This window comes from Streptomyces sp. NPDC053560 (assembly GCF_044544605.1).
GTDB lineage: Bacteria > Actinomycetota > Actinomycetes > Streptomycetales > Streptomycetaceae > Streptomyces.
The window spans coordinates 451,987-509,047 of the sequence record NZ_JBITXI010000002.1 but is presented as its reverse complement, the minus strand read 5'-3'; the positions used below and the strand labels follow the sequence as shown (position 1 = coordinate 509,047).

General features: G+C 72.1%; 51 protein-coding genes and 1 tRNA gene (2 of these 52 running past the window's edge). 31 read left to right on the top strand and 21 right to left on the bottom strand.

The genetic code is table 11. From position 1 onward, the window contains the following. Positions 1–809 carry the 5' portion of a D-2-hydroxyacid dehydrogenase family protein gene (locus ACIGQF_RS05560; protein ID WP_399705848.1) on the bottom strand. It extends 151 nt beyond the left edge of the window, so the window shows 809 of its 960 coding nt (coding positions 1–809); the start codon lies at positions 807–809; its stop codon lies beyond the left edge, outside the window. 262 nt (positions 810–1,071) lie between these two features. On the opposite strand from ACIGQF_RS05560, the gene ACIGQF_RS05555 reads away from it, so the two are divergent. Then, entirely contained in the window at positions 1,072–2,295 is a 1,224-nt protein-coding gene (locus ACIGQF_RS05555; RefSeq protein WP_399705846.1) for a beta-ketoacyl-[acyl-carrier-protein] synthase family protein, read from the top strand. A 288-nt stretch (positions 2,296–2,583) separates the two neighbouring features. Beyond that, positions 2,584–3,141: a GNAT family N-acetyltransferase gene (locus ACIGQF_RS05550; protein WP_399705843.1), complete on the top strand. Its 558-nt coding sequence runs from the start codon at positions 2,584–2,586 to the stop codon at positions 3,139–3,141. A gap of 117 nt (positions 3,142–3,258) precedes the next feature. Here ACIGQF_RS05550 and ACIGQF_RS05545 read toward each other — a convergent pair whose 3' ends face one another. After that, complete coding sequence (locus tag ACIGQF_RS05545) at positions 3,259–4,182, bottom strand: LLM class F420-dependent oxidoreductase (protein ID WP_399705841.1); 924 nt, start codon at positions 4,180–4,182, stop codon at positions 3,259–3,261. A 107-nt stretch (positions 4,183–4,289) separates the two neighbouring features. Continuing rightward, positions 4,290–4,889 carry a TetR/AcrR family transcriptional regulator gene (locus ACIGQF_RS05540; protein WP_399705839.1) on the bottom strand — a complete coding sequence of 200 codons (600 nt, stop codon included), beginning with the start codon at positions 4,887–4,889 and terminating at the stop codon, positions 4,290–4,292. Between the two features lie 78 nt (positions 4,890–4,967). Between ACIGQF_RS05540 and ACIGQF_RS05535 the strand changes: the two genes are divergently transcribed. After that, positions 4,968–5,861 carry an NADP-dependent oxidoreductase gene (locus ACIGQF_RS05535; protein ID WP_399706377.1) on the top strand — a complete coding sequence of 298 codons (894 nt, stop codon included), beginning with the start codon at positions 4,968–4,970 and terminating at the stop codon, positions 5,859–5,861. Positions 5,862–5,957: 96 nt separating this feature from the next. Here ACIGQF_RS05535 and ACIGQF_RS05530 read toward each other — a convergent pair whose 3' ends face one another. Continuing rightward, positions 5,958–6,713, bottom strand: a complete 756-nt coding sequence (locus ACIGQF_RS05530) for a VOC family protein (RefSeq protein ID WP_399705838.1) — start codon at positions 6,711–6,713, stop codon at positions 5,958–5,960. A 146-nt stretch (positions 6,714–6,859) separates the two neighbouring features. Between ACIGQF_RS05530 and argC the strand changes: the two genes are divergently transcribed. The 7 genes from argC (at position 6,860) to secD (ending at position 14,948) form a co-directional block, all read left to right on the top strand. Next, the gene (gene argC / locus ACIGQF_RS05525) at positions 6,860–7,888 is read left to right on the top strand and encodes an N-acetyl-gamma-glutamyl-phosphate reductase (protein ID WP_399705836.1); all 1,029 of its coding nucleotides are present in this window, start codon (positions 6,860–6,862) and stop codon (positions 7,886–7,888) included. Next, the gene (argJ, locus tag ACIGQF_RS05520; protein WP_399705833.1) at positions 7,885–9,036 is read left to right on the top strand and encodes a bifunctional glutamate N-acetyltransferase/amino-acid acetyltransferase ArgJ; all 1,152 of its coding nucleotides are present in this window, start codon (positions 7,885–7,887) and stop codon (positions 9,034–9,036) included. Before argC ends, argJ begins: the two co-directional genes overlap by 4 nt. After that, complete coding sequence (argB, locus tag ACIGQF_RS05515; RefSeq protein WP_399705830.1) at positions 9,033–9,980, top strand: acetylglutamate kinase; 948 nt, start codon at positions 9,033–9,035, stop codon at positions 9,978–9,980. The genes argJ and argB overlap by 4 nt, the downstream gene beginning before the upstream one ends. Then, positions 9,977–11,200: an acetylornithine transaminase gene (locus ACIGQF_RS05510; protein WP_399705827.1), complete on the top strand. Its 1,224-nt coding sequence runs from the start codon at positions 9,977–9,979 to the stop codon at positions 11,198–11,200. The genes argB and ACIGQF_RS05510 overlap by 4 nt, the downstream gene beginning before the upstream one ends. A gap of 8 nt (positions 11,201–11,208) precedes the next feature. Continuing rightward, positions 11,209–11,748 carry an arginine repressor gene (locus ACIGQF_RS05505; RefSeq protein WP_361565035.1) on the top strand — a complete coding sequence of 180 codons (540 nt, stop codon included), beginning with the start codon at positions 11,209–11,211 and terminating at the stop codon, positions 11,746–11,748. Between the two features lie 259 nt (positions 11,749–12,007). Next, positions 12,008–12,403: a hypothetical protein gene (locus ACIGQF_RS05500; protein WP_399705823.1), complete on the top strand. Its 396-nt coding sequence runs from the start codon at positions 12,008–12,010 to the stop codon at positions 12,401–12,403. Positions 12,404–12,587: 184 nt separating this feature from the next. Then, positions 12,588–14,948, top strand: coding sequence for a protein translocase subunit SecD (secD, locus tag ACIGQF_RS05495; protein WP_399705822.1), 2,361 nt, complete (start codon positions 12,588–12,590; stop codon positions 14,946–14,948). Between the two features lie 198 nt (positions 14,949–15,146). Here secD and ACIGQF_RS05490 read toward each other — a convergent pair whose 3' ends face one another. The 3 genes from ACIGQF_RS05490 to ald all read right to left on the bottom strand — a co-directional run bounded on the left by ACIGQF_RS05490 (position 15,147) and on the right by ald (position 19,654). After that, positions 15,147–16,658 carry an amino acid permease gene (locus ACIGQF_RS05490; RefSeq protein WP_399705819.1) on the bottom strand — a complete coding sequence of 504 codons (1,512 nt, stop codon included), beginning with the start codon at positions 16,656–16,658 and terminating at the stop codon, positions 15,147–15,149. Between the two features lie 427 nt (positions 16,659–17,085). Next, positions 17,086–18,456 carry an aspartate aminotransferase family protein gene (locus tag ACIGQF_RS05485; RefSeq protein ID WP_399705817.1) on the bottom strand — a complete coding sequence of 457 codons (1,371 nt, stop codon included), beginning with the start codon at positions 18,454–18,456 and terminating at the stop codon, positions 17,086–17,088. Positions 18,457–18,538: 82 nt separating this feature from the next. Then, complete coding sequence (gene ald / locus ACIGQF_RS05480; RefSeq protein WP_399705815.1) at positions 18,539–19,654, bottom strand: alanine dehydrogenase; 1,116 nt, start codon at positions 19,652–19,654, stop codon at positions 18,539–18,541. A 243-nt stretch (positions 19,655–19,897) separates the two neighbouring features. Here ald and ACIGQF_RS05475 point away from each other — a divergent pair, with 243 nt between their 5' ends. Beyond that, positions 19,898–21,538: a PLP-dependent aminotransferase family protein gene (locus ACIGQF_RS05475; protein WP_399705814.1), complete on the top strand. Its 1,641-nt coding sequence runs from the start codon at positions 19,898–19,900 to the stop codon at positions 21,536–21,538. On the opposite strand, the gene ACIGQF_RS05470 is transcribed toward ACIGQF_RS05475, so the two are convergent. The 3 genes from ACIGQF_RS05470 to ACIGQF_RS05460 all read right to left on the bottom strand — a co-directional run bounded on the left by ACIGQF_RS05470 (position 21,524) and on the right by ACIGQF_RS05460 (position 25,089). After that, positions 21,524–23,230, bottom strand: a complete 1,707-nt coding sequence (locus ACIGQF_RS05470) for a cobalt chelatase (protein WP_399705812.1) — start codon at positions 23,228–23,230, stop codon at positions 21,524–21,526. The genes ACIGQF_RS05475 and ACIGQF_RS05470 overlap by 15 nt on opposite strands. Next, positions 23,227–24,207 carry an AAA family ATPase gene (locus ACIGQF_RS05465; protein WP_399705809.1) on the bottom strand — a complete coding sequence of 327 codons (981 nt, stop codon included), beginning with the start codon at positions 24,205–24,207 and terminating at the stop codon, positions 23,227–23,229. Before ACIGQF_RS05465 ends, ACIGQF_RS05470 begins: the two co-directional genes overlap by 4 nt. A 66-nt stretch (positions 24,208–24,273) precedes the next feature. Continuing rightward, on the bottom strand, positions 24,274–25,089 hold the full coding sequence (locus ACIGQF_RS05460; RefSeq protein ID WP_399705807.1) for an IclR family transcriptional regulator: 816 nt from the start codon (positions 25,087–25,089) through the stop codon (positions 24,274–24,276). A gap of 235 nt (positions 25,090–25,324) precedes the next feature. On the opposite strand from ACIGQF_RS05460, the gene xsc reads away from it, so the two are divergent. Together xsc and ACIGQF_RS05450 are read left to right on the top strand one after the other, a co-directional pair. Further along, positions 25,325–27,133 carry a sulfoacetaldehyde acetyltransferase gene (gene xsc, locus ACIGQF_RS05455; RefSeq protein WP_399705805.1) on the top strand — a complete coding sequence of 603 codons (1,809 nt, stop codon included), beginning with the start codon at positions 25,325–25,327 and terminating at the stop codon, positions 27,131–27,133. 326 nt (positions 27,134–27,459) lie between these two features. Continuing rightward, the gene (locus tag ACIGQF_RS05450) at positions 27,460–28,533 is read left to right on the top strand and encodes a phosphotransacetylase (protein WP_399705803.1); all 1,074 of its coding nucleotides are present in this window, start codon (positions 27,460–27,462) and stop codon (positions 28,531–28,533) included. On the opposite strand, the gene ACIGQF_RS05445 is transcribed toward ACIGQF_RS05450, so the two are convergent. Both ACIGQF_RS05445 and ACIGQF_RS05440 read right to left on the bottom strand, forming a co-directional pair. Next, entirely contained in the window at positions 28,499–28,696 is a 198-nt protein-coding gene (locus ACIGQF_RS05445; RefSeq protein ID WP_399705800.1) for a DUF397 domain-containing protein, read from the bottom strand. The genes ACIGQF_RS05450 and ACIGQF_RS05445 overlap by 35 nt on opposite strands. Next, a complete protein-coding gene (locus tag ACIGQF_RS05440; RefSeq protein WP_399706375.1) occupies positions 28,693–29,073 on the bottom strand; it encodes a Scr1 family TA system antitoxin-like transcriptional regulator in 381 nt (126 codons plus the stop codon). Before ACIGQF_RS05440 ends, ACIGQF_RS05445 begins: the two co-directional genes overlap by 4 nt. A 302-nt stretch (positions 29,074–29,375) precedes the next feature. On the opposite strand from ACIGQF_RS05440, the gene ACIGQF_RS05435 reads away from it, so the two are divergent. Beyond that, positions 29,376–31,049, top strand: a complete 1,674-nt coding sequence (locus ACIGQF_RS05435) for a class I adenylate-forming enzyme family protein (protein WP_399705797.1) — start codon at positions 29,376–29,378, stop codon at positions 31,047–31,049. A gap of 162 nt (positions 31,050–31,211) precedes the next feature. Then, positions 31,212–32,543, top strand: coding sequence for an ammonium transporter (locus tag ACIGQF_RS05430; RefSeq protein WP_399705795.1), 1,332 nt, complete (start codon positions 31,212–31,214; stop codon positions 32,541–32,543). 107 nt (positions 32,544–32,650) lie between these two features. On the opposite strand, the gene ACIGQF_RS05425 is transcribed toward ACIGQF_RS05430, so the two are convergent. From ACIGQF_RS05425 to ACIGQF_RS05400, 6 genes are all read right to left on the bottom strand, one after another. Continuing rightward, positions 32,651–33,778: a hypothetical protein gene (locus ACIGQF_RS05425; protein ID WP_399705793.1), complete on the bottom strand. Its 1,128-nt coding sequence runs from the start codon at positions 33,776–33,778 to the stop codon at positions 32,651–32,653. Further along, positions 33,775–34,023, bottom strand: coding sequence for a helix-turn-helix domain-containing protein (locus ACIGQF_RS05420; protein ID WP_399705792.1), 249 nt, complete (start codon positions 34,021–34,023; stop codon positions 33,775–33,777). Before ACIGQF_RS05420 ends, ACIGQF_RS05425 begins: the two co-directional genes overlap by 4 nt. Before the next feature lie 56 nt (positions 34,024–34,079). After that, on the bottom strand, positions 34,080–34,835 hold the full coding sequence (locus ACIGQF_RS05415) for a hypothetical protein (RefSeq protein ID WP_399705790.1): 756 nt from the start codon (positions 34,833–34,835) through the stop codon (positions 34,080–34,082). A 256-nt stretch (positions 34,836–35,091) separates the two neighbouring features. Continuing rightward, positions 35,092–35,892, bottom strand: coding sequence for a hypothetical protein (locus ACIGQF_RS05410; RefSeq protein ID WP_399705787.1), 801 nt, complete (start codon positions 35,890–35,892; stop codon positions 35,092–35,094). 85 nt (positions 35,893–35,977) lie between these two features. After that, positions 35,978–36,598 (bottom strand): Crp/Fnr family transcriptional regulator, encoded by a 621-nt coding sequence (locus ACIGQF_RS05405; protein ID WP_399705784.1) that lies wholly within the window; start codon positions 36,596–36,598, stop codon positions 35,978–35,980. A 415-nt stretch (positions 36,599–37,013) separates the two neighbouring features. Further along, a tRNA-Pro gene (locus ACIGQF_RS05400) sits at positions 37,014–37,087 on the bottom strand. Positions 37,088–37,229: 142 nt separating this feature from the next. Here ACIGQF_RS05400 and ACIGQF_RS05395 point away from each other — a divergent pair. The 6 genes from ACIGQF_RS05395 (at position 37,230) to ACIGQF_RS05370 (ending at position 43,147) form a co-directional block, all read left to right on the top strand. Beyond that, complete coding sequence (locus ACIGQF_RS05395) at positions 37,230–37,595, top strand: DUF488 domain-containing protein (RefSeq protein WP_399705782.1); 366 nt, start codon at positions 37,230–37,232, stop codon at positions 37,593–37,595. Positions 37,596–37,691: 96 nt separating this feature from the next. Then, the gene (locus tag ACIGQF_RS05390; protein WP_399705780.1) at positions 37,692–38,888 is read left to right on the top strand and encodes an argininosuccinate synthase; all 1,197 of its coding nucleotides are present in this window, start codon (positions 37,692–37,694) and stop codon (positions 38,886–38,888) included. A 61-nt stretch (positions 38,889–38,949) separates the two neighbouring features. Further along, the gene (gene argH, locus ACIGQF_RS05385) at positions 38,950–40,383 is read left to right on the top strand and encodes an argininosuccinate lyase (RefSeq protein ID WP_399705778.1); all 1,434 of its coding nucleotides are present in this window, start codon (positions 38,950–38,952) and stop codon (positions 40,381–40,383) included. 137 nt (positions 40,384–40,520) lie between these two features. Next, a complete protein-coding gene (locus tag ACIGQF_RS05380) occupies positions 40,521–41,072 on the top strand; it encodes a helix-turn-helix domain-containing protein (protein ID WP_361565094.1) in 552 nt (183 codons plus the stop codon). Next, positions 41,069–42,616, top strand: a complete 1,548-nt coding sequence (locus tag ACIGQF_RS05375) for an MFS transporter (RefSeq protein WP_399705775.1) — start codon at positions 41,069–41,071, stop codon at positions 42,614–42,616. Before ACIGQF_RS05380 ends, ACIGQF_RS05375 begins: the two co-directional genes overlap by 4 nt. 123 nt (positions 42,617–42,739) lie before the next feature. Beyond that, the gene (locus ACIGQF_RS05370; RefSeq protein ID WP_399705773.1) at positions 42,740–43,147 is read left to right on the top strand and encodes a nuclear transport factor 2 family protein; all 408 of its coding nucleotides are present in this window, start codon (positions 42,740–42,742) and stop codon (positions 43,145–43,147) included. A 60-nt stretch (positions 43,148–43,207) separates the two neighbouring features. On the opposite strand, the gene ACIGQF_RS05365 is transcribed toward ACIGQF_RS05370, so the two are convergent. Continuing rightward, the gene (locus ACIGQF_RS05365; RefSeq protein WP_399705772.1) at positions 43,208–43,888 is read right to left on the bottom strand and encodes a lysophospholipid acyltransferase family protein; all 681 of its coding nucleotides are present in this window, start codon (positions 43,886–43,888) and stop codon (positions 43,208–43,210) included. 442 nt (positions 43,889–44,330) lie between these two features. Between ACIGQF_RS05365 and ACIGQF_RS05360 the strand changes: the two genes are divergently transcribed. From ACIGQF_RS05360 to ACIGQF_RS05350, 3 genes are all read left to right on the top strand, one after another. Further along, positions 44,331–45,479, top strand: coding sequence for a glycerophosphodiester phosphodiesterase (locus ACIGQF_RS05360; RefSeq protein ID WP_399705768.1), 1,149 nt, complete (start codon positions 44,331–44,333; stop codon positions 45,477–45,479). Between the two features lie 145 nt (positions 45,480–45,624). Further along, entirely contained in the window at positions 45,625–46,152 is a 528-nt protein-coding gene (locus tag ACIGQF_RS05355) for a sigma-70 family RNA polymerase sigma factor (protein WP_399705765.1), read from the top strand. Between the two features lie 122 nt (positions 46,153–46,274). Next, positions 46,275–46,778, top strand: coding sequence for a GNAT family N-acetyltransferase (locus tag ACIGQF_RS05350; RefSeq protein ID WP_399705762.1), 504 nt, complete (start codon positions 46,275–46,277; stop codon positions 46,776–46,778). 75 nt (positions 46,779–46,853) lie between these two features. Here ACIGQF_RS05350 and ACIGQF_RS05345 read toward each other — a convergent pair whose 3' ends face one another. Both ACIGQF_RS05345 and ACIGQF_RS05340 read right to left on the bottom strand, forming a co-directional pair. Further along, positions 46,854–47,297: a hypothetical protein gene (locus ACIGQF_RS05345; protein ID WP_399705761.1), complete on the bottom strand. Its 444-nt coding sequence runs from the start codon at positions 47,295–47,297 to the stop codon at positions 46,854–46,856. Next, positions 47,290–47,658 (bottom strand): hypothetical protein, encoded by a 369-nt coding sequence (locus tag ACIGQF_RS05340; protein ID WP_399705758.1) that lies wholly within the window; start codon positions 47,656–47,658, stop codon positions 47,290–47,292. The genes ACIGQF_RS05345 and ACIGQF_RS05340 overlap by 8 nt, the downstream gene beginning before the upstream one ends. Before the next feature lie 181 nt (positions 47,659–47,839). Between ACIGQF_RS05340 and ACIGQF_RS05335 the strand changes: the two genes are divergently transcribed. From ACIGQF_RS05335 to cobT, 7 genes are all read left to right on the top strand, one after another. Beyond that, positions 47,840–48,481, top strand: a complete 642-nt coding sequence (locus ACIGQF_RS05335) for an HAD-IA family hydrolase (protein WP_399705756.1) — start codon at positions 47,840–47,842, stop codon at positions 48,479–48,481. Positions 48,482–48,904: 423 nt separating this feature from the next. Continuing rightward, positions 48,905–49,957 carry a methionine ABC transporter ATP-binding protein gene (locus ACIGQF_RS05330; RefSeq protein WP_399705754.1) on the top strand — a complete coding sequence of 351 codons (1,053 nt, stop codon included), beginning with the start codon at positions 48,905–48,907 and terminating at the stop codon, positions 49,955–49,957. Further along, positions 49,954–50,736: a methionine ABC transporter permease gene (locus tag ACIGQF_RS05325; RefSeq protein WP_399705752.1), complete on the top strand. Its 783-nt coding sequence runs from the start codon at positions 49,954–49,956 to the stop codon at positions 50,734–50,736. The genes ACIGQF_RS05330 and ACIGQF_RS05325 overlap by 4 nt, the downstream gene beginning before the upstream one ends. A 67-nt stretch (positions 50,737–50,803) precedes the next feature. Then, on the top strand, positions 50,804–51,655 hold the full coding sequence (locus ACIGQF_RS05320; protein WP_399705750.1) for a MetQ/NlpA family ABC transporter substrate-binding protein: 852 nt from the start codon (positions 50,804–50,806) through the stop codon (positions 51,653–51,655). A 197-nt stretch (positions 51,656–51,852) separates the two neighbouring features. Further along, positions 51,853–52,488 carry a GNAT family N-acetyltransferase gene (locus tag ACIGQF_RS05315; RefSeq protein ID WP_399705748.1) on the top strand — a complete coding sequence of 212 codons (636 nt, stop codon included), beginning with the start codon at positions 51,853–51,855 and terminating at the stop codon, positions 52,486–52,488. Between the two features lie 226 nt (positions 52,489–52,714). Next, positions 52,715–53,929 carry a precorrin-6y C5,15-methyltransferase (decarboxylating) subunit CbiE gene (cbiE, locus tag ACIGQF_RS05310; protein WP_399705745.1) on the top strand — a complete coding sequence of 405 codons (1,215 nt, stop codon included), beginning with the start codon at positions 52,715–52,717 and terminating at the stop codon, positions 53,927–53,929. A 239-nt stretch (positions 53,930–54,168) separates the two neighbouring features. After that, positions 54,169–57,061, top strand: the 5' portion of a protein-coding gene (gene cobT, locus ACIGQF_RS05305) for a nicotinate-nucleotide--dimethylbenzimidazole phosphoribosyltransferase (protein ID WP_399705742.1). It continues 1,457 nt past the right edge of the window; 2,893 of the gene's 4,350 nt are visible here — the first part of the coding sequence; its start codon is at positions 54,169–54,171; its stop codon lies off the right edge, out of view.

The following is a 57,061-nucleotide window of genomic DNA, read 5'->3' as shown; positions in this document are numbered from 1 at the left end:
GGCAGCGGCTCCTGGTCGAAGACGTCGGTCCCGGCTCCCGCGATCCACCCCTCGCGCAACGCCGTCGCGAGCGCGTCCTGATCGACGATCGCGGCCCGTGAGGTGTTGACGAGGTACGCCGTCGGCCGCATCCGCTTCAGCTCGGCCTCGCCGAGCAGCCCGCGCGTACGCTCCCCGAGCACCAGGTGCACGGAGACGAAGTCGCTGCTCTCCAGCAGCTCTTCGAGGGAGCCGGCCCGTCGCGCCCCCACTTCCTCCGCCCGCTCCGCGGTGAGGTTCTGGCTCCAGGCCGCCACGTCCATCCCGAAGGCCTGTCCGACCGCGGCGACCCGCGCGCCGATCTTCCCCAGGCCCAGCAGGCCGAGCCGCCGCCCGTAGAGGTCGGCCCCCACCGTGCTCTGCCACGGACCGCCCTCCCGCAGCGCGGTGTTCTCCCGGACCACCCCGCGGGCGAGGCCCAGCAGCAGCGCCCAGGTCAGCTCCACGGGCGGCTCGGTGTTGCTGGCCGTGCCGCACACGGTCACGCCGTGCCGCGCGGCCGCCGCCAGGTCGATCGAGGCGTTGCGCATACCGGAGGTGATCAGCAGCCGCAGCTTGGGCAGCCGTGCGAACAACTCGGCGGGGAACGGCGTCCGTTCCCGCATCACCACGAGGATCTCGCAGTCCCCGACCGTCTCGACGAGCCGCTCCCGGTCGCCGATGTACTCGCGTACCACCCGCACGTCGACGTCGTCCGCCACCGTGCTCCAGTCCGCCATGGACAGCGCGACTCCCTGGTAGTCGTCGAGCACCGCACACCGCAGCTTCATCTTCCGCCCCTCCTGTAGCTCATCGGCCGCGTCCCGCCCAGTCTCACCCACCGGCCCCCGCGTCCCTCCGGACCGTCTGCCAGATTCGTTCCCGGTTTTGGGTGAACCTTACAAGAGCTGACCGCGAGACTCCGTTGATCATGGCACCTGGACGCTCGGCAACTCACTGGCACAGTGGCGAGTGACCTGGCGATCTGCCGCGCGGTTGGACCGTCGATCGCGCGGCCGGTTGTTGTATCTCTACGACAAAGAGGGTGCGCCCATGAGTGTGGACACCGACAACGTTCTGGTCACCGGCCTGGGGGCCACGACACCGCTCGGCGGGGACGCCGTGTCGACCTGGAACGCGATGCTGGCGGGCCGGTCCGGCATCGGGCCCATCGAGGAGGAGTGGGCGGCGCAGCTGCCCGGGCGGATCGCGGGCCGGCTCGCGGCCGAACCGTCCGAGACGCTGGACCGGGTGCAGGCCCGCCGGATGGACCGCTGCGAGCAGGTCGCGCTGGTCGCGGCGCGCGAGGCGTGGGCCGACGCGGGCACGCCCGACGTCGACCCCGAACGGCTGGCCGTCGTGATCGGTACGGGCACCGGCGGCGCGCTGACCATGCTCGGCCAGGACGACGTGCTGGAGGCCTCCGGAGTCCGCAGGGTGTCGCCGCACACCGTGCCGATGCTGATGGCGAACGGCCCCGCCGCCTGGGTCAGCATCGAACTCGGCGCCCGCGGCGGCGCCCACACCCCCGTCAGCGCCTGCGCGTCCGGCGCCGAGGCGATCGCCATGGGCGCGGACCTGATCCGGCTCGGCCGCGCCGACGTGGTCGTGGCGGGCGGCGCCGAGGCATGTGTCTGCGCGCTGACGATGGCGGGATTCGCGCAGGCCAAGGCGCACTCGACCCGCAACGACGAGCCGCAGCGCGCGTCCCGCCCCTTCGACGTGGACCGCGACGGCTTCGTCATCGGCGAGGGCGCCGCCGTGGTCGTCCTGGAACGCGCCGGATTCGCCGCCGCCCGGGCCGCCCGCGCGCACGCCACCCTCGCGGGGGCCGGCGTCACCTCGGACGCCTTCCACATCACGGCCGCCCACCCCGAGGGCCAGGTCCGCGCCATGCGCCGGGCGCTGTCCGAGGCCGGGCTCGCGCCGCAGGACATCGGGCTCGTGCACGCCCACGCGACGTCCACGCCCAAGGGCGACCTGGCCGAGGCACAGTCGGTCACGGAAGCGGTGGGCACCCACCCGGCCGTCACCGCCACCAAGTCGATGACCGGCCACCTGTTCGGCGCCGCCGGCTCCCTCGGCGCGCTCGCGACGATCCTCGCGGTACGGGACGGCGTCGTCCCGGCCACCCTCAACGTCGACACCCTCGACCCGGAGGTGAAGCTGGACGTCGTGACCGGCACCGCGCGCCGCACCGCCGTACCCGCCGCCCTGACCAACTCGTTCGGCTTCGGCGGCCACAACGCGTCGCTGGTCTTCACCCCGGCCCCCTGACGGCGGGCCCACGCGCCCCGGGCCCGACATAATCCCCGGCCCGGGCACCGGGGCGCGTGCTACCGTCGGCCCGCAGACCGAGTGACGGTACCGAGTGACGAGGAGGTGAGTCGATGACTGTCGTGGAGACCGCCGCTGTGCGCGGCGCCCGGGCCATCCTCACTTCCCGGGTCCCGGCCTGACCCGCGCCACCCCACCGGTGCCGCCGGGCACGCCTCCGTGCGTACCGGGACCCTGATCACGAGGGCTTCCACCTTGTCTTCAGCTATTTCCGAGAACGGAACCCGTATGACCGGCACCACCGAGACCCCTGACACCCCCGGTACCACCGCCTGGACCACGCGCCCCGAGACCCCCGGGGATGTCGCCGCCGTCCGCGCGGTCAACCTCGCCGCCTTCCCCGGGGCCGAGGAGGCCGACCTCGTCGACGCGCTGCGCGCGGACCCCGGGGCCTGGCTCGACGGTCTGTCACTGGTGGCCGAGGCCCCGGACGGCACGGTCGCCGCGCACGCCCTGCTCACCCGCTGCCACGTCGGCGGCCGGCCCGCGCTCGCGCTCGCTCCCTGCGCGGTGCTCCCCGCGCACCAGCGCCGGGGCGCCGGCTCGGCCGTGATCCGCGCGGCGCTGGACGCCGCACGGGCGCGGGGCGAACACCTCGTCGTCGTCCTCGGGCACCCCGGCTACTACCCGCGGTTCGGCTTCGTGCCCGCCTCGCGCTGGGGCATCAGCGCGCCGATGGAGGTGCCGGACGAGGCGCTGATGGCCCTGCCGCTGGACGCGGCCGCGCCGGACGCGCGGCCCGTGCCCGGCGGCGTCATCCGGTACGCGGCCGCCTTCGGCCTCTGATCAGGCGCTGACGGGGACCCGGGGCTGACGGGTATCAGGCGCTGACGGAGATCCGGCGCTGACGGGACAGCCCCGCGGCCGGCGGGCGCGGATCCGCGGCCGCGGGGCGTACGCCGCTCAGCCCGCCAGTGACCCCAGGAGGGCCCAGGTGCGGAGCCGGTCGGCATCCCCGGCGATCTCCGTGCCGGTGAAGACGACCTCGGTCGCCCCGGCGTCGCGGTAGCGCCGTACCTCCTCGGCGACCGTCCGCTCGTCGCCGATCACCGCGACGTCGACGGCCCGTTTGCCGCCGGACAGCTCGATGACCCGGGCGTAGGAAGGGATCTGCTCGTAGAAGGCGAGCTGTTCGGTGGCCGTCTCGCGCACGGCGTCCACGTCGTCGGTGACCACGCCGTGCACCAGCGCCACGATGCGGGGCGCGGGCCGGCCGGCGGCCTCCGCCGCCGCGGTGACGGCCGGGACGATGTGTTCGGCCAGGGCACGCGGGCCGGCGAGGTACGGCAGGATCCCGTCCGCCAGTTCGCCGCTGGCCCGCAGCGCCTGCGGCCCCATCGCGGCGACTAGCAGGGGTACGCCCGCGTCGGCGCCGGGGACGCGGGCGGGGATCGGAGTGGCGGCGGTGAGCAGCTCGCCGTGGAAGTCGGCGGTGCCGGTCTCGGTCAACTGCCGGAGCGCGGTGAGGAATTCGCGCAGCCGGGCGACGGGGCGCTCGAAGGGGAGCCCGAAGCCCCCTTCGGTCAGGAACTTGGTGCCCAGCGCGAGCCCGAGGTGGTAGCGGCCGTGCGTGGCGGCCTGCGCGGTGAGGGCCTGCCCTGCGACGGTCAGGGGGTGGCGTCCGAAGACGGGGATCGCGGACGTGCCCACCTGGAGGCCGGGCACCGCACGCCCGACGATCGCCGCGAGCTGCGGCGAGTCGGCGCCGAAGGTCTGCCCGAACCAGGCGGACCGCAGCCCCGCGGCCGCGGCCTCCTCGGCCAGCCGTACGGAGGCGTCGATCTGGTTGTCGGTATCGGTCGCGTTGAGTGCTACTCCCACTGTCATGTACCGAGAACCGCCCCCGGCCGGTCGCCCATTCCGCCCGTACGTGAACGTTGCCTGTCGGTCATGTGAACCCGGCCGGCGAGCGGCCGCGGCCGTCAAGTGGCGGACTACGCGCGGCCGGTGGAGTTTTCGGTGGGGGCGGCGACCTCCCAGGCCGCCTCGATCATCCGGAAGACCTCGTCCACGGCGGCCTCCGGGTCGGCCGCCTCCCGGGCCAGCGCGTAGGCGTCGATCACGAACCTGGCGATCGCCCGGCCGGCCGTCGTGGTCGGTGACAGGCCGGGGTCGTCGGCGATGGCCGCGGCGAGGGACTCCGCATGGCGCAGTCGCATCGAATCCTCGTACTCCCGCAGGGCGCGTGATTCGTCGATCAGGCGCCGGACCGGGCCGGCGCCGTCCGCGGTGCAGTGGCGCACCATGGCGTGGATCTCGCGGCGCAGCGCGGGGACGAGCGGCTCGTGCGGCGCCCGGCCGGTGACCGCCTGCGTGAGGCGTTGCTCGAAGTTCTCGTCCTGCTCGAAGACCAGGGCCTCTTTCGAGGCGAAGTGGGAGAAGAGCGTGGTCACGGCCACGTCGGCCTCGGCGGCCACCTCGCGGATGCCCACCGCGTCGTATCCGCGTTCCTGGAAGAGTCGCAGGGCGGCGTCGGCGATCTTCTGGCGGGTCGCGGCCTTCTTGCGCTCACGGCGTCCGGGCGGCTCGGTCATGCCCTGACGCTACCAGATGCAAAACAATAACAACTCTAAAAAGCTAACAGTTAGTGTTACGGTCGCCGCATGAAGAACATGAAGAAAGTGAGCTTCGCCGAGTTCGGCGGTCCGGAAGTGCTGCAACTGATAGCCGCCGAGGAGCCTCACGCGGGCCCCGGTCAGGTACGCATCGCCGTGCGAGCGGCGGGCGTGAACCCCGTCGACTGGCGGATCCGCGAAGGCCAGGTCCTGGGGGCCCATCCGACCGAGCTGCCCTCGGGGGTCGGGCTGGACGCCGCCGGGGTGGTGGACGAGATCGGCGAGGGAGTCGAAGGGGTCGAGGCCGGCGACCACGTGTTCGGCGAGGGGGCGAGCACCTACGCCGAGTTCGCCGTGCTGTCGGCCTGGGCCCGGATGCCCGAGGGTCTGACATTCGAAGAGGCGGCCGGGTATCCCTCGGTGGTGGAGACCGCGCTGCGCATCATCCGCGAGGTCGGTGTGCGGCCGGGGCAGACGCTGCTGGTCAGCGGGGCGTCCGGGGGAGTCGGGTCGGCGGTGCTGCAGATCGCCCGCGACCGCGGCATCACGGTGATCGGTACGGCCGGGGCCGCGAACCAGGACTATCTGCGGAGCCTGGGTGCCCTTGCCGCGACGTACGGCGAGGGCTGGACCGAGCGCGTGCGGCAGCTCGGTCCCGTCGACGCGGCCCTCGATCTGGCCGGCTCGGGCGTGATCCGCGAGCTCGTCGAGCTGACCGGGGACCCGGGCAAGGTGGTCTCCATCGCCGACCTCGGAGCGCCAGGGCTCGGCGTGCGGTTCTCCGGCGTGGCGGGGAGCGTGCCGGACGCGCTCGCCGAGGCCGCCGCCCTCATCTCGCGCGGAAAACTCCACATCCCGGTCGAGAAGACGTACTCACTCGCCGAGGCGGCGGCCGCGCACATCGACAGCCGGGCCGGTCACACCCGTGGGCGCCGGGTCATCGTCATCTGAAAGCCGGCCGGCGACGCTCGACGGCCGGCCGGCGTCGCCCCGGGCGGAATCCGGGGGCGGCGCCGGCCGCGCGGGGCTCACCTGTCGGGGTGGGTGTCACTCGGGCTTGGCCGCGGGGGCGAGGACGCAGAACTCGTGGCCCTCCGGGTCGGTCAGGCAGGTCCACGGGACGTCGCCCTGGCCGAGGTCGAGGGCGGTGGCGCCGAGGGCGCGCAGCCGGGCCACCTCGGCCGCCTTGTCGTCGCCGGGGTACGGCAGCAGGTCGATGTGCATGCGGTCCGGCACGGTCTTCCCGCCGGGCGCGCGGAGGAACTCCAGATACGGGCCGACGCCCTTGGCGGAGCGCAGTACCGCACGCTCGTCGGTCACCTCGTGGACGGCCCAGTCCATCGCCTCGCCCCAGAACCGGGCCATGGCGCGCGGATCCACGCAGTCGATCACCACCGCGGCGACCGGCCCGGTGTCCCGGTAGATCTCCCGCGGCTCCAGTACGCAGAACTCGTTGCCCTCGGGGTCGGCGAGGACCGTCCACGGCACGTCGCCCTGGCCCACGTCGACGGGCGTCGCACCGAGCGCCTTGAGGCGCTCGACCCACTCCGCCTGGTGGGCCGCTGAGGTGGTGGCGAGATCGAGGTGCACACGGTTCTTCGCCGGGGTCTTGGGTTCCGGGACGGTGACGATGTCGATGCAGAGGGCGGTGGCGTCCGGCCAGACGAAGTCGCCGCCCGGTTCCACGTTGGTCACGCCGGGTCCCTCGCTGGACACACCCCAGCCGAGTGCCTCCGCCCAGAAGCCGCCGACCACCGCGTCATCAAGGGCCTTTATGTTCACGTTGACCGGTCGCAATGCCATGCCGGCGATCCTATGGACCCGCTCCCCGACGCCGTCCGGTCGTTGCCGAACAGTGATCAACCCCGGGATGTACGGCCGCCTTGCATGACCGCGTTGCATAAAACTTCACTGGTCCGTATAGTCATGCCATCGATGAGGAGGATTCGATGACTGTACGAGCGGCGGTGGCCGGGGCCAGCGGATATGCGGGCGGGGAAGTCCTGCGTCTGCTGCTGGCGCACCCCGAGGTCGAGATCGGGGCGCTGACCGGGAACTCCAACGCGGGGCAGCGACTCGGCGCGCTCCAGCCGCACCTGCCGCCACTGGCGGACCGGGTACTGGAGCAGACCACCACCGAGGCGCTGGCCGGGCACGATGTCGTCTTTCTCGCGCTGCCGCACGGGCAGTCGGCGGCCGTGGCCGAGGAGCTGGGCCCGGACGTGCTGGTCGTGGACTGCGGCGCCGACTTCCGGCTGACGGACGCGGCGGACTGGGAGAAGTTCTACGGTTCCCCGCACGCCGGTACCTGGCCGTACGGCCTGCCGGAGCTTCCCGGGGCGCGCGCGGCGCTGGAGGGGTCCAAGCGCATCGCCGTCCCGGGGTGTTACCCCACCGCCGTCTCGCTCGCGCTGTTCCCGGCGTACGCGGCGGGACTGGCCGAGCCGGAGGCCGTGATCGTCGCGGCGTCCGGCACCTCCGGCGCGGGCAAGGCCGCCAAGCCGCACCTGCTCGGCTCCGAGGTCATGGGCTCGATGAGCCCGTACGGCGTCGGCGGCGTGCACCGGCACACCCCCGAGATGATCCAGAACCTCAGCGCCGCGGCCGGCGAGCCGGTCAGCGTGTCCTTCACGCCGACCCTCGCGCCGATGCCCCGCGGCATCCTCGCCACCTGCACGGCCAAGGCCAAGCCGGGCCTGACCGCGGAGGACCTGCGCGCCGCGTACGAGAAGGCCTTCGGCGACGAGCCCTTCGTGCGGCTGCTGCCCGAGGGGCAGTGGCCCGCCACGGCCGCCGTGTACGGCTCGAACGCGGCGCACCTCCAGGTCGCGTACGACGCCGCCGCCGGCCGGATCATCGTGATCTGCGCGATCGACAACCTCGCGAAGGGTACGGCCGGAGGCGCCGTACAGAGCATGAACATCGCCCTCGGACTCCCCGAGGACACGGGACTTTCCACGATCGGAGTCGCGCCGTGACGGTTACGGCAGCCAAGGGATTCACGGCGGCGGGCATCGCCGCCGGGATCAAGGAGAACGGGAACGCGGACCTCGCCCTCGTGGTGAACAACGGCCCGCGACTGGCCGCCGCCGGCGTCTTCACCGCCAACCGCGTCAAGGCGGCGCCGGTCCTCTGGTCCCAGCAGGTCCTCAAGGCCGGGCAGCTCGGCGCCGTCGTGCTGAACTCCGGCGGGGCCAACGCGTGCACCGGGCCGAAGGGCTTCCAGGACACCCACGCGACCGCCGAGAAGGTCGCCGAGGTGCTCGGCCAGAACGCCGGCGAGGTCGCGGTCTGCTCGACCGGCCTGATCGGCGAGCTGCTGCCCATGGACAAGCTGCTCCCCGGTGTCGAGAAGGCGGCCGGTGAGCTGAGCCCGCACGGCGGCGAGAAGGCCGCCATCGCGATCAAGACCACCGACAGCGTGCACAAGACCGCGGTCGCGGAGCGCGGGGGCTGGGTCGTCGGCGGCATGGCCAAGGGCGCGGGCATGCTCGCGCCGGGACTGGCCACCATGCTCGTCGTGCTCACCACCGACGCCGACGTACCGGCGGCGGACCTGGACAAGGCGCTGCGGTCCGCGACCCGTACGACCTTCGACCGGGTGGACTCCGACGGCTGCATGTCGACCAACGACACCGTGCTGCTGCTCGCCTCGGGCGCTTCCGGCACCACCCCGGCGTTCGACGAGTTCGCCGAGGCGGTGCGGGAGGTCTGCGACGACCTCGCGCGGCAGCTCATCGGCGACGCCGAGGGCGCCAGCAAGGACATCCGCATCGAGGTGATCAACGCGGCGAGCGAGGACGACGCCGTGGAGGTGGGCCGCTCCATCGCGCGGAACAACCTGCTCAAGTGCGCCATCCACGGTGAGGACCCGAACTGGGGCCGGGTGCTGTCCGCCATCGGCACCACCTCCGCCGCCTTCGAGCCGGACCGGCTGAACGTCGCGATCAACGACGTCTGGGTCTGCAAGAACGGCTCGGTGGGGGAGGACCGCGACCTGGTCGACATGCGCTACCGGGAGGTCCGTATCACCGCCGACCTCGCCGCCGGGTCCGAGTCCGCCGTCATCTGGGCGAATGACCTCACCGCCGACTACGTCCACGAGAACAGCGCGTACTCCTCATGAGCGAGCAGCCCACCCCCGCAGGTTCGGGGGCCACCCGCAAGCACACCGCGCTGCCCAAGGCCCGCATCCTCATCGAGGCGCTGCCCTGGCTCACCCGGCACCACGGCAAGACCGTCGTCATCAAGTTCGGCGGCAATGCCATGGTCGACGAGGAGCTGAAGGCCGCCTTCGCGCAGGACGTCGTCTTCCTGCGGCACGCCGGGCTGCGCCCCGTCGTCGTGCACGGCGGCGGCCCGCAGATCAGCAAGCAGCTCGACGCGCTCGGCATCGAGTCGGAGTTCAAGGGCGGGCTGCGGGTCACCACGCCCGAGGCCATGGACGTCGTCCGGATGGTGCTCGCCGGGCAGGTCCAGCGCGAGCTGGTCGGGCTGCTCAACCAGCACGGGCCGCTCGCCGTCGGCATGACCGGCGAGGACGCCCACCTGATGACCGCCACCAAGCACTACGCCGACATCGACGGCGAGCTGGTGGACATCGGCCGGGTCGGCGAGATCTCCGCCATCGACCCGGGCGCCGTCCAGGCCCTGCTCGACGACGGCCGGATCCCGGTGATCTCCTCCGTCGCCCGCAGCGCGGACGACGGCCACGTCTACAACGTCAACGCCGACACCGCCGCCGCCGCGCTGGCCGCCGCGCTGAACGCCGAGACGCTGATGGTCCTCACCGACGTCGAGGGCCTGTACGAGGACTGGCCCCACAGCGACGAGGTCATCTCCCGGCTCACCGCCACCGAGCTGGAGAAACTCCTCCCGGACCTGGCCAGCGGCATGGTGCCCAAGATGCGCGGCTGCCTGCACGCGGTACGCAACGGCGTGCACACCGCCCGGGTGATCGACGGGCGCGTCCAGCACTCCATCCTGCTGGAGATCTTCACCGACGAGGGCATCGGCACGATGGTCCTGCCGGACGCAAAGAACGACACGGACGAGGGGGCAACGGCATGACGGACGGCGCGAGCAACACGGACCTCACCCGGCGCTGGCAGGGCGCCATGATGGACAACTTCGGCACGCCCCGCATCCCGCTGGTGCGCGGCGAGGGCACCAAGGTGTGGGACGCCGACGGCGCCGCGTACCTGGACTTCCTCGGCGGCATCGCGGTCAACGCACTCGGCCACGCGCACCCGGCCATCGTCCGCGCGGTCTCCGACCAGGTCGCCACCCTCGGCCACGTCTCGAACTTCTTCGTCGCCGAGCCCACCGTGGCCCTCGCCGAGCGGCTGCTGCGGATCGCCGGCGGCCGCCCGGGGCGGGTGTACTTCTCCAACTCCGGCGCCGAGGCCAACGAGGCCGCCTTCAAGATCGGCCGGCTCACCGGACGCACCCACGTCGTCTCCACCGTCGGCGGCTTCCACGGCCGCACGATGGGCTCCCTCGCGCTGACGGGCCAGCCCGCCAAGCAGGACCCCTTCCGGCCGCTGCCCGGCGACGTCACGTACGTCCCGTACGGCGACACCGAGGCACTGAAGACCGCCGTCACCACCGACACCGCCTTCGTCATCCTGGAGCCCCTCCAGGGCGAGAACGGCGTCGTCGTGCCGCCGGACGGCTACCTCCGGGCCGCCCGCGAGATCACGGCCGCCACCGGCACCCTGCTCGTCCTGGACGAGATCCAGACCGGCATCGGCCGGACCGGGCACTGGCTGGAATCCCAGGCCCAGGGCGTCGTCGACGCCGACATCATCACCCTCGCCAAGGGCCTGGGCGGCGGCCTGCCGATCGGCGCGACCCTCGCGTACGGCAAGGCCGCCGAGCTGCTCACCCCCGGCGCGCACGGCTCCACCTTCAGCGGCAACCCGGTCGTCTGCGCCGCCGCGCTGGCCGTCCTGGACACCATCGAGGCGGACGGGCTGCTGGACCACGTGAAGCAGGCCGGGGAGCGGCTGCGGGCCGGGATCGAGGCGCTGGAACACCCGCTCGTCGGCTCGGTCCGCGGTGCGGGCTTGCTGCTGGGTATCGTCTTGAGCGGGCCGCACGCGCCGAAGGTGCAGCAGGCCGCACAGGACGCAGGGCTCCTGGTGAACTCCGTCGCACCGGACGTGGTCCGGCTCGCGCCGCCGCTGATCGTCTCCGACGCTGAAGTGGACACGTTCCTCCAGAAACTCCCCGGCGTCCTCGACGCGGCCGTCGAGGCGGCCGACGGGGAACGACGAGCCGGAGACTGACAGAGACGATGACCGAGGCGCAGGACAACGATTCGCTGCACGGCCCCGCCGTGCCGCAGACCCGGACCGCCCGGCACCGCCGGATCGTGGACATCCTCAACCGCGAGCCGGTGAGGTCGCAGAGCCAGCTGGCCAAGCTGCTGTCCGACGACGGGCTGAGCGTCACCCAGGCGACGCTCTCCCGCGACCTGGACGAGCTGGGCGCGGTGAAGATCCGCAACACCAACGGTGAGCTGATCTACGCGGTGCCCAGCGAGGGCGGCTTCCGCACCCCCAAGGCACCGCTGGGCGAGTCGGCCAAGGAGGAGCGGATGCGCCGCCTCTCCGGCGAGCTGCTCATCTCCGCGGAGGCGTCGGCGAACCTGGTGGTGCTGCGCACCCCGCCCGGCGCGGCCCAGTTCCTCGCCTCGGCCATCGACCAGGCCGAACTGCACGTCATCCTCGGCACCATCGCCGGTGACGACACCCTGCTGCTGATCAGCCGCGACCCGGACGGCGGCCAGGCACTCGCCGACCACCTCCTCCGACTGGCCCAGAAGAACGGCTGAACCGGCCCGGCCCACGCACGGCCGAGCCCGGCGCACGAACGGCCCGCTCCCCTCGGGGGGGCGGGCCGTACGCGCACCGGCGGGCGCTCGTGCCCCCGCCACACCGGCGTGTCCGGCGGCCCCCGAAGCCCTCCGAGGAACCGGCCGTCACTGAAGGCTCTCGAAAACCGCCCGGCCGTGGCAGAGTGTGCCGGACACCCGCCCGGGTACGGCGAGCAGCCGGTACGCCCGGGCGGCGGGGCGGACGGGAGGCAGCGGCATGGACCGGCGGATGCGGCCGGCGGACGCCTTGCGGGCACTGCTCGCGGTCCTCGCGCTCGTCCTCGGTGGGCTCAGCCCCACCGCGGCGGCCGCCACCACGGCCCCGTACGCGGACGGTGCCCCGTACGCCGCAGTGCACCCGGCAGGACCCCCGCACGCGCACGACGGCTCCGCGTACCCCGCGAACCTGCACGCCGTCCTGCGCACCACCGGCCGTACCGCACCGGCCGAGCAGCACGTGGCCCATCCGGTCCCGGGCCTCGGCCCGGCCGGCCATGCCGCACCCCGGCCGCTGGCCCTGTCCCGGCTGCCGGTACGCGGGGACACCACCGGCCGGCAGCAGTTCTCGGCGGGCCTCCGGCCGGCCCGCGCCCCGCCCCTCTCCCACAGGTGAACACCTCCCACCACGGCACACCCTGACCCGGCCGCCGGCCGGGGCGGCGTCCGCCGTGTCCCCGCCGCGCCCGTACGGAACGGCCGCGGCGTCCACCGCCGTGCCCGCACGCCCCGCGTAGCGGCACGGATCCCCGTCGCGCCCGTACGCCACCGGCGCGACCGCCTGTTGGAGGCACCCGCCCATGAACCGCGCTTCGAGGCTGCGCGCGCTGCTCGCGCTCGCCGTCCTCGCCCTGTCGCTCTACCTGACCCTGACCCATTCGCCACGCCTCGGACTCGACCTGCGCGGCGGCACCCAGATGGTCCTGGAAACCCGGGACACACCCACCACCAAGGCCGGCCGGGAGGCCACCGAACGCACCCTGGAAGTCCTGCGCCGCCGCGTCGACGGCCTCGGCGTCTCCGAACCGAACCTCGCCCGCTCCGGCGAGAACCGCATCGTCGTCGAACTGCCCGGCGTCCAGGACCCGCGCGAGGCCGCCCAGGTCCTCGGCCGCACCGCCCAGCTCACCTTCCACCCCGTACGCGGCACCCAACCGGCCGACTCCCGGGAGCAGGGTCCCAAGGACGAGCGCACCCTGCGCGACGAGTCCGGACAACCGCTGCGCGTCGGCCCGGCCGCGCTGACCGGCGAGCAGGTCGACGGCGCCGAGGCCGGCTTCGACGCCGAGCGCGGCAGCGGCTGGTACGTCAGCGTCGACCTGCGCGGCGACGGCGAACGCAAGTGGGCGAAGCTCACCGGGGAGGCCGCCTGCAACCCGGCGGGCGACCCGGCCCGCCGCGCCGCCATCGTCCTCGACGACAAGGTCATCTCCTCCCCGCAGGTGAACGAATCGGTGGCCTGCGGCACCGGCATCACCGGCGGCGCCACCCAGATCACCGGCGGCTTCACCCAGCAGGAGGCGCAGGACCTCGCGCTGCTCATCAAGGGCGGCGCACTGCCCGTCCCGGTCGAGCTGGTCGAACAGCGGACCGTCGGGCCGACGCTCGGCGCCGACGCCATCGAGGCCAGCGCCCAGGCCGCGGCCATCGGCATCACCCTCACCGCGCTCTTCATCATCGTCGTCTACCGGCTGCTCGGCGCCCTCGCCGCGCTCGCCCTGGCCTGCTACGCGCTGATCTCCTACGCCGCGCTGCTGGCGCTCGGCGCCACGCTCACCCTCCCGGGCCTGGCCGGCTTCGTACTGGCCATCGGCATGGCCGTCGACGCCAACGTCCTCGTCTTCGAACGGGCCAGGGAGGAGTACGCGGCCGGGCGAAAGAAAAAGCGGCGCGGCGGCGCGGACAACGGCGCACGGCCGAACATCCGCACCGCCCTCACCGCCGGCTTCCGCAACGCCTTCAGCGCCGTCGCCGACTCCAACATCACCACCCTGCTCGCCGCAGGACTGCTGTTCTTCTTCGCCTCCGGGCCGGTACGCGGGTTCGGCGTCACCCTCTCCATCGGCGTCCTCGCCTCGATGATCAGCGCCCTGGTCGTCACCCGCGTCCTCGCCGAATTCGCCGTCGGCCGGGACCTCGTACGGGCCGCGCCGCGGATCACCGGGCTCGCGAACGAGGGCCGGGTACGCACCTGGCTCACCCGCCGCTCGCCCGACCTGATGCGCCACCGGCGCCGCTGGCTCGCCGGCTCCGCACTCGCCCTCGTCCTCGCCGCCGGCGGCATCGGACTGCGCGGCCTGGAATTCGGCGTGGAGTTCACCGGCGGCCGGATGGTCGAGTACACCACCGCCACCCGGGTGGACCCGGGAGCGGCCCGCACGGCGCTCGCCGACGCCGGCTTCCCGCGCGCCGTCGTGAACTCCTCGGGCGACGGCGGCCTCACCGTACGCACCGAGAAACTGACCGCCGCGCAGGAGGGCGAGGTCCGGGCCGCTGTTGCCGGGCTCGGCGGAAAGACCGAGAAGGTACGGGACGAGCTGGTCGGCCCGAGCCTGGGGGACGAACTGCGCCGCAACGCGATGATCGCCCTCGGCGTGGCGCTGCTCGCCCAGCTCGGCTACCTCGCGGTCCGCTTCCGCTGGACCTTCGGCGCCTCGGCCGTGGCCGCCATGGCCCACGACGTGCTCATCCTGGTCGGCGTCTTCGCCTGGCTGGGCAAGCCCATCGACGGCGTCTTCCTGGCGGCGCTGCTCACGGTGATCGGCTACTCCGTCAACGACTCCGTCGTGGTCTTCGACCGGGTGCGCGAGCTGTGGGGCGCGAACCGCCGGGCCCGGTTCGACCGGATCGCCAACTCCGCGATCCTGCAGACCCTGCCGCGCACGGTGAACACGGGCATCGGCGCCGTCCTGATCCTGGCCGCGCTGGCGTTCCTGGGCGGGGACACGCTCACCGACTTCGCGGTGGCGCTGCTGATCGGCATCGGCGTCGGCACGTACTCGTCGCTGTTCACGGCCATGCCGCTGGCCATCTCGCTGGAGGCCCGCAGCGCGGCGCCGCCGCCCCGGCCGGTCGGACGCCGCGGGCCCGCACCGTCCCTGACCGGGCCACGCCGCCGCGCGGGCGCGGGCCGCACGGACGACACGGGCGCGGTGGTCTAGCCGTACGGAAGACACCGGCGCGGCGGTCCAGTCACACGGAAGCCACGACCCCGGCGTGGTGGCCCGCACCGCCGCACCGCCGAGGGCGCGGTCCGTCTCCCGTACGGCCCGCGCCCCACCTCAAGGCCGCGCCCCGCCCCGGGGGCGGGGTGGCCGCCTCAGGGCCGGGGTCCGCCTCAGGGCCGGGGCACCTTCGCTTCAGGAGCGGGGGCCCTCCGGTGCCGATACCGCTGTCGCGCCGGTCCCCGTGGCGGCCGTTTCCGCGACGGCCGTCCCCGGGGCGTCGGCGGGCGGGCCGGCCGGCGCTTCGGCGGCGGGTCCGCCCCGGCCGCGCCGCCGGTACGCGCGCACGCCGTACGCCGCGAGCACGACCACGAGCGTGATGGCGCTGGCCGCGAAGTCCATACGGGTGGAGGGCAGCACGGCCATCGTGACGATCACCACCGTCATCGCGGCCACCGTGAACCAGCTCAGGTACGGGTACCACCACATCCGCAGCTGGAGCGACTCCGGGGCCTCGCGCTCCAGGCGGCGGCGCAGCCGCAGCTGGGAGAGGGCGACGAGCAGGTACACGAAGAGGGCCACCGCTCCGTAGGAGTGCACGATGAAGGAGAAGACGGCGTCCGGCGAGACGTACGCGATGATCACCGAGACGTAGCCGAGGGTGGTCGCGAGGAGGATCGCGCGGCGCGGCACGCCCCGCTTGCTGAGCTTGGTCAGGCCGCGCGGCGCGTCGCCGTTCCGGGTGAGCGCGAAGACGATGCGGGAGGCGCTGTAGAGGCCCGCGTTGAGCGAGGAGAGCACGGCGACCAGGACCAGGACCCGCATCAGGGTGCCCGCGGAGGGGATGCCGATCTCCTGGAGCGCCGCGACGTACGGGCCGTCGGCCACGTCCGGCTTGTTCCACGGCACGATCGCGATGACCAGGAAGATCGAGCCGACGTAGAAGAGCAGCACGCGCAGGACGACGGAGTTGGTGGCCTTGGCGACGTTGCGGCGCGGCTCGCTGGACTCCGATGCCGCCAGCGCGGCGATCTCGGCACCGGTGAAGAAGCCGACCGCGGGAATGACGGCGGCGAGCACCGGACCGATGCCGTGCGGCGCGAATCCCTGATGCGCGGTCAGATTCGATACGTCGGCGTGCGCGCCCGGCCACATTCCCAGGACGAATACCAGGCCGAGGACGAGAAATACGGTGATGGCGGCGACCTTGATGGAGGAGAACCAGTACTCGAACTCCCCGAAGGACTTCACCGAGAACATGTTGACCGCGGTGAGGATGACCATCAGGCAGAGGCTGATGACCCAGAGTGGAATGCCCGGCAGCCAGACGTGCAGCTGACTCGCGCCGGCGACCGCTTCCAGCGCCACCACGTTCACCCAGAAATACCAGTAGAGCCAGCCGATGGTGAATCCGCCCCAATTGCCCAGGGCGAGGCGCGCGTATGCGTAGAAGGAACCGACCGAGGGACGGGCCACCGCCATTTCGCCGAGCATCCGCATGACCAGGATGACCAGCCCGCCGGCCAGCATGAACGAGATGATCGCGGCCGGCCCGGCGTCCTCGATGACCACGCCGCTGCCGACGAAGAGCCCCGCGCCGATGACGCCGCCGAGGGCGATGAGCCGCATATGGCGTTGTTTCAGTTCACCGCGCAGCCCCGCGCTTTCGGTGGCTTCGGTGTTGGCTTCGGTGTTTTTCTCTCCCACGGAGACCCCATTTCCTCGGGTGATCGGCATTGTCGGGGATGATGGCCGCCCGGTGAACTCCGGAGAAAGCGCCAGAAACCAGCGATATCGCGGTACCAGAGGGGAGCCTAGAACGCGCGCATGACGCGCGTGTTGCATCGGCATTGCACGATGATCGTTTTCGCGCACACCAAGGGGAGGGCTGCACCGAGGGAGGCGGGCGCATCCGCCCCGCCTCCCTTGGGTAACCCCCTGTTGGGGGGGCGGGGGTGTTCGAGCCGGCACGTATGTGCCGCGGCGTCAGCCGTATACCGATGGCGCCGGCCCCGTACGCTCGTGGCGCCGGCCCCGCACGCCCGTGGCGCCGGCCCCGCACGCTCGTGGCGCCGGCCCAGTCCCCTCGACGGCCCAGTGCCCGCCGGTCCAGCCCCCCATAGGCAGTCCGCCCCTACCCCAGTACCGCTCGCTGGACGTCCGCCATCATGACGTCGACGCCCGAGAGCAGTTCTGCGAGTACCTCGCGGTCGGCCACCAGCGGGGGCGAGATCATCAGCATCGTCGCGCCGCGGTCGTCGGGGCGCAGGATGACGCCCGTGCGCCGGAAGGCGGTCGGCAGTACCTCGCGCAGCACCTTCGCCGACTCCGCCTCGGTCAGTTCCCGGCCCGTCTCGCGGTCGGCCGTCAGCTCGACCGCGTAGAAGAAGCCCATGCCGCGTACGTCCTTCACCACGCGGTACCGGTCCTTGACGGCCTCCAGCCCGGCGCGCAGTTCGGGGCCGAGCGTGCGGACGTTGCCGAGGACGTTCTCGTCGCGCATCGCGGTGATGTTGGCGACGGCGACCGCCGTGGAGACCGGGTGGCCGCCCCAGGTCGCGCCGTGCGTGAACGTACCGCCCCGCGGGGAGTCGAACAGGCCGCGTACCAGCGGCTCTCGGGCGATCATGCCGCCCAGCGGCGCGTATCCCGAGGTCGAGCCCTTGGCGAAGGTGATCATGTCGGGTACGGCGCCGAAGTACCCGCTGCCGAACCATTCGCCGAGCCGCCCGAACGAGCAGATGACCTCGTCGGCGACGAGGAGCACGCCGTACGTGTCGCAGATCCGGCGCAGTTCGCGCCAGTAGCCGTCCGGCGGGACCAGCGCGCCGCGGCCGTTCTGCACCGGCTCGGCGAAGACCGCGGCGACCGTCTCCGGGCCTTCTTCGATGATGGCCTGTTCGATGGCGCGTACGCAGTCCAGCTCGGCCGCCGGACCGCAGTCGCCGGTGAAGCCGAGCGTGTGGGGGACGTGCCGGATGCCGGGCAGCAGCGGCTGGAACGGGTCGCGGATTTTCGGCAGACCGGTCACCGACAGGGCGCCGAGCGTCACCCCGTGGTACGCCATGTGCCGGCTGATGATCTTCGTACGCTCGGGGGCGCCCTGGCTCCGGTGGTACTGCCGGGCGAACTTGATGGCCGTCTCCACGGCCTCCGAGCCGGAGTTGACGAACCAGGTGACGCTCAGGTCGCCGGGCGCCAGGTCCGCGATCAGGCTCGCCGCCTCCACGGCCGGCGGGTGCGCGGCGCCCCAGTTGGTGGAGTACGGCAGCGTCTCCATCTGCTTGGTGGCGGCGGCCACGATGTCGCCGCGGCCGTGGCCCATGTTGACGCAGAAGAGTCCGGCCAGGCCGTCCAGGAAGCGGCGGCCCTGTTCGTCGTAGAGGTGGCAGCCCTCGCTGCGCACGAACACCGGCAGTCCTTCGTCCTGCCAGACGTCGTTGCGGGTGAAGTGCTGGCCGAGGTGGGCCTGTGCCTTGGCGCGCAGGGAGTATTCGGTGCTCACGGTGATCCTTTCGGCAGGGGGAGCGGGAGCGGGGGAGCGGCGGGCCCGCGGTGCGGGGGAACGGGCGGGCCCGCAGCGCGCGTCAGACGAGGACCTCGTCCACGTCCACGTACTTCAGGTCGTGCGCCTCGGCCACCGGCTGGTAGGTGAGCTGGCCGCCGACCACGTTGATGCCGCGCTTGACGGCGGGGTCGGCGGCGGCCGCGGCGGCGAGGCCGTTGTCGGCGATGGCCAGGACGTAGGGCATGGTCACGTTGGTCAACGCGTGGGTGGAGGTGTTGGGCACCGCGCCCGGCATGTTGGCGACGCAGTAGAAGACCGAGTCGTGGCCCCGGTAGATCGGGTCGGCGTGCGTCGTCGGCCGCGAGTCCTCGAAGCAGCCGCCCTGGTCGATGGCGATGTCGACCAGGACCGAGCCCTCCTTCATCCGGGAGACCAGGTCGTTGCTGATGAGCTTGGGGGCCCGGGCGCCGGGCACGAGCACCGCGCCGATGACCAGATCCGCTTCCAGGACGGCCCGCTCCAGCTCGAAGGAGTTGGAGGCAACGGTGCGGATGCGGCCCTGGTACATCCGGTCGGCGGCGCGCAGCTTCTCGATGTTCAGGTCCAGCAGGGTGACGTCGGCCCACATGCCGGTGGCCACGGCCACCGCGTTCATGCCGGAGACGCCCGCGCCGACGACCACGACCTTGGCGGGGGAGGTGCCGGACACCCCGCCCATCAGCACGCCGCGGCCGCCCGCCGCGCGCATCAGGTGGTACGCGCCGACCTGCGGCGCCAGCCGACCCGCGACCTCCGACATCGGGAACAGCAGCGGCAGCGAGCCGTCCGCGGGCTGCACGGTTTCGTACGCGACTCCGGTGATCCCGGACTCCAGCATGGCCTCCGTGCACTCCTTGGAGGCGGCCAGATGCAGGTACGTGAAGAGCAGCTGCCCCTCGCGCATGCGGTGGTACTCCTCGGCGATGGGCTCCTTGACCTTCAGGATCATGTCGGCGGTGGCCCAGACCTGATCGGCGTCCCGCAGCACGGTGGCGCCGGCCGCGGAGTATTCGGCGTCCGGGATCGAGGAGCCGTCGCCGGCGCCCTGCTCGATGTGCACGGAGTGGCCGTGGCGGACCAGCTCGTGCACGCCCGAGGGGGTGATGGCCACCCGGTACTCGTGGTTCTTGATCTCGCGCGGGATTCCGATCTTCACGAAGAACTCCCATCGGTAGGGGCGGGCGCGGCAAGCGCGCCCGGCGACTCTCGGTGTCCGGGGCGGCGGCGCTCCGCCGTGACGCGCCGTGGCCTGAGGTGCCGTGGCGGTCGTGGCGTCTCGTGGCGCTAGCGTGCGGGGCCGGCTGGTCCGGGCGTAAGCGCCAGTTCTCCGGCTTCTGATGGGTCCAGGGCCGGGCCTACCGGAACCCGTCCGTCCGGGCAATTTCTCCCGCCCGACCTCTTGGGCGGCGGCCCGGACGCGGTTACGATCCCGTCAGCTGGCACCCCACGACAAGGCGATTCCGGTCAATCCGAGGGGGGCAGTCCCGCCCCCGCCCGCCGGTCCTTTCTCCCTGCCTGTACGTCGGTCCAGCACGTTCCCCGCCATCCGCCATCGCTGGAGGCCGGTATTCCGCGCACACTGATCGAGATCGACCGGGACTCGGCCGAACCGCTGTACCGCCAGATCCGCAAGGCCATCGAGCACGGCATAGCGGTCGGCACCGTCGACGCCAGCAGCCGGCTCCCCTCGTCCCGCGAACTGGCCCGTGAGCTGGGCCTTTCCAGGAACACCGTCAACGCCGCCTACCAGGAGCTGGTCGCCGAGGGCTTTGTCGAGAGCCGGGTGCGGCAGGGCATCTTCGTCAACCGCGACATGCGCCCGCACTGCGCCGCCGAACAGCGCCCCGAGGCCGAGCCCTTCGACTGGAGCGCCCGGCTGCGCGGCAACCCCGAGGACACCCTCCCGCACATCGAGAAGCGCGCCGACTGGGCCGACTATCCGTACCCCTTCCTCGCCGGGCAGGTGGACCTGCGCGCCTTTCCCGCCCGCGACTGGTCCCGCGCGCTCAACGAAGCGCTGTACCAGCCGCACGCCCGCTACAGCCTCCAGGACAGCATCGCCTGCGACGACCCGCTGCTGGTCGAGATGGTGTGCAGCCGGCTGCTGCCGGCCCGCGGCGTCGAGGCGTCCCCCGAGGAAGTCCTCGTCACCGTCGGCTCCCAGCAGGGCCTGGACCTGCTCACCCGTGCTCTCCTCGGCACCGGCTCCACGGTCGCCGTCGAGGACCCCGGCTATCTCGACGCCCGCCACATCTTCGTCCGCGCCGGTGCCCGCCTGCTGCCGCTGCCGGTGACCTCCGCCGGGCTCACCCCGCCCGCCACCCTCGCCGGTGTCGACCTGCTGCACGTCACCCCGAGCCACCACCACCCCACCAACGTCACCCTCGGCATCGGCCGCCGCCGCGAACTGCTCTCCCTGGTCCGGGAGAGCGGCACGGTCATCGTCGAGGACGACTACGACAGCGAGTTCCGCTACCAGGGCAGCCCGACCCCGGCGCTGAAGGGCCTGGACACCACCGACCAGGTCGTCTACCTCGGCACCTTCTCCAAGTTCCTCGCCCCCGGCCTGCGGCTGGGCTACCTGGTCGGCGCGAAGGAGCTGGTACGTGAACTCCGCGACCTGCGCCGCTACTCCGTCCGCCACCCCTCGGGCCACACCCAGCGCGCGCTCGCCCTCATGATCCAGTCGGGCGAGTACCAGCGCGCCGTCCGTCGCTACCGCGGCCAGCTCATGCGCAAGTGGGAGGCCGTCTGCACGGCCGTCAACGCCCACCTCCCGTGGCACACCACCCCCTCCCCGGGCGGCGTCAGCCTCTGGATGACCGGCCCCGAGGAACTGGACTGCCGCAAGCTCGTCGACAGCGCCCAGCGCCACGGCGTCCTCATCGAACGCGGCGACATCTACTTCCTGCCGCAGGGCACCGGCGGCCCCCCGCTGCACCACTTCCGCATCGGCTTCGCCGCACCGCCCCTCAACGCCATCGACCCGGGCATCCGGATCCTGGGGCGGCTGGTGGCCCGCCAGCTAGCGGGCCAGTAGCCCCAGCACCTCGCGGAACAGGCCGTTTCCCTGGTCCGGCGGCAGGTCGAGGATGCGGGAACGGCGGTAGTACGGGGTCAGGTCGAGGGCCACCCCGAGACCGTGGATCTCGGTGCCGGATTCCCGGTGGGCGACCACGTCCCGCAGATGGTGGTCGAGGTAGTGGCGGTCGTTGGCGAGGTGGGTGGCGGTGTCCATCGGGCTGCCGTCGGAGACGACGAAGAGGATCCTGCGGCCCTCGGGACGGGCCGCTGCGCGGGCGCAGGCCCAGTCCACCGCCTCGCCGTCGATGCCCTCGCGGTAGAGGTCGGGTTTGAGGAGCGCCGCGATGCCGTGGCGGGCCCGGCGCCAGGGGGTGGCCGCGTCCTTGAAGACCAGGTGGGAGCGTTCGTTGAGGCGGCCCGGGTGGGGTGGCCGGCCGGCCCGCAGCCAGTCGCGGCGGGCACGTCCGCCGTTCCAGGCGCCGGTGGTGAAGCCGAGGACCTCGCAGCCGGCGCCGGCCCGGTCCAGGGCGCGGGCGCACACGTCCACCAGCATCGCCACGGACTCGGCGTGCTCCTTCATCGAGCCCGAGCAGTCGATGAGGAAGGTCACCAGCGCGTCGGCGACCGGCGCGGTGCGTTCGGTACGGAAGAGGCGCCGCTCGGTGGGCGAGGTGATCAGCCGGCTGAGGCGGCCGGGGTCGATGTGACCGGCCTCCTGGCCGCCGTCCCAGCCGTCGCGGGCCGGCGCCGCGAGCAGCAGGTGCAGCTCGCGGGCGAGCCGGGGGACGTTGACGCCCTGGTCGGCGACGCGGCGGTCCAGCCGGGCGCGGTAGTCGCGCAGCAGCTCGGCGCGGACGAGCGCGGTGGCGGCGGCCTCGCGGTCGTATGCGGTGGTGAAGACGCGGTAGCCGCCGGGCGCTTCGGCCAGGGTCCGGCTGTGGCCCGACGCGGCGGTGGGGCTCTCCTCGGTGGACTCGGAGTCGAGGTCGAGGAGGGCGGCGAAGGGGGAGCGGGGGTACTCGTCGGGGTCGTCGTCCTCGGCCTCGTCGCCGGGGGCGTCCGCCGCCGTGAGCAGGCCGGTGACCGTACGGGCCAGGGACAGCGCGTACGGGGCGAAGGCACGCTGGTCGGCGCGGTGGCGGCGGAGGGCGGCCAGGTCGTGGCCGGTGAGCGGGGCGAGCGCGGCGCGGGTGGCCTCGATCGGCTCCTCCGCGTGCGCGGGCACGGGTTCACCGGTGAGCCGGGCGCGAGTGATGTGTGCGACGGTGAAGAGGAGCAGGCCGCGGGCGGTCTCGGTGAGGCCGGACCGCACGCAGTCCGCGGACCACACGGTGAAGCGGTGGCGGAGGTTGGCGCGTACGCCGGCCAGTGTCGCGGGTGCCAGCGCCTCCGTACGGAATTGTTCCAGCAGCTCGAAGACCAGCCGGGCGGCCGGGTCGTCCGCGGGGCACACCGCCGCGTGCAGGACGGGGTCCGTGCCGCGCAGCCGCAGCGCCAGGCCGTCGGCCGCGCCGCGCCGGGAGGCGAAGTCGGCGTCGTCGGGGGAGGGGCGGGCATGCGGGGCGTGCACCGGGACCGGGTGCCGGCCGCGGTACGGGCGCCCGCCGCGGAAGTGCACCGCGGGTTCCGCGCTCAGCGCCCGTACCGCGGCCGCGCACAGCTCCTCCGCCTGCTGCCGCCGTCGCGCCGCGGCCTGCCGGGCGGTCACGCGGCGGGCTCCTCGTGAGCGGCGGTGAGCCGGTGGGATTCGGGCAGCTCGCGGTCGAAGCAGCGCTGGAAGTACTCGGCGACCAGCGGGCGTTCCGCCTCGTCGCACTTGTTGAGGAAGGAGACGCGGAAGGCGGCGGCCGGATCGCCGAATATCCCGGTGTTCTCCGCCCAGGTGAGCACCGTACGCGGGGACATGAGGGTGGACAGGTCGCCGGCCCGGAACCCCTCGCGGGTGAGGCCCGCGACCGCCACCATCGCCGCCACCAGCGCGCGGCCCCGCTCGTCGGTGAGGGCGGGGACGCGGGCGCGGACGATCGCGGCCTCCTCGTCGGCGGGGAGGTGGTCGAGCGCGGCGACGATGTGCCAGCGGTCGATCTGTGCGTGGTTCAGCCGCTGCGCGCCGTGGTAGAGGCCGTTGAGGTTGCCGAGGCCCACCGTGTTGGCGGTGGCGAAGAGCCGGAAGGCCGGGTGCGGGGTGAGCACCCGGTTCTGGTCCAGCAGCGTCAGCTTCCCGTCGCTCTCCAGCATCCGCTGGAGCACGAACATCACATCGGGCCGCCCCGCGTCGTACTCGTCCAGGACCAGCGCCATCGGCCGTTGCAGCGCCCACGGCACGATGCCCTCCCGGAACTCCGTCACCTGCTGCCCGTCGCGCAGCACCACCGCGTCCCTGCCGATCAGGTCCGGGCGGCTGAGGTGGCCGTCCAGGTTGACGCGTACGCAGGGCCAGTTGAGCCGCGCCGCCACCTGCTCGACGTGGCTGGACTTGCCCGTGCCGTGCAGGCCCTGGACCAGGACGCGGCGGTTGTGCGTGAAGCCGGCGAGCAGGGCGAGGGTGACGTCCGGCTGGAAGCGGTACGCGGGATCCGCCTCCGGTACGTACGGGGTCGGTTCGCGGAACGCGGGGACGGTGAGCGGGGAGTCGACGCCGAAGACGTCCTTGACGGCGACGGTGGTGTCGGGTGCTGTCGTCATGTGCGGGGAACTCCTCCGAAGTACGGGTGCACCGAAGTACGAATGCACCGAAGTACGGGTGCAGGTTCAGGACGCCGCCGCGTCCTCCGGTGTGCCCTCCGCCTCGATCCGGCTGATCGCGTCCGCGGCGCGCTGCAGCGCCGGCAGCAGCGACAGCGCCTTGTCCGCCGTCAGCCGCATGACCGGTGCCTGGACCGCGACGCACAGGTTGGAGCGGCCGCCGTCATCGGTCGGCACCAGCACCGCGACGCACACCAGCCCCGGCAGGAACTCCTCGTCGTCCAGCGCGAAGCCGTCCCGCCGGATGCGCTTGAACTCCTCCTCCAGCGCGTCCAGATCGGTGATCGTCTTGCCGGTGTACGCCTTGAGGGGGGCGTGCGCGAGCAGCTTGCGGCGCTGCGCCGGGCTCATCTGGGAAAGGATCATCTTTCCGCTGGCCGAGCAGTGCGTCGGTACCCGGGAACCGGGGCGGAGGTAGAAGCGGAGCGGTTCCGGGGTCTCCACGCGGTCCAGGTAGACCACCTCGTTGCCGGAGAGCGCGGTGATGTTGCAGCTCTCGCCCAGCTCCTCGACCAGGGCGCGCAGGACGGTGTGGCGCGCGCCGTGGTGGGTGGCGTTGAGGAGGAGGTTCTCGGCGAGCCGGCGCAGGCGGTGGCCGGTGCCGTAGTGCCGGCCGTCGCTCTGCCGGATCAGCAGCCCGGCGCTCTCCAGCTGCTGGAGCATCCGGTGGAGCGTGGGTTTGGGCAGCCCGGTCTCCTCGACCAGGCCCTGCAGCGAGACCAACTGGTCCTTCGCGGCGATCAGTTCGAGCAGGGAGAAGAGGCGCATGGTCGGCGTGTCGCCGTTCACCGCGCCGGGATCGGGCTCGCGTGGCGGGACCACGGTACCTCCAGGGCTGTACGTCCACCAGTCGTCATCCGGTTTGGATTCCGGAAACAAGCTATCACCGTCTCGATTTCCTGAACGCATCGTTGACGGCTCCGGTCGGCCCCCTTATGGTCCAGCCAGATCCTGAATTCAGGAACGCCACGTACCGATTATTGGCGCATGTAGTCCGATTCCCAGGGCTCATCGAGCGCCTCCCCGTGCCTCCCCGGCGTGTCGAAGGAGTGGAACCTTGAGCGAGAAGCAGACGGCCGACGGCCGTACCGTCGTCAGCGGCCAGCAGCGGATGACCCCCTCGGAGGCCTTCGTCGAGACCCTCGTGGCCAACGGGGTGACCGACATCTTCGGCATCATGGGCTCGGCGTTCATGGACGCGATGGACATCTTCGCGCCGGCCGGCATCCGTCTGGTCCCCGTCGTGCACGAGCAGGGCGCGGGCCACATGGCCGACGGGTACGCCCGGGTCAGCGGCCGGCACGGCGTCGTCATCGGCCAGAACGGCCCCGGCATCAGCAACTGCGTCACCGCGATAGCCGCCGCGTACTGGGCGCACAGCCCGGTTGTGATGATCACGCCCGAGGCGGGCACCATGGGCACCGGGCTGGGCGGCTTCCAGGAGGCCGACCAGCTGCCCATGTTCCAGGAGTTCACCAAGTACCAGGCGCATGTGAACAACCCGAAGCGGATGGCGGAGTACACCGCGCGCGCCTTCGACCGGGCCCACTCCGAGATCGGCCCGACCCAGCTCAACATCCCGCGCGACCACTTCTACGGCGAGATCGAGACCGAGATCCCCGACCCGCAGCGGCTGGACCGCGGGCCCGGCGGTGAGCGGACCCTCGCCGAGGCGGCCGAACTGCTCGCCACCGCCGAGTTCCCGGTCATCATCTCCGGCGGCGGCGTGGTCATGGCCGACGGCGTCGAGGAGTGCAAGGCGCTCGCCGAACGCCTGGGCGCGCCGGTCGTCAACAGCTACCAGCACAACGACAGCTTCCCCGCGAGCCACCCGCAGTGGTGCGGCCCGCTCGGCTACCAGGGCTCCAAGGCCGCCATGAAGCTCATCTCCCAGGCCGACGTCGTCGTCGCGCTCGGTACGCGGCTCGGCCCGTTCGGCACGCTGCCGCAGCACGGCATGGACTACTGGCCGAAGAACGCGAAGATCATCCAGATCGACGCCGACCACAAGATGCTCGGCCTGGTCAAGAAGATCACCGTCGGCATCTGCGGCGACGCGAAGGCCGCGGCCTCGGCGCTGACCGACCGCCTGGCGGACCGCACCCTCGCCTGCGACGCCACCCGCGAGGAGCGTGCCGCGCGCACCAAGGCCGAGAAGGACGCGTGGGAGGAGGAGCTCTCCGCCTGGACCCACGAGAAGGACCCCTACTCCCTCGACATGATCGCCGAACAGGAGCAGGAGGACGGCAACTGGCTGCACCCGCGCCAGGTCCTGCGGGAACTGGAGAAGGCCATGCCGGAGCGGGTCATGGTCTCCACCGACATCGGCAACATCAACTCCGTCGCCCACAGCTACCTGCGCTTCGAGGAGCCGCGCTCCTTCTTCGCGCCGATGTCCTTCGGCAACTGCGGCTACGCGCTGCCGACCATCATCGGCGCCAAGGCCGCGGCCATGGACCGGCCGGCCATCGCGTACGCGGGTGACGGCGCGTGGGGCATGAGCATGGGCGAGATCATGACCGCCGTACGCCACGACATCCCGGTCACCGCCGTGGTCTTCCACAACCGCCAGTGGGGCGCCGAGAAGAAGAACCAGGTCGACTTCTACAACCGCCGCTTCGTCGCCGGCGAGCTGGAGAGCGAGTCCTTCGCGGGCATCGCGCAGGCGATGGGCGCGGACGGCGTCGTCGTGGAAAAGCTGGAGGACGTCGGCCCCGCACTGCAGCGGGCGGTGGACGCGCAGATGAACGAGGGCCGGACCACCGTCATCGAGATCATGTGTACGCGTGAACTCGGCGACCCGTTCCGCCGCGACGCCCTCAAGAAGCCGGTCCGGTACCTGGAGAAGTACCAGGACTACGTCTGACCGGTCCCGGCTGACCCGGCGGGGTTCCGCCGGTCCGCCGCCATGTGCCGGTGGACGCCGCGCGGACGGCGTCCACCGGGTGCGGCGCCCGCCGCCGGGCTGCCCTGATCCGGGCGGCGGGGCCGCACCCCCTCTGGTTCCGGCGCCCGCGTACGACCCTCAACGCACGCGGGCGTCGGATCGGGCCCCTCGCCCGCCCGGCTGCCCCGGCCCCACCGTCGGCGGCTGCGGCGCCGTCGAGGCCGCTCGCGCAGTTCCCCGCGCCCCTGAGCTGCCGTTCCGGCAGCCGGGCGCATCCACCTCAACCCGCCGAAGGAGCCGCGCCCGTGTCGCTCGCCCCTCTCGTCCCGCCGGCGGACGACCCGGCCCGAGCCCTCATCGTCACCTGGGCCGAAAGACTCCGCGACGTACCCCGCAAACCCCGCATCGCACTCGCCGAAGGCACCGACCCCCGCGTCCTCTGGGCCGCGGCCCACCTCGCCGAGCAGGGCACCCTCACCCCCGTCCTCACCGGCGACCCCGCCCGCGTCCGCAACCTCGCCGCCGGCCTGGACCTCAAGCTCCCCGAGGACCCGGAAGCGCTCGACATCCTCGACCCGGCCCGCCTCGCGGCCGACCCCCGCTGCACGGACGCGCTCGCCGGAGCACTCGAAGCCCGCCGCCGCCTCACCTCCCACGACCGCCGCGAACTCGCCGCCGACCCGCTCTTCCTCACCGCCACCGCGCTCCGCCTCGGCGACGTGGACGGCTGCGTCGCGGGCAGCAACCGGCCCACCGCCGACGTCCTGCGCGCCGGCCTCTACGTCGTCGGCCTGGCCCCCGGCATCCGCACCCTCTCCAGCAGCTTCCTGATGGAACTGCCCGACGGCCGCGTCCTCGGCTACGGCGACTGCGCCGTCGTCGTCGACCCCACCTCGGCGGAGCTGGCCGACATCGCCCGCGCCACGGCCGCCACGTACGAGGAACTCACCGCCGACACCCCCCAGGTGGCGCTGCTCTCCTTCAGCACGAAGGGCAGCGCCCAGCACCCCCAGGTCGACCGGGTCGGCGACGCGGTACGGCTGCTCCGCGCGAGCGACCCGGAGCTGGCGGTGGACGGCGAGCTCCAGTACGACGCGGCCTGCGTACCGGCGATCGGCCGCGCCAAGGCCCCCGCCTCACGGATCGCGGGGCAGGCCAACACCTTCATCTTTCCGGGCCTCGCCGCCGGCAACATCGGCTACAAGATCGCCCAACGCGTCGGCGGCGCCACCGCCATCGGCCCCCTGCTCCAGGGCCTGGCCGCCCCCCTCCACGACCTCTCCCGCGGCTGCACGGGCTCCGACATCGCGGCCCTGTCCCTGGCCACGGCGGTACAGTCGACGGTCAGGCGCGCCGTGCAGTCGCCGCGTAGGCGATGAATGCGGCCCACGAGGCGGCCGGCACCCGCACCTCGGTGCCGCGTATCTCCTTGGAGTCGCGTACGCGGACGGTATCCGCGCCGGGCACCACAGCGACCTCCACACAATCGCCGCCATTGGTTCCGCTGTAACTGCTCTTGAACCAGACGAGTTCGGTGCTCATAGCTCCCCTGCCAGGCGATCGATGAGGGCCGCGGCATCCTCCGTACTGAGGGCCCGCGCCCGCAGCATGCCATAGCGGAGCGACAGTTCACTGACTCGTTCGCGGTCGAAGACCAGCGTGCTGACACCGTGGGATTCGAGGTAGACGGCCTGCCGGTGGTCCGAGGTCTCCAGGAGGACTACCGCTCCTCCGTCGAGTCCGCTGTGCGCCGGTCGTCCGCTCGGCATGACCTGGATGTCGACGTTGCGCAGCTGCCCGCACTCCAGCAACCGGCCCAGCTGCTCCTTCACCACCGCCGCCGTACCCACCCTCCGGAGCAGCGCCGTCTCCTCGACGACGAACGCCAGCGCCAGCGGCGGCTTCTCGCGGAAGAGCAGCGCCGAGTTTCAGCAGTTTGCCGTACCCGCCCCAGATGGCGGGTCGCTCGCCGGTTTCGTTCGCCATGCGGCGAGGTTGACCGTGTGGCACGGCCCGCCACTCTCCGAAGTGGGCAATTGTCCCTGGCACGTTCGAAGTCGAGCAGGTCTCGGCTCAGCTTGATCGGGCCTCGGGTCCCGGAAGCGCGGCTTCCCGCGTATTGACGGGTAGTTGAAAGGTGATTCACAGTGTTCCGTCAGTGAGGAAGGTGCGATGCGATGACCGACGTCACGACCGTCCCCGTCAGCCCCCTGGTGATCACGTGAGCGTGTACCGGGAGCGTCCCTGGCTGGCGCGGTATGCCGAGGGGGCACCGGCCGACGTCACCCCGGAGCACCCCACCCTCCTGCACGCCTTCCGGGCTTCCGTCGCGCGCAGCCCCGGCACCGAGGCGATCCGGTACTTCGACGGTGTGCTGACCCTCGCCGAGCTGGACGCCGCGTCCGACGCGCTCGCCGTCGCGCTGGCCGAGCGGGGCTTCGCGCCGGGCGACAGGCTCGCGCTGTATGTGCAGAACGACCCGGCGTTCGTCATCGGGCTGCTCGCCGCCTGGAAGGCCGGCGGCGCCGCGGTCGCCGTCAACCCGATGAACAAGGCCCGCGAGCTGACGTACCTGCTCAGCGACTCGGGCGCGAGCGCGCTGCTGTGCCTGGACGCGCTGTACGAGAACGTGGTCAGGGGCGTCATCGGCGGCGGCGCCACCCAGGTCGCCACCGTCGTCACCTGCTCGCCGCTGGACTGGCAGACGCGCGACGATCCCCGGTTGTTCGACGGTGTGCGGAGGAGCCGTCCGCGGGGCACGCTCGATCTTTGCGCGCTCGTCGAGCGGTACGCGGGGCGGGCCCCGGCGCCCGCGACGCCCGCTCCCGGTGATGTCGCCGTGCTGACCTACACCTCCGGGACGACGGGGGAGCCCAAGGGCGCGCTGAACACGCACGGCACGATGCTGTTCAATGCGTGCACGTACCGGGAGTGGATGCGGCTGACGGACGGCGACAGCATCCTGGGGGTCGCGCCGCTGTTCCATATCACCGGGCTGATCGGGCATCTGGCGCTCGCGCTGCTGCTGCCCTGCCCGCTGGTCCTCGCGCACCGGTTCCACCCGGGTGTCGTGCTGGACGCGCTGCGCGAGCACCGGCCGACGTTCACGGTCGGCGCCATCACCGTCTTCATCAGCCTGGCCGGTGCCCCGGACGCCGCACGGGAGGACTTCGCCTCGCTCCGCGTCGTCTACTCAGGCGGCGCGCCCATCGCGCCGGCCGTCACCGAACAGTTCGAGAAGGCGACGGGCCGGTACATCCACAACATCTACGGGCTGACGGAGACCAACTCGCCCACGCACGCCGTGCCGCTCGGCGCGCAGGCGCCCGTCGACCCGGTCTCCGGCGCGCTGTCGGTGGGGGTGCCCGTCTTCAACACGGTCGTCCGCATCCTCGATGAGGAGGGGGCCGAGGTGCCGGTCGGGGAGATCGGCGAGATCGCCACCTCGGGGCCGCAGGTCGTGCCCGGGTACTGGAACAAGCCCGAGGCGACGGCCGCGGCGCTGCCCGGCGGGGAGCTGCGTACGGGGGACGTCGGCTTCATGGATGCCGCGGGCTGGTTCTACCTCGTGGACCGCAAGAAGGACATGATCAACGCGGCCGGGTACAAGGTGTGGCCGCGCGAGGTGGAGGACGTCCTGTACGGGCACCCCGCGGTCCGGGAGGCGGCGGTGGTCGGCGTGCCGGACGCGTACCGGGGCGAGACCGTGAAGGCGTTCGTGTCCCTCAAACGGGACGCTTCCGTCACGGAGGAGGAGCTGATCGGGTACTGCAGGGAGCAGATGGCCGCGTACAAATGCCCGCGCTCCCTGTCCATCCTGGATGATCTGCCGAAGACGGCGACAGGAAAGATCCTCCGCCGGGAACTGCGGGGACTGCGGGAGGCGGCCGGCTGACACCGTGCGGCCGCGGCGGGCAGCCCGGCCGGGGAAACGCCGCGGTAACGCGAAACGTCGCGGAAACGTCGATGTTCGCCACCGGAAATTACGGCGGGTCACTCTCTTCCCTGGCCCGGCGTCGCCCCCTGTCACCTCCGCCGGGCGGGAAGGTTGACGCACATGCCTGCCGGAATCGACTCCGGGGACACCGCCTGGCTGCTGGCCGCGACCGCACTGGTGCTGCTGATGACTCCGGGGCTGGCCCTGTTCTACGGCGGCATGGTGCGCGCCAAGAGCGTGCTGAACATGCTCATGATGAGCTTCGCCGCCATCGCCGTCGTCACGGTCGTCTGGCTCGCGATCGGATACAGCCTGGTCTTCGCGCCGGACACCGGGGCCGGGCTGATCGGCGGCCTGGACCACCTCGGCATGCACGGCATCGGCCCGAAGAGCGTCACCGGCACCGTCCCGACCGCCCTCTTCGCCGCCTTCCAGCTCACCTTCGCGATCCTCACCGTCTCGCTGATCAGCGGCGCCATCGCGGACCGCGCCCGCTTCGGCGCGTGGGTGGCCTTCACGGCGCTCTGGACCCTGCTCGTCTACGCACCGGTCGCGCACTGGGTCTTCGCGCCCGGCGGCTGGATCCTGGACCGGCTGGGCGCGCTGGACTTCGCCGGCGGCACCGTCGTCGAGGTCAACTGCGGCGCCTCCGGCCTCGCCCTCGCCCTCGTCCTCGGGCCCCGCCTCGGCTTCGGCAAGGAGGCGATGCGCCCGCACAGCCTGCCGCTGGTGATCCTGGGGGCCGGGCTGCTCTGGTTCGGCTGGTTCGGCTTCAACGCGGGATCCGCCGTCGCCGCCGACGGCAAGGCCGCCATGGCGCTGCTGAACACCCAGGCCGCGGGGTGCACCGGTCTGCTCGGCTGGCTGCTGGTGGAGAAGCGGCGGGACGCGCACGCCACCACCCTCGGCGCGGCCTCCGGCGCGGTCGCGGGCCTGGTCGCGATCACCCCGTCCTGCGGCTCGGTCGGCATCTGGGGCGCCCTCGCCATCGGCCTGACCGCGGGCGTGGTCTGCTCGTACGCGGTCAACTGGAAGTTCCGCTTCGGCTACGACGACTCCCTGGACGTGGTGGGCGTCCACCTCGTCGCCGGCGTCCTGGGCACCCTGCTCATCGGCTTCTTCGCGACCTCGGCCATGACCGACGGCCCGGCCGGACTGTTCTCCGGCGGCGGCGCGGGCCAGCTCCTCAAGCAGCTCGTCGCCGTCCTCGCGACCGGCGCGTACGCCTTCCTCGTCACGTACGGCCTCGGCAAGGCCATCGACAAGGTCATGGGCTTCCGCGCGGCGCCCGACCAGGAACGCACCGGTCTCGACCAGACCATCCACGCCGAGACCGCCTACGACCACGGCGTCCTGGGCCACGGCACGGTCGGCCGCCGCGACCCCGCCGGCCACCTCCCCGGCGGCGCCACCACCCTGATGCACCGCGCCGACCGGGAACCGGGGGACTGACCGGGAGGCGGCCGGGACCGGGGAGGGTCGGCCCGGAAGACAGCGTCGCCACTCGAAAACGCCTCAGGACCCAGGCCCTCAGAGGCCCGAGTCCCGCCGAGGCAATGTCACGTGGTGATGCTTTGCGCCAGAGCACGGGCCCTGTTCGCCCACTCTCCCATGCACGTGATGGCCGAGGTCATTTGCTTCACCGCGGCGGAGATGTCCTTCACCGGTTTGCGGAGATGCCGACTCACACGGACCATGTCGGCCGCGGATGCACCGAAGATGCTGAGCTGCTCCAAGCCCTCCTGAGCGGACTCGTCCATGGCCATGAGCTGCCCCAGGAACTCCTCTGCTTCCTCGCCACGCTCGTCGGGCGGAGTGACCTCGATGAGTCCCAGCGCGGCCCTCACCCCACTGTCCAGGGTCGCCATCCGTTCGGCGAAAGTCCCCGCGACAGTGCTCAGTTCTCCGGCCGGCACGCTGATTGACTGTGCGTAGCGGGCTACCGCCGCGAGCCGGGCGCTTATGGGAGTGTTCGCATGGGTGAGTTCGAGCATCTCGGTGTTTGACTCTTCGGTCAGTGCTCCGATGGTCTCGACCGTCTTGGTGATCGCCTCCATATCCGCCGTCATCTCGTCCAGCCCGTCTTCGATCGCGGCGAAGTCGTCGAGCAGACCGGGGGAACTCTCGCCCTCCGCATCTCCACCCTCTGCGGAGGGCGAGGACCTGTCGGCGGGCTGGAGCCCACGCAGCACGCGCGCCGGGGTGAGGGGTTCAAAGCCGTCCCGGAGCCCTACTTCCAGTGCGTTCTCGATCTCCTTTCGTGCGTTGGCCAGGTGGCTGCGCGCGCGTTGATACCGGATGGTCCTGATCGATGCGATGTCGAAGGGAAGCTGTCCGTATTCCCCGACGTGGATCGTCGGCCTGCCGGTGATGTGGCGCAGCCCCAGCTCGTACATCACATTGGGATTGCCGCCGCTGACGTCCGCAATGACGAGGTCGGACTCGACGACATGCCGGCAGATCTGTTCGTTGATGTCACCGGCGTGTGCGATGCCGTCCGCACGTACGGCGGTGATGCCGTGCCTCTCGCAAGCCGGAGCGATCACCTGCTCGAAGATTCCGAGGTGGTGCTCGTACGCCTCGCGCTCGGGAGTGCCGTGCGCGGCATACTGGTCACCGATGGGGCCGATGACGAAACAGACACGGGGCTGGGCCGGCTCCCGCCGAGGAGCCTGTGGCGCGATCATGCAACGTCCTCCGTTTCCAGGCAGATGATGTCGTCGAGCTGGGCGGCGTGCTTGGCACCGGTTTCCAGGTCGACGGCGTAGACAGGCCGCTCTTCGATACCGAGGGAGCGCAGCAGATGGGCGGTCGGGATGCGGTAGCGCCGGCCGACGCGCAGCACGGGGCAAGGGAAGGTGCCGAGGCGGATCAGCTTGTACGCCGTACTGGGGCAGACGCCGAGGGCACGGGCAGCTGTGCGCAAGTCCATGCTCAAGGGCAGGTCGAACGCCTCTGCGAAACCCAGGGGCGGGCCGGACCGCGGGCTCACCGCCGGGCCCCCACTGGGCGCAGCACCAGGGTGCCGACGAGGCTGGCCTCTTCGTGACGGCGGGCCCGGCGCACCAGGTCGGACAGCCCCGCGCAGTGCGCGAGCGCTCCGAGACGCTCCCCTTCCTGGCGCATGCGCGACTCGGCAAAGCGGAGAGTCGCAGCCAGCCCGTCGCGGTGGGGCGGGGGCGTGAGGTGCAGCTCCCAGCCGTCGGTCGGCGGCGGTTGCTCCGCTGGCGGGGCGGTGGCGCTGCGGACTTTGGCAAGGGCGGCGATGTCCAAGCCCGGGATCTCTCGACTGAGGCGATTCGCGTAGGCCCACATCTGGTTCACCGCCTCCTTGATCATGTGGCCGCCCGCGCCCGGGCTGTCCGGACCTGCCGAATCGAGGGCGAGGAGTACGGCCAGAACAGCCTCCGCCTCCAGGTCGGCCCGCTCGACCCGCAGATGGCGCAGGATTCGATGCAGGTTCCGGTACAGCCCAGGTAAAGCCATCCAGACGACGAGCAACCGCTTCGTCCCGTTGCCGTCCTTGGGCTCCTGCTGAGCATCAGTGATCGCCTGTCGCCAGACCGCGGCCCCCAACGCATCGTCGCGTTGCGGCCCGTACAGTGCCTCCCTGCAGGCCTCTGGCGAGAGGCGGACCGAGCGGTCGCCGTCACGCACGACGAGGTACGGCTGCACGTCTTGCCGCGCTCCCACAAAACTCTCCTCAATCAGGGCGAAGACGCCCCCAGACTTGGTCAATCTCATCGCCTCTCTTGCTCGGCGTTCGACGGCCCGGCCGCTGACATCGCCGCCATCGTTCGCGCGCAGGCGCGTGCCAGGGCTGCCAGTGCGGACCGCAGGGACGCGTGGCGCGTCGCCGAAGCCTGGAGCACTCGCTCCTCCCGGAACCGGGTCGCTGCGCCTGCCGGGGGCGCCGGGTAGATGTTGATGGTGCCGTGCACGTCGCCGCCGACATTCACCCCGTAGTCCGCCCACTGGGTGCTGTCCTCGCCCAGGGCCGTCACCGGACATGGCCGGGGCCGACCGTTGGGAGGCTCGCAGGCAGCCCGAGGGTGATGCCTCCGGAGACGTCTCGGCCGACAACGACGCCCTGGTGGACGTACTGGGAGTGGGCGGCGCGGGCCGTCCTGCTCGGGGGAAGCGGCGCCGGTGCCGGCTGCGGCCCACCAGTGCCCTCCACGAACGGCCGCACCTCCTCAGGCCCGTGGCCCGGCACGCGAATCCAGCCGTATCCGCCGAACTCCTTCACCCGCACGTGGGCCTGGACGTACTGGGCCGAGCCGAGGTCAGGGAGCCCGAACCGCACGACGTCCTGGTACAGCCGGTCCGACACGATGACAGCGAGATCCGCACCGGAGAGGGCGGTCAATACGGCCCGCAGCGGGGGTGCGTTCACAAAGCGTGCCACTGCGACGGGTGCAGGTCCGGCGTGGCCGAGAGCGGCATGCGCGACGACGCCGGTGTCGACGGCCAGCCGCAGCCTGACGCGCGGGGCGGCCGGACGGGTGTTGAGGGTGCCGAGGAGGGCCGCCAGGTAGTGCACAAAGGGCCCCAGCACGGTGGCTTCCGATGTGGCCTCGGGAAGAACGGCGAACTCTTGGTCGCCCTGCGGCTGACGGGCCCAGGCCGCCCGGTCCAGTCCGGCCAGCGTCGCCGCCCCGTCCAGCAGCCGGACCAGGTCGGCTTGGACGTCCGACTGGGCCCGGGTGTCGAGGCGGCTGTACTGCTCCATGTCCGCTGCCAGACACAGCCGGCGGTGCGGGATGTCGTCCTGTGGAGAGGGAAAGAAGTGTTGGTCCATGGCAACTCGCCACCTTCCTAAGGGCGTTGGGTGCTCTGCGTGCCAACTGTGCGAGGAAGGAGTCGAGCCGTCGAAGTAAACCGCATTAGTACGGCTTTGTGGCCGTGAAGCTAGGTGGCGGCACGCTCAGCCGGGCGACCATTCGCAGTCGGGCCAGGTCCCGTACGTAGGTTCGCCGGATGCCGGTGATGACGAGTCCGTCTTTTCGCAGCTGAGCCAGCGCCTTGTGCACTGTGTTCGTAGTGGACCCGGTGAGGGCGGCGAACTCGGACTGGGACAGGTTCACATCGATGCGCACCGATTTCCGTTCCTGTCTCCCGTACGTCACCGCCAGTTCGACGAGTACGCGGGCCAGCCGGACCAGGACCGGGTATCCGCCGAACTCGAGGCGCCAGCGGTCGGACCGGCGCAGCCGACCGCAGAGCACCCGGTTGAGGGCCAGTGACACCTCGGGATGGGCGAGGAGGAAGGGCCGCAACTCGTGCTGCGGAACGACGGTAGCGACCACCTCGCCACAAGCCGTGACCGTGGCCGATCTCGGCCCGAGGTCCATGGCCGCCAGCTCACCCACGACGTCTCCGGCGATCCTCATGTCCATGAGCAACACCCTGCCGCCGTCCAACTGGGCGGTCACCTTCACCAGGCCTTGGTGGAGCACCACCAGCTCCTGGGCACGGTCGCCCTCACTGATCAGTGCATCCCCCACGACATAGCGGCACCGGCTTCCGAGCTTCGCGAAGGTCTCGCGTGCCCCGTCCGGCAGAGTGTCGAGAAACGGTGCGCGATCATCGTTGTTCGAGCCGTTAAACATGTGCACAGCAGAGCACTTCCCTCAGGAGGAGGTGCGTGTTTCCGCTCGCTCCGCCGGTGTGCCGAACGCACTCTGGGGCGCATACCGGCGCACGTAAGGGGCACCCGGATGCCGATGACCGCTACGCGAGGGATCAGGAAAATTCCCCGGTCTCCCAGCTGTGTGAGGCGTGCAGCGCTCGCGCCGCGCCGGCCCTCGTACGCTGAGCCGCCGTAAGCACAGTCAGTGGCGTGGTTCCTCGCCGCCCCGAAAAGACTCAGGGGCCGTTTCAGATTTGCTCTGAAACGGCCCCTGAGCTGCGAAAACACCGTCGGGACGACAGGATTTGAACCTGCGACCCCTTGACCCCCAGTCAAGTGCGCTACCAAGCTGCGCCACGTCCCGGTGCTCGCCGTCCGTCCGGGCGGGCCCGGTCGGTGCGTGCAGAAGAAAAATACCTGTCCGCGGCCCGGAATCCAAAACCGGGGGTGGGCGGGGTGCGGTGCGGGTCGCGGGCGCGCGGCCCCCGCGGTGTTTGAATGCGGCCATGAGCAAGCGCGTAACGGTGCGAACGCGGCGTGTGTACGACGCGGTGGATCCCGACGACGGGGCCCGGGTGCTGGTGGACCGGCTGTGGCCGCGCGGGCTGTCGAAGGACGCGGCGCGGCTGGACGAGTGGCTGAAGGGTGTCGCGCCCTCGAATGAACTGCGCAAGTGGTACGGGCACCGGGCCGAGGCGTACGAGGAGTTCGCCGAGCGGTACCGGGCGGAGCTGGCCGAGGAGCCGGGGAGTGAGGCGCTGGAGCGGTTGCGGGGGATGGCGGCGGACGGGCCGGTCACCCTGCTGACGGCGACCAAGGAGCTGGACCTCAGTCATGTGACGGTGCTGGAGGACGCGCTCCGGCACGGCTGAGGCAACCCCGGCCACCCCCTCTGACCTGCTGCGTTGACGAAGCATACGGAACGCTGCATAGTTATACCCATCAACGCATGGATTGAGGAGGGCCCCGTGACCGAGCGCGTCGTACTCGCCTACTCGGGCGGTCTTGACACCTCCGTCTGCATCGGCTGGATCGCCGAGGCGACGGGCGCCGAGGTCATCGCCGTGGCGGTGGACGTCGGGCAGGGCGGCGAGGACCTGGACGTCATCCGCAAGCGCGCGCTCGCCTGTGGTGCGGTCGAGGCCGAGGTCGCGGACGCCAGGGACGAGTTCGCCGACGAGTACTGCCTTCCGGCGATCCAGGCCAACGCCCTCTACATGGACCGGTACCCGCTGGTCTCCGCGCTCTCCCGGCCGGCCATCGTCAAGCACCTGGTCGCCGCCGCGCGGAAGCACGGCGCGACGACCGTGGCGCACGGCTGCACCGGCAAGGGCAACGACCAGGTGCGGTTCGAGGCCGGGATCTCCTCCCTCGCCCCCGACCTGAAGTGCATCGCCCCGGTCCGCGACTACGCGATGACCCGGGACAAGGCGATCGCCTTCTGCGAGGAGAAGAACCTCCCGATCGCGACGACCAAGAAGTCGCCGTACTCGATCGACCAGAACGTCTTCGGGCGGGCCGTGGAGACCGGCTTCCTGGAGGACATCTGGAACGCGCCGATCGAGGACGTGTACGAGTACACCGCCGACCCCGCCACCCCGCGCGAGGCCGACGAGGTCGTGATCACCTTCGAGGAAGGCGTGCCGGTCGCGATCGACGGCACACCCGTCACCGTCCTCCAGGCCATCCAGCAGTTGAACGAGCGCGCAGGTGCCCAGGGCATCGGCCGGATCGACATGGTCGAGGACCGGCTCGTCGGCATCAAGTCCCGCGAGGTCTACGAGGCCCCCGGCGCGATCGCCCTGATCACCGCCCACCAGGAGCTGGAGAGCGTCACCGTCGAGCGCGAGCTGGCCCGCTACAAGCGCCAGGTCGAGCAGCGCTGGGGCGAGCTGGTCTACGACGGCCTGTGGTTCTCGCCGCTCAAGCGCGCCCTGGACGGCTTCGTCGCCGAGGCCAACCGGGCCGTCTCCGGTGACATCCGGATGACTCTGCACGGCGGCCGGGCCGTCGTCACCGGCCGGAAGTCCGAGCAGTCGCTGTACGACTTCAACCTGGCGACCTACGACTCCGGTGACACCTTCGACCAGTCGCTGTCGAAGGGCTTCATCGAGATCTTCGGCATGTCGAGCAAGATCGCCGCGCGGCGCGATCTGCCGGCATAGCACGACGGAACCTGGCCTGAAGCGGGCCGGTCGTACTCTCATCACCTACGAGGAGCAGCAAGTGAGCAACGGCAACAGCGGTGACGTCCGGCTCTGGGGCGGCCGGTTCGCCGACGGCCCCGCCGAGGCGCTGGCCAAGCTGTCCGCGTCCGTCCACTTCGACTGGCGGCTGGCGCCGTACGACATCGCCGGGTCGCGAGCCCACGCACGCGTGCTGAACAAGGCCGGGCTGCTCACGGACGACGAGCTGACGCGCATGATCGCCGGCCTCGACCAGCTGGAGAGCGACGTCGCCGACGGCAGCTTCGTCGGCACCATCGCCGACGAGGACGTGCACACCGCGCTGGAGCGCGGGCTGCTGGAGCGGCTCGGGGCCGACCTCGGCGGCAAGCTGCGGGCCGGCCGGTCCCGCAACGACCAGGTGGCGACCCTCTTCCGGATGTATCTGCGGGACCGCGCCCGGGCCATCGGCGGGCTGCTCGCCGAGCTCCAGGAGGCGCTGGTCGGGCTGGCCGAGGCGCACCCGGACGTGGCGATGCCCGGCCGTACGCACCTCCAGCACGCCCAGCCGGTCCTCTTCGCGCACCACGTCCTCGCGCACGTCCAGGCGCTGTCCCGGAACGCCGAGCGGCTGCGCCAGTGGGACGAGCGGACGGCCGTCTCGCCGTACGGCTCGGGTGCGCTGGCCGGCTCCTCGCTCGGCCTGGACCCCGAGGCGGTCGCCGCGGACCTGGGCTTCGAGCACGGTTCGGTGGGCAACTCCATCGACGGCACCGCGTCCCGTGACTTCGTCGCGGAGTTCACCTTCATCACCGCGATGATCGGCGTCGACATCTCCAGGATCGCGGAGGAGGTCATCATCTGGAACACGAAGGAGTTCTCCTTCGTGACCCTGCACGACGCCTTCTCCACCGGCTCCTCGATCATGCCGCAGAAGAAGAACCCGGACATCGCCGAGCTGGCGCGCGGCAAGTCCGGCCGGCTGATCGGCAACCTGACCGGCCTGATGGCGACGCTCAAGGCCCTCCCGCTCGCGTACAACCGCGACCTGCAGGAGGACAAGGAGCCGGTGTTCGACTCCTGCGACCAGCTGGAACTCCTGCTGCCCGCCTTCACCGGCATGATGGCCACGCTGACCGTCAACCGCGAGCGCATGGAGGAGCTGGCCCCGGCCGGGTTCTCGCTCGCCACCGACATCGCGGAGTGGCTGGTCAAGCAGGGCGTGCCGTTCCGGGTGGCGCACGAGGTCGCGGGCGAGTGCGTGAAGGAGTGCGAGGCGCAGGGCATCGAGCTGGACCAGCTCACCGACGAGCAGTTCGCGAAGATCTCCGAGCACCTGACGCCCGAGGTGCGGACCGTCCTGAACGTGCCCGGGGCGCTCGCCTCGCGGAGCGGCCGCGGCGGCACGGCCCCCTCCGCGGTCGCCGCCCAGCTCGCCGAGGTCAAGGCGGACCTGGCGACGCAGCAGGCGTGGGCCACGGCCAGGCAGAAGTAACCCCAGAAGGCGGCAGCGGCCGCCGTCCGGTCTCTCCGACCGGGCGGCGGCCGCTTTGTCGTGCTGTGCTGTCGAAGAAATGAGACTGCCAAGAATTCGATGAGACATCTGTGTCTCATTAGAATATGATCCGTCTCATGGCCGTGGACCGAGATCGCGTACTGAAAGACGCCGCCGCCCTGCTCACCCGGAAGAGCACCGCCTCGATGGACGACATCGCGCGGGCCGCCGGGATCAGCCGGGCGACGCTGCACCGCCACTTCGCGGGGCGGGACGCGCTCATCCGGGCCCTGGAGGAGCTGGGCATCAGGGAGACCGGGCAGGCGCTGGACGCCGCCCGGCCGGACGAGGACGACGCGGCGACCGCGCTGCGCCGGCTCATCGCCGAGATCGAGCCGGTCGCCGGGGTGCTGGCGTTCCTCTACACCGAGAACCAGCTCTTCGAAGGTGAAGAGATCAACGAGGGGTGGACGGGGCTCGACGCCCGGATACACGCGCTGTTCCGGCGGGGGCAGGAAGAGGGGACCTTCCGCATCGACCTCACCCCCGCCTGGCTGACCGAGGCGCTGTACGGGCTGATCTGCGCGGGCGCCTGGTCGGTGCACGAGGGCCGGCTGGCCCGCGCCGACCGTAATCACTCCATCGCCGAGCTGCTGCTCGGCGGCGTACGAAGGGAAGGCAAGCGATGAGCGGGGCGACGGCCGTGGGGGCGGCCAGCAGCGGGACGGCGGAACAGCCGCGCCCGGGGCGGTGGCTCGCGCTGGGCGTACTGGTCCTCGCGGTGCTGCTGGTCGGCGTCGATGCCACCGTGCTCGGTCTGGCGGCACCGTACCTCAGCGAGGACCTGCGCCCGTCGGGCACCCAGCTGCTGTGGATCGGTGACGTCTACTCGTTCGTCATCGCCGGTCTGCTGGTCTCGATGGGCAGCCTCGGCGACCGCATCGGACGCAAGAAGCTGCTGCTGACCGGCTCGGTGGCGTTCGGCGCGATGTCGGCGCTGGCGGCGTACGCGACGACGCCGGAGATGATGATCGCGGCGCGGGCGCTGCAGGGTGTGGCCGGTGCGACGCTGATGCCGTCCACCCTCGCGCTGATCCGCAACCTCTTCCACGACCCGCGCGAACGCAGCCTGGCCGTGGGCGTCTGGGGCGCGGCGGCCTCCGCGGGTACCGCCGTCGGCCCCGTGCTCGGCGGGTTCCTGCTGGGCCACTTCTGGTGGGGCTCGGTCTTCCTGATCAACCTGCCCGTGATGGTGGTGCTGGTCGCCGTCGGCATCAAGGTGCTGCCGGAGTCCCGCAACCCGAAGCCGGGGCCGTGGGACCTGGCCAGCGTCGGACTGTCGCTGGTCGGCATGATCGGTGTGGTCTACGCGGTGAAGGAGGCCGCGGCGCACGGCGTCGGGATCGGCGTCGCCGTCGCGGGCGTCATCGGCGTCCTCGCGCTCGTCGGCTTCGTACGACGGCAACTGCGGCTGACCACACCACTGCTGGACATGAAGCTCTTCAGCAACCGGGGCTTCTCCGGCGCCGTGCTGGCCGACCTGCTGACCATTCTCGGACTGGCCGGGCTGCTGTTCTTCCTGTCCCAGTTCCTGCAGATGGTGCAGGGCCGGTCGCCGCTCAACGCGGGACTGGTCGAACTGCCCGCCGCCGTCGGCGCGATGGGCGCGGGACTGGCCGCCGGACATGTCGCGCGCCGGCTGTCGGTGCGTGCGGTGGTCTCCGGCGGACTGGTCCTGGTGGGGCTGGGGCTCGGCGCGTGCGCCTGGGTGAGCGCCACCACCGCGACGCCGGTGCTCGGCACGATCCTCTTCGTGGTCGGTGTCGGCGCGGGCTTCTCCTTCACCGTCACCGCCGACGTCATCCTCTCCAGCGTGCCCAAGGAGCAGGCGGGCGCCGCCTCGGCGGTCTCCGAGACGGCGTACGAGCTGGGCTCCGCGCTCGGTATCGCCCTGCTCGGCTCGGTGGTCACCGGCGTCTACCGGAACTTCACGGCGCCCGGCGGGGTGCCGGCCGATGCGGTGGGCGCGGCCCGCGAGTCGCTGGGCGGCGCGGTGGAGACGGCGGGCGACCTGCCGCACCGCGCGGGCGAGGCGCTGCTGCACGCCGCGCAAGGGGCGTTCACCGACGGGATGGAGGTGGCGGCCGTGGTCGGCGGCGTCATCTCCCTGTCCGCCGCGGCCGCCGCGTGGATCCTGCTGCGCGGTCACCGGCTGGAGGGCGGCGAGGGCTGACGGCCCGGGGCGGCGCGCCGTACGGGGAGACCGCGGCACGGGGCGCGCCCCGTGCCCGGGTGCGCGCCCGCGCCGGTAGCCTGCGCCGTGTCGGGACATCCACCGCTTCCGGAGGAGGCTGTCATGGCACTGGCTGCCGAGGACCGCGCCGTCATCGCCGATCTGCTCTCACTGCACGGGCATCTGTTCGACGCGGGGGAGCTGGACCGCCTGGACGAGCTGTTCACCGAGGACGTCGTCTACGACGTCACCGACTTCGGGCAGCCGCCGCTGAAGGGCGTGACGGCGATCCGCGAGGCGGCGCTCGCGCTCGGCGAGGCCAACCCGGTGGCCCACCACGTCACCAACGTCGTCCTCGCCGAACTGCCGGACGGCAGCGGGGTGCACGCCCTGTCCAAGGGCATCGGCGTCAATGCCGACGGCACCTCCGGGACGGTCACCTACGAGGACACCGTCGTCCGCACCGACGACGGCTGGCGCATCAGCCACCGCAAGGTCCTCGCCCGCCGTGCCCCGCTGGGCGGCCGCTGACCGCATACGCAACGGGCCCCCTGCCGACTGCGGCAGGGGGCCCGAAAAGCTGTCGGTACGTCAGGCGGCCTTGGCCTTCGTGGCGTACACGTCGACGTACTCCTGGCCCGAGAGGCGCATGACCTCGCTCATCACCTCATCGGTCACGGCACGCAGGACGTAGCGGTCGCGGTCCATGCCGTCGTACCGGCTGAAGTCCAGCGGCGCACCGAAGCGGCAGGTGACCGGAGCGACGCGGGGGAGGCCCTTGCCGCCGGGCTGCACCTTGTCGGTGCCGACCAGCGCGAACGGGACGACCGGGGCGCCGGTCATCAGCGTCAGCCGGGCGATGCCCGTACGGCCCCGGTACAGGCGGCCGTCGGGGGAGCGGGTGCCCTCGGGGTAGATGCCGAAGAGCTTGCCCTCCTCCAGGACGCGGCGGCCGGTCATCAGCGCCGCGACGCCGCCGTGCCCGCCGTCCCGGTCGACCGGGATCATGCCGGCGGTGGTGAAGAACCAGGCCATCAGGCGGCCCTTGACGCCCTTGCCCTTGACGTACTCGTCCTTGGCGATGAAGTACACCTGGCGCTTGGTCCGCCGCTCCACGATCAGCGACAGGAACAGCGAGTCGATGAAGGTGACGTGGTTGCCGGCCAGGATCACCGGACCGCTGCCCGGAATGCCGTCGAGTCCCTCGACCTTCGGGCGGAACAGGACACGCATGACGAATCCGAGAATCGCCTTCAGCAGCAAGCGGGACAACGGGTCCTCCGGGTCGACTGGTCAGTGCACTGCAGGAGTCTGCAGGTGAGGACGATACTCGCGGCCCAACCTCGATCGCACATCGGGTTCACGGATTCGATACGCAGAGTTGACACGCCCCTCCTGTGCGTCACGGGTGGTTAACCGGCCCGCCATGCGAAGAACGCAGGGGCCGCGACTACACCGCCTGCGGGACCGAGGATGCGTACGAAGATCCGCGAGTGGCCGCGGAAGGGCGCTCCGGAGCTGTGGAATGCCGCACACCCTGCGGCGTCGCCGTGGGGCTGATGCGCCTCCAGGTGATCCCAAAAGCGCACATACGTCACTCGGGTTCACCCGGGTGTTCGGTCGGATGTCTCCCACCGGAAAGGTGTACGGGCCTAACATCGGCCCGGCACCGGCAGGTGCGGCACATCACGGAACCATGAGGAGTCGGGGACACATGGACAAGGCGCAGCGACCCGGGCGACGGACCGTACTGAGCGTTGCGGCGCTCGGCGCCGGAGCGGCGGTGCTGGGCGGCGGGGCCGGTACGGCCGTCGCGGCCGGGCGCGGACACGGCGGACACGGCGGCGGCGAACTGCCCTTCCCGCTCGTCGTCGGCCACCGCGGCGCGAGCGGCTACCGCCCCGAGCACACCTTCGGCTCCTACCAGCTCGCGCTGGACATGGGGGCCGACGTCATCGAGCAGGACCTCGTCCCCACCAAGGACGGCCGCCTGGTCTGCCGCCACGAGAACGACATCACCGCCACCACCGACGTCGCCGACCACCCGGAGTTCGCCGGGCGCAAGACCACGAAGACGGTAGACGGCGTGAAGCTCACCGGCTGGTTCACCGAGGACTTCACGCTCGCCGAGCTGAAGACGCTGCGCGCCAAGGAGCGCATCCCGGGCACCCGGCAGCACAACACCCTCTACGACGGCCGCTGGCAGGTGCCGGAGTTCGAGGAGGTGCTCCAGTGGGCCGAGCGCGAGGGCCGCAGGCGCGGCCGCCGCATCTGGCTGCACATCGAGACCAAGCACCCCACCTACTTCCGCAAGCTGGGCCTCGGCCTGGAGGAGCGGCTGGCCAAGCTGCTGCGCCGGTACGACCGGCACAAGAAGAACTCCCCCAACTTCCTCCAGTCCTTCGAGCCCTCCAGCATCCAGCGGCTGGACAAGCTGGTCGACTGCCCGAAGGTCGTGCTGCTCGGCACACTGAAGACCCAGCCCTGGGACTTCAAGGAGGCCGGCGACCCGCGTACCGTCGCCGACCTGGTCAAGCCGGAGGGGCTGCGCTGGATCGCCTCCTTCGCGCAGGGCATCGGCCCGGACCTCACCGTGATCATCCCGCGCACCGCCGACGGCAAGCTCGGCGAGCCGTCCGCCGTGGTCAAGGACGCGCACGCCGCGGGCCTCGTCCTGCACCCCTACACGGTCCGCAACGAGAACACCTTCCTGCCGGTGGACCTGCGCAAGGGCAGCGACCCCAACGCGTACGGCGACTCCCTCGCCTACTTCAAGGCCCTCTTCGCGACCGGCATCGACGGGCTCTTCTCCGACAACCCGGACACCGCGCTGCTGGCCGCGGCCGAGTTCCGCAAGAGCTGACCGCTTCGACGGCGGCCCGGCGGCGGGCGGGCGAGGGGTGGTGTCCCCGGCCCGCGCGTCGCCCGGCCCCGCCGTGCACCCACGCGTGACACGACCGCGTTGACGCGGCGAAACCGCGGGCCCGCGCGGCGCTGTCGGCGCGGGTATGACGGACCGCGACCGTGCACTGATCACCGCGCTGCGCCCGCTCCTCGCCGCGGAGGCGGCGGCCGAGGCGCCCGCCGCCGGGGCCGACGCCGAGGACATCGAGCAGGCCGTATGGGCGCGCCTGCTCCGGTACACCCGAATGGCCGGTCCGCCGGCCGACCCCGCGCGCTGGCTGCGCCGGGCCGTGCGGGCCGAGGTCCGCTGCGTCCTGCGGCGGACCCGCCGGGAGATCCCCTACGACCCGACCCGTGCCCAGCCGTGGGCCGGCGCCGTCGCCGAGCCGCTCGCCCTGGACGCCGAGCGGCGCCGCGCGCTGCTCACCGTGGCCGGGCAACTCCCCGGACGCTGCCCGGCGTTGGTACGCGCTCTGTTGTCCGGGGCGGATCCGACCTACCGTGAGATCTCATCTGAGTTGGGAATGTCACAGGGGAGCATGGGGCCACTCCGTTCCCGTTGTCTGGGATGTCTGCGCAGAATGCTGACGGCGGAGGTTGGAGTTCCTGAACTCCGGGGAAAGGAGCGTTGACCCCGCCATGGCGGCGCCGCGCATCCCGTGGTGCCATCAAGTCAGGGCAGATCCGTCCGGGCGCCGCACCACACCCTCATGGCGGCCGGGCTCACCGAACCGAAAAGGGGAGGCCAGCACGCATGGGCATGAGCGTGACCATCTCTGCGGCGACCGACAGGGACGCCGAGCAGATCCTCAAGCTGCAGTACCTGTGCTACCAGTCCGAGGCCGCGCTGTACGACGACTACTCGATCGAGCCGCTCACGCAGACGTTCGATGAGTTGCGTACCGAGATGCGGGACGGCTGCGTGGTGGTCGCCCGCCTCGGTGACGAGGTCGTCGGCTCCGTGCGGGGCGCGGTCGACGCGGACGGCGTGGGCAGCATCGACAAGCTGATCGTGCATCCGCGGATGCAGCGGCACGGGCTCGGCAGCCGGCTGCTCGCCGCCGTCGAGGAGCGGCTGTCCGCCGAGCACGGCGTGACCCGCTTCCGGCTGCTCACCGGCCACCGCAGCGAGGGCAACCTCCGGCTGTACCGCAGCCGCGGTTACGCCCAGGTCGGCACCGAAGAGGTCAGCCGCCGGCTCAGCCTGATCACGCTGGAGAAGGACGCTTCGGCCCAGGCGTACGTAGCGAGCGCCTGAGCCTTCCCGTACCTGTGCCGCGGGCCCCGTACGTGCAGCCGCACGTACGGGGCCCGCGGCCGTGTCCGTACGGAGTCAGCCGCCGCGGCGGCCGCGGCGCAGCCAGAGCAGTCCGGTGACCGGCAGGAAGACCGGGATGAAGAGGTAGCCGTAGCCGTACCCCGACCAGACCGTGGCGTCGGGGAAGGCGGACGGCTCCAGCAGCGTCCAGGTGCCGACGCCGAGCACGCCCAGCAGCTCCAGGCAGCAGCAGACCAGGCCCACCCGGCGCGCCGTCTCCCCGCCGCGCACCAGCGAGAAGAGGATGACGGCGTACACCACGGCGGAGACCGCCGACAGGATGTACGACAGCGGGGCCCGGTCGTACTGGGCGATCAGCTGGTATGCGGCCCGCGAGGCGGCGCCGACGGTGAAGACGCCGTACAGCCAGACCAGCAGCCGGCCGGGGCCCGAGCCCAGCGAGAGGCGGCCGCTCCCGGCGGAGGTGTCCTTCGTGGTGGTCGTCGCGGGCTCAGCCATGGCCGCCTCCCCAGATGTCGTACAGCCGCACTTCCAGCACGGCCAGCACCACGCCGCCGGCCGCCACCGTCACCGAGCCCCAGCGGGTCCGCTCGGACAGCGACAGGAATCCGGCGGCGGGCACGCAGGCCGCGGCGCCGATCAGATAGGCGAGGAAGATCGCCGTACCGTCGTCGGGCTTTTCGCCGCCCGCCAGCTTCACGACGGCGATCACCAGCTGCACGAGGGCGAGCAGGGAGACGACGGCCATCCCGATGAAGTGCCAGTCCTTGGTCGGCTCGTCGCGGTACGCGGCGAAGCCGCACCAGGCGGCAAGGGCAAGGGCGGTCACGCCGACCGCGACCGTCAGCGCGTCGATCACCGGGACCTCCGCACGGCGGCGCGGCTGCGCGCGGTGGGGCTGTGGGGCATGCCCCCGACTTTAATCGGCGCCGGCGGCGGGCCCGCGCGCGGCCCCGGCCCGGCGGGGGGCCGGCCCCGGCCCGTGGGCCCTCCCGCCCGGCCCGGCAGAGGGACCCGCATGCCCCGTACCCTCGGTGACCATGAAGCTCTCCGTTGACGCCCTCCTGTTCGACAACGACGGCACGCTCGTCTCCTCCATGGACTCGGTGCACCGCTGCTGGAGCCGCTGGGCCGAGGAGTACGGGGTCACCGAGGCGTTCGCCGAGGTCGAGCTGCACGGCCGGCCCGCCGCCGACATCGTCGCCGACCTGCTGCCCGCCGAGCAGATCCCCGGGGCCCTGGCCCGCATCGAGGAGCTGGAGACGCAGGACGTGAGCGGCGTGGTGCTGCTGCCCGGCACCCGCGCGCTGCTGGACTCGCTCCCGGCCGACCGCTGGGCCGTGGTCACCTCCGCGACGCGCAAGCTCGCCGAGGCCCGGCTCGCCGCCGTCGGCATCCGTCCCAAGCACCTGATCACCGCGGACGAGATCACCCGCGGCAAGCCCGACCCCGAGCCGTTCCTGCTCGCCGCCCGGCACCTGGGCGTGGACCCGGCCCGCTGCGCCGTCTTCGAGGACGCGCCGGCCGGTCTCGCGGCGGGCCGCGCGGCCGGTGCCACGACCGTGGCGTTGACCACAACGGCCCCGGCGGAGGAGCTGGTGGCCGACGTGATCGTTCCCGATCTGTCGGCCGTGTCCGCGCAGGCCACGGCGGACGGCGTGGAGATCACGGCCGGCGGCTGAGCCGCTGTCCACGGACTGATCGGACCCTTCCGGAATCCGGACGGGCTTGATCGGTCCGTACGCCTGTCTGGTTTACTGGCCATCATGACCACGACGAGCTGCCGCATCCCCGCGACCGAGGCGCACAAAGCGCCCGGTGCTCGTCGCATGTGTCGAATGTGTGACCGCTGAGGGCCCCCGCCTGAGCCTCGCGCCCCGAAGCGAGACCCGCTCCCATGCGCCGGACGACCCGTACAGACGCGCCCCGTACCTCCCGTACGCCGGGCCTCCGTACGCAGTACCGCCGGCCGCCCCGCGTCACCGGACCCAGGACCCGGGCGCCCGCCGCCCGTGTGCCTCCGCGATCCTCATGCCGCACTCCGCAATGAATGCCCCGTGCCCGGCGGACGAGCCGCCGAGCACTCAACCGTGACGGATATCCCTGTGATCACCACTACAGGCCTCACCAAGGTCTACCGCTCAGGCGACCGCGAGGTCACCGCGCTGGACGGCGTCGATCTGCACGTCCGCGAGGGCGAGGTGTACGGCGTCATCGGCCAGAGCGGCGCCGGCAAGTCGACGCTCATCCGCTGCGTGAACCTCCTGGAGCGCCCCACCTCGGGCACGGTCACCGTGGCCGGCCAGGACCTCACCGCGCTCGCGGGCAGCGGCCAGCGGGCGAACCCCGCGCTGCGTGCCGCGCGCAGCCACATCGGCATGGTCTTCCAGCACTTCAACCTGCTGTCCTCGCGCACCGTCCTGGACAACATCGAGTTCCCGCTGGAGATCCTGAAGGTCTCCCGCCGCGAGCGCCGCCGCAAGGCGCTGGAGCTGCTGGACCTGGTCGGCCTCGCCGACAAGGCCAAGGCGTACCCCGCCCAGCTCTCCGGCGGCCAGAAGCAGCGCGTCGGCATCGCCCGCGCGCTCGCCGGCGACCCGAAGGTGCTGCTCTCCGACGAGGCCACCAGCGCGCTGGACCCGGAGACCACCCGCTCCATCCTCCAGCTGCTGCGCGACCTCAACCGGCAGCTGGGCCTCACCGTCCTCCTCATCACCCACGAGATGGACGTCGTGAAGTCCATCTGCGACTCCGCTGCCCTCATGAAGGGCGGCCGCGTCGTCGAGCAGGGCACCGTCTCCGAGCTGCTGGCCACGCCCGGCTCGGAGCTGGCCACGGAGCTGTTCCCGGTCACCGGCGAGGCCTCGGCCGAGGACCGCACGGTCGTGGACGTCACCTTCCACGGCGAGGCGGCCACCGAGCCGGTCATCTCGACCCTCTCGCGGACCTACAACGTCGACGTGTCGATCCTCGGCGCCGCCATGGACACCGTGGGCGGCAAGCAGATCGGCCGGATGCGCATCGAGCTGCCCGGCCGCTTCGAGGACAACGTCGTACCGATCGGCTTCCTGCGGGAGCAGGGCCTCCAGGTGGACATCGTCGGGCGGGACGGCGCCACCGAGTCCGCCGCCGTGCTGACCAAGGAGGTCGCCAAGTGAGCTGGAACGCGATGCGGGACGTGCTGTCCATCGCGACCCTGGACACCCTGTTCATGGTCTGGTGGTCCACGGTGTGGGCCGTCATCGGCGGCCTGCCGATCGGCATCCTGCTGGTCCTCACCGGTCCGGGCAGGCAGCTGCAGAACTCCGCGGTCAACAAGGTGCTCGGCGCGATCGTGAACGTCGGCCGCTCGATCCCCTTCCTCATCCTGGTCATCGCGCTGATCCCCTTCACGCGGTACCTGATAGGCACGGCCAGCGGCCCCAGCGCCGCCGTCGTCCCGCTGGCGATCGGCGCCATCCCCTTCTTCGCCCGCCTGGTCGAGACCGCCGTCCGCGAGGTCGACGGCGGCCTGGTCGAGGCCGCGCAGTCGATGGGCGGCGGCACCTGGACGATCATCTTCAAGGTGCTGCTGCCGCAGGCGCTGCCCTCGCTGGTCGCCGGCCTCACCAACACGGTCGTCACGCTCATCAGCTACTCGGCGATGGCCGGCGCGGTCGGCGCCGGCGGCCTGGGCAGCGTGGCGATCACCTATGGCCAGCAGCGCAACGACATGCGTTTCGTGGGCGTCACCGTGGTACTGATCGTCATCATCGTGACCGTGATCCAGCTGGCCGGTGACCTGGTCGTCCGCCGGCTCAGCGCCCGCGGTTCCCGCGCCTCCGCCCCCGTACGCCTCCTGAAGTCGCCGAAGTCCCGCACCGCGGCACCGGACCCCGAGCCCGAGGCCCGCGCCGACACGGCCAAGGTCCGCGAGACCGCGGACGAGGCCGCCTGAGCCACCGACCCCCTGGAGCCCGGACCCTTTGCCGGGCGGAACACCACCTGTAAGGAAGGCACTCTTCGTGCGTAACACCGTCAAGCTCACCGGCGCCGTCGCGGCCGCCGCCGCGCTCACCCTCGCCCTCGGCGCGTGCAGCGCCCCCTCCGACCCGGATGTCGACCGGTCGGACAGCGCGAGCAGCCCGCTCGTCGTCGGCGCGACCTCCGTTCCGCACGCCGAGATCCTGGAGTACGTCAAGAAGAACCTGGCGCCCAAGGAGAAGCTGAAGCTGGACGTCAAGATCTTCGACGACTACCAGCTCATCAACCCGGCCACCAAGGACAACACCCTCGACGCGAACTACTTCCAGACGAAGGAGTTCCTCGACGACTGGAACAAGAAGAACGACGGCGACGTCGTCCCGGTCGCCAACGTCCACGTCGAGCCGATGGGCCTGTACTCCAAGAAGCACGAGAGCCTCTCCGACCTGGGCTCCGGCGACACCATCGGCGTCCCCTCCGACGCGCCCAACCAGGCCCGCGCCCTCAAGCTGCTCGACAAGGAGGGCGTCATCAAGCTCAAGGCCGACGCCCCCGCGGTGCCCGGCCTGAACGACATCGGTGACAAGAAGGGCCTGAAGATCTCCGAGTCGAAGGCCGAGACGCTTGCGCCGACGCTGCCCGACTTCGACGCGGCAGTGATCAACGGCAACTACGCGATCGCCGGGAAGCTGAGCCCGAAGAAGGACTCCCTGGCGCTGGAGTCGGCCAAGAACAGCCCCTACGCCAACTTCCTCGCCGTCGACAAGAGCAAGAAGAACGACGAGCGTGTGCAGAAGCTCGCGAAGCTGCTCAACTCCGACCAGGTCAAGAAGTTCATCGAGACCAAGTACAAGGACGGCTCCGTGCTGCCGTCCTTCAGCAAGGTCGGCTGACCCGCCACACCCCCGTACGACGGCCCGTACCTGCCTTATCAGTGCAGATACGGGCCGTCATACTTGGCACATTCGCAGGCAGATGCTGCATGCTTGTGCACTCAAAGACGGGCAGAAGCCCGAACGTATGCACGGAGCTGCACGAAGCCGTACGGCGCTTCGCGGAGCTCTACGTCCACGGCGTGGGAGCAGGCTGCATGACATCCACTTTTCCGGACATCTCCATCAGCACGGAGCGTCTGGTGCTGCGGCCCTTCGACGACACGGACATCCCCGCACTCGGCGACATGATGAACGACGAAGCCGTCGTCGCCTGGACCGCGCAGCCCTTCCCGTACACCACCGCGCACGCCGAGGAGTGGGTCACCACCGGCGCCCCGGCCGTCCGCACCTCCGGCCGCGGCCTCGCCTTCGCCGTCCACGAGTTCCTCACCCAGCGCCTGGTCGGCACCGTCCGGATCGACCGCACCGACTGGCGGATACGCGGGGCCGAACTCTCCTACATCACCGCCCCCTGGGCCCGCGGCGAGGGATACGCCTGCGAATCCGCGCTGGCCGTCGCCCAGTGGCTCTTCCGCGACCAGAAGTTCGAGCGGCTGGAGCTCCGTACGGCCGCCGACAACACCGCGGCGCAGCAGGTCGCCCAGAAGCTCGGCTGCATCAGCGAGGGCGTGCTCCGCAACGCCTGGATAGCCCGCTCCCGCACCGAGGACGGCAGCTGGACCGACATCCGTACCGACCTCATCGTCTGGAGCCTGCTGCCCGAGGACTTCGACGGGCCCCCGGACCGTACTGCCGACGCCAACGGCTTCGCCTACCCGGAGTGGAACTGAGGGGCCGGGCACCGGTGCCGGGCCCCGGACCGCGCCGTCCGCGCCCGGCGGCACGCCCAGCCGCTCGGGGTACCCTCACCTGATCCACCCCCGCACGACGGGACGCCCGCACGGACCGGACCACCGCCCGGCCGTACGGACGAGGCACGGACGACCGCACGTACAGCCGCACGGACCACCGGCGGCCACGGACAACCGCACGACGAGACCAGGGAGACAGCTGCAGATGGCCGACCGCGTCACCGTGATCGGGTGGGACGGCTCGCCTCTGACCGCCGCCGCACGCTCCGCACTGGGCGCGGCGACCCTGGTGGCCGGTGCCGCCCACCACCTGGCGCTCAAAGAAGTGCCGCCCGCGGCCGAACGGATCAGACTCGGCAGCGTCGAACTGGCCGCCCGCCGCATCGCGCAGCACCGCGGCACCGCCGTCGTCCTCGCCGACGGCGACCCCGGCTTCTTCGGTGTCGTCCGCACCCTGCGCGCCCCCGAACACGGCCTCGAAGTCGAGGTCGTACCGGCCGTCTCCTCCGTCGCCGCCGCCTTCGCCCGCGCCGGCATGCCCTGGGACGACGCCCAGATCGTCGTCGCCCACAGCCGCGACCTGCGCCGCGCCGTCAACGTCTGCCGCGCCCACACCAAGGTCGCCGTCCTCACCTCGCCCGGCGCGGGCCCCGCCGAACTGGCCCTCCTGCTGCGCGACGTGCACCGCACCTTCGTCATCTGCGAAGCGCTGGGCACGACCCAGGAGCAGGTGACCGTCCTCACGTCCGACAAGGCAGCCGACCACGTCTGGCGCGACCCCAACGTCGTCATCGTCGCCGGCGGCGGCAGCGCCGCCACCCAGGGCAGCCCCTGGCTCGCCGCCCACGAGATCGGCTACCCCTCCGGACCGCGCGGCTGGGGCCTCTCCGACAGCGCGTACGGCGGCGGCCTCACCGAGGGCGAGTCCGGCCAGCTGCGCACCGCCCAACTCGCCCGTCTCGGCCCCGCCGTCGGCGACCTCGTCTGGGACATCGGGGCCGGCTCCGGCGCCGCCGCGGTGGAGGCCGCCCGCTTCGGCGCCGCCGTCATCGCCGTCGACTCCGACGCGGACGCCTGCGCCCGTACGACCGCCGTCGGCCGCCGGTACGGCGTACAGCTCCAGGTCGTGCACGGCCGCGCGCCCCAGGCGCTGGAAGACCTGCCCGAGCCGGACGTCGTCCGCATCGGGGGCGGCGGCACGGCCGTGGTCACCGCCTGCGCGGCCCGCCGCCCCGAACGCATCGTCACCCACGCCGCCACCCGCGACGAGGCGGAGGCGCTCGGCCGCGCGCTGGCCGACGGCGGGTACGAAGTCGAGTGCGCCCTCCTCCAGTCCGTCGAGCTGGACACCTCCGTATGGGTGGAGCGGGAGCGGGCCGTCGTCTTCCTCGTGTGCGGTTACCGCGTGCATCACCCCTGACCCGAACGGTCACCCGTGGGAGGTAGGCTGGCGGATCGTTGCGCCGCCGTTCCGCGATCGGAGCCGTGGGTCAATATCCGGAAAAGTCCGAGGTTTTGACCGCACAAGATGCTCTTGAGGGCGGACGTGCCGCGAGGCGCGCTCGCTCGTTCTAGCTATGGGGGCGGTCGGCGCGTGCCGCGGTCGAGCGCGTCGGACGAGCGGTTGGAAGGAGCACTACCGATGGGCGAGGGGTACGCATGACCGACACCGGCCAGGTCCCGGGCGAGGGACTGCCGGAGAACGCAGGCGGACATCCCGGAGGGCCGTTGCCTGCGGCCGCTCCAGCCCCTGCCGACGCCGGCCAGCAGCCGCACGACGCGTACGCCTACCTCGACACCGCCGAGCAGGGCGAGGACGACGACCTGCTGATGCCGGGCGCCCAGGGCGCCTGGGGCAGCGAGCAGCAGGCCGCCCCCGCCGAGCAGCAGATCCCGTACGCCGACTACACCCCGGGCCGGGGCGCGGTGTACGACCCGGTGGCCGCCTACGACCCGACGCCGTACGAGCCGATGGCGTACGCCGAGGAGCAGCCGGCCGCCGCGCCCGCCGAGGCGCAGCCCGCCGCCGCGGCTCCCGCCACCGATGCCGGCGCGCACGAGCACGGCGGCCGGGACACCGGCTCCGTCGACGTCGGCGGCGTACGGATGCCCGAGGCCGTGCAGCAGACGCCCCAGGCCGTCCAGCCGCAGCCGGACGCGGCCCATGCGGGGGCCCCGCAGCCGGGCGCGACGCCGCCGGGCGCCATGCCGGGCCAGGCCGCGATGCCGAAGCAGGCCACGCCCGCGCGCCGACCGCTGCACATGGGCCCGCCCGTGCCCGAGGCACACACCGGCGGCGTGGTCCGCTCCCTCGCCGACCGCGGCCCGGCCGGCACCCCGCAGCCGCCCCAGCGCCACGCCGGCCCGCCGACCGTGGGCCCCGAGTACCTCGACATCCCGCGCGACGAGCCGGGCCCGCTCCCGGGGGCGGCCCCGGGCCCCCTCCCCGAGGACGGCGCCCAGCCGGCGGCCCAGCAGGCGGCCCCGATGCCGCTGCCGGAGGCCGAGGCGGAGCAGGCGCCCGGTGAGCAGCCTGAGCAGGTGGAGCAGGCCGAGCAGGCTGGGCAGGACGTCCAGGCTCCGGCCGAGGCGCAGGCGGCGCCGGCCGCGCAGCCCGCACCGGCGCCGGAGCACGGTGGCGTGAGCATTCCGGCGCAGATGCCGGCCTGGGACGCCGAGCCGGTGGGAGATGCTGCCGGTACCGCTGGGGCCGGGGAGGTGGCCGAGGCCGATGAGCAGCCGGGGGCCGCGGAGGCGGCTGAGGTCGCTCAGGAGGTGCAGGCCGCTGAGGCCCAGGCCCCTGTCGAGCAGCAGGAAGCCGTGGAGCACGGTGTCGCCGCACCGCTCCCCGAGGCCGACGCGGCGGAACACAACGCCGCAGCTCAGGTCGCGCCGGGCCAGGAGGAGGCCGAGGCACCGGCCGACGCGCCCGCGGCGCCGGAGCCCGCTGCCGAGGACGGCGCGCAGGAGGCCGGAGCCGCCGCGCAGCAGAACGACACCGAGGGCGAGCAGGGCCCCGCGGACGGTACCGGCGAGGCCGTACCGGCAGCCGCGGAGCAGCCCGAAGCGGAGCCCGTAGCAGAGGAACACGTGCACAACGAAGAACAGGCCGTGGCCGAGCCGCAGGCGCCCGCCGCCGAAGCCGAGCCGGTCCGGGCCGCCGCTCCCGCCGAGGCGCAGCCCGCCCCGCAGGACGCCGCCGAGCTGGTGCAGCTCGGCGAGGACGGTGCGGAGGACACGGCCGGCGCCAACGTGCCACGGGCCCGGTCGGCCCGGTCGGCCAAGGCGAAGGCCACGCAGGCCGCGATCGACGCCGCTTTCGCGGCGGACCCGACGCCTGCCGTACCGGCGGAGGCCACTGCACCGGTGGAAGCCCCCGCACCGGCTGAGCCCGCCGGGCCGGTCGAGGCCGCCGTACCGGCCGAGGCTGCTCCTGAGGAGAGTGTGGTCGAGGAGGGCGTGGCCGAGGCCGCTCCTGCCGCCGAGCCCGAGGCCGCGGCCGCTCCGGATGCTGCTGAGGCGGCTCCGGAGGAGGTGGAGGCGCCCGCGGTTGCCGAGGCTCCCGAGGCTGTCGAAACTCCTGAGGTCGCTGAGACTCCTGAGGTCGCTGAGACTCCCGAAGCGGCGCAGGCCGAGCCGGTGGCGCAGCCCGAGGCAGCCGCTCCCGAGGGCGACGCGGGCGATGCGTCGGCGAACGCGCAGGCCGAGCCGTCGGCGTCGCCGGACGCGGCAGCAGCCGCGGACGAGACCGTCGAGGAGACGGCAGCCACGGCCGCCGCCGAGGCGCCCGCTGAGGACGCGGCCGCCGCTGACGCAGCTGCCGAGGCGGAGACGGCAACGGCACCGGCACCTGAGGCCGTTTCCGACTCCGATTCCGATTCCGACGCCGAGCCCGCGGCCGGGAACGCCCCCGACGGCGAGACCGCTGCTGAGGGCGAGACCGTTGCCGCCGCCGAGGCGCCCGAGGCCGAGTCCGGCGCTGAGCCTGCTCCCGAGGCCGAGACGGATGCCGTACCGGTGCCCGACGCCACGGCTCCCGACGCCACGGCTCCCGGGGCCCCGGCCCCCGAGGGCGAGGCCGGGCCCGAGCCCGGCCCGGCCGCCGCGGCCGACGCCGAGGCCGGTGCCGAGGCCGGTACCGAGGAGCCCACGGCCGGGGCCGAAGCTCCCGAGCCCGCTTCCGAGGCCGTAGCGCCCGACGCCGACGCGGCGGGAGACCGGGACGCGGACGCAGGCTCGGACACGGGCGCAGACGCGGAGGCCCTCCGGCCCGTCGACCCCGCAGCGGGCTACGGCGACGACGAGCGTGCCGCCGTGCACCGCGTGATGCGCGAGCGCCGGGACATCCGCAACGGCTTCCGCAACGACCCGATCCCCAACGACGTACTGCTGCGCGTCCTGGAGGCGGCCCACACCGCCCCCAGCGTCGGCCACTCCCAGCCCTGGGACTTCGTCGTCATCCGGTCCGCCGAGACGCGCGAGCGGATGCACGAGCTGGCGATGCAGCAGCGCGAGGCGTACGCCAAGTCGCTGCCCAAGGCGCGCGCGAAGC

Bases quoted from the DNA above. Each gene is read 5' to 3' on its own strand.
- ACIGQF_RS05425 (WP_399705793.1), bottom strand. From the start codon at position 33,778: ATGATCGCGCCACAGGCTCCTCGGCGGGAGCCGGCCCAGCCCCGTGTC.
- ACIGQF_RS05350 (WP_399705762.1), top strand. From the start codon at position 46,275: ATGGGCATGAGCGTGACCATCTCTGCGGCGACCGACAGGGACGCCGAG.
- ACIGQF_RS05535 (WP_399706377.1), top strand. From the start codon at position 4,968: ATGAAGAAAGTGAGCTTCGCCGAGTTCGGCGGTCCGGAAGTGCTGCAA.
- ACIGQF_RS05540 (WP_399705839.1), bottom strand. From the start codon at position 4,889: ATGACCGAGCCGCCCGGACGCCGTGAGCGCAAGAAGGCCGCGACCCGC.
- ACIGQF_RS05420 (WP_399705792.1), bottom strand. From the start codon at position 34,023: ATGGACTTGCGCACAGCTGCCCGTGCCCTCGGCGTCTGCCCCAGTACG.
- ACIGQF_RS05555 (WP_399705846.1), top strand. From the start codon at position 1,072: ATGAGTGTGGACACCGACAACGTTCTGGTCACCGGCCTGGGGGCCACG.
- ACIGQF_RS05510 (WP_399705827.1), top strand. From the start codon at position 9,977: ATGACGGACGGCGCGAGCAACACGGACCTCACCCGGCGCTGGCAGGGC.
- ACIGQF_RS05380 (WP_361565094.1), top strand. From the start codon at position 40,521: ATGGCCGTGGACCGAGATCGCGTACTGAAAGACGCCGCCGCCCTGCTC.
- ACIGQF_RS05345 (WP_399705761.1), bottom strand. From the start codon at position 47,297: ATGGCTGAGCCCGCGACGACCACCACGAAGGACACCTCCGCCGGGAGC.
- ACIGQF_RS05550 (WP_399705843.1), top strand. From the start codon at position 2,584: ATGACCGGCACCACCGAGACCCCTGACACCCCCGGTACCACCGCCTGG.
- ACIGQF_RS05415 (WP_399705790.1), bottom strand. From the start codon at position 34,835: ATGAGATTGACCAAGTCTGGGGGCGTCTTCGCCCTGATTGAGGAGAGT.
- argB (WP_399705830.1), top strand. From the start codon at position 9,033: ATGAGCGAGCAGCCCACCCCCGCAGGTTCGGGGGCCACCCGCAAGCAC.
- ACIGQF_RS05430 (WP_399705795.1), top strand. From the start codon at position 31,212: ATGCCTGCCGGAATCGACTCCGGGGACACCGCCTGGCTGCTGGCCGCG.
- ACIGQF_RS05360 (WP_399705768.1), top strand. From the start codon at position 44,331: ATGGACAAGGCGCAGCGACCCGGGCGACGGACCGTACTGAGCGTTGCG.
- ACIGQF_RS05445 (WP_399705800.1), bottom strand. From the start codon at position 28,696: ATGAGCACCGAACTCGTCTGGTTCAAGAGCAGTTACAGCGGAACCAAT.
- ACIGQF_RS05530 (WP_399705838.1), bottom strand. From the start codon at position 6,713: ATGGCATTGCGACCGGTCAACGTGAACATAAAGGCCCTTGATGACGCG.
- ACIGQF_RS05375 (WP_399705775.1), top strand. From the start codon at position 41,069: ATGAGCGGGGCGACGGCCGTGGGGGCGGCCAGCAGCGGGACGGCGGAA.
- ACIGQF_RS05500 (WP_399705823.1), top strand. From the start codon at position 12,008: ATGGACCGGCGGATGCGGCCGGCGGACGCCTTGCGGGCACTGCTCGCG.
- ACIGQF_RS05410 (WP_399705787.1), bottom strand. From the start codon at position 35,892: ATGGACCAACACTTCTTTCCCTCTCCACAGGACGACATCCCGCACCGC.
- ACIGQF_RS05545 (WP_399705841.1), bottom strand. From the start codon at position 4,182: ATGACAGTGGGAGTAGCACTCAACGCGACCGATACCGACAACCAGATC.
- ACIGQF_RS05355 (WP_399705765.1), top strand. From the start codon at position 45,625: ATGACGGACCGCGACCGTGCACTGATCACCGCGCTGCGCCCGCTCCTC.
- ACIGQF_RS05395 (WP_399705782.1), top strand. From the start codon at position 37,230: ATGAGCAAGCGCGTAACGGTGCGAACGCGGCGTGTGTACGACGCGGTG.
- ACIGQF_RS05505 (WP_361565035.1), top strand. From the start codon at position 11,209: ATGACCGAGGCGCAGGACAACGATTCGCTGCACGGCCCCGCCGTGCCG.
- ACIGQF_RS05315 (WP_399705748.1), top strand. From the start codon at position 51,853: ATGACATCCACTTTTCCGGACATCTCCATCAGCACGGAGCGTCTGGTG.
- secD (WP_399705822.1), top strand. From the start codon at position 12,588: ATGAACCGCGCTTCGAGGCTGCGCGCGCTGCTCGCGCTCGCCGTCCTC.
- ACIGQF_RS05370 (WP_399705773.1), top strand. From the start codon at position 42,740: ATGGCACTGGCTGCCGAGGACCGCGCCGTCATCGCCGATCTGCTCTCA.
- argC (WP_399705836.1), top strand. From the start codon at position 6,860: ATGACTGTACGAGCGGCGGTGGCCGGGGCCAGCGGATATGCGGGCGGG.
- ACIGQF_RS05335 (WP_399705756.1), top strand. From the start codon at position 47,840: ATGAAGCTCTCCGTTGACGCCCTCCTGTTCGACAACGACGGCACGCTC.
- cbiE (WP_399705745.1), top strand. From the start codon at position 52,715: ATGGCCGACCGCGTCACCGTGATCGGGTGGGACGGCTCGCCTCTGACC.
- ACIGQF_RS05465 (WP_399705809.1), bottom strand. From the start codon at position 24,207: ATGACGACAGCACCCGACACCACCGTCGCCGTCAAGGACGTCTTCGGC.